General features: G+C 65.6%; 45 protein-coding genes (2 of these 45 cut by a window edge). 14 read left to right on the top strand and 31 right to left on the bottom strand.

The window, feature by feature from the left end; all coding sequences use genetic code 11:
• On the top strand, positions 1-236 hold the final stretch of the coding sequence (locus V2L18_RS01940; protein ID WP_336176093.1) for a VWA domain-containing protein. It extends 985 nt beyond the left edge of the window; 236 of the gene's 1,221 nt are visible here — the last part of the coding sequence; the start codon falls outside the window, past its left edge; its stop codon occupies positions 234-236.
• A gap of 280 nt (positions 237-516) precedes the next feature.
• Here the strand turns inward: V2L18_RS01940 and V2L18_RS01935 are convergent, their stop codons facing one another.
• From V2L18_RS01935 to V2L18_RS01910, 6 genes are all read right to left on the bottom strand, one after another.
• The gene (locus V2L18_RS01935) at positions 517-1,623 is read right to left on the bottom strand and encodes a branched-chain amino acid ABC transporter substrate-binding protein (RefSeq protein WP_336176091.1); all 1,107 of its coding nucleotides are present in this window, start codon (positions 1,621-1,623) and stop codon (positions 517-519) included.
• Between the two features lie 220 nt (positions 1,624-1,843).
• On the bottom strand, positions 1,844-2,206 hold the full coding sequence (locus V2L18_RS01930) for a DUF6867 family protein (protein ID WP_336176089.1): 363 nt from the start codon (positions 2,204-2,206) through the stop codon (positions 1,844-1,846).
• A gap of 114 nt (positions 2,207-2,320) precedes the next feature.
• Positions 2,321-3,085, bottom strand: coding sequence for an ABC transporter ATP-binding protein (locus tag V2L18_RS01925; RefSeq protein ID WP_336176088.1), 765 nt, complete (start codon positions 3,083-3,085; stop codon positions 2,321-2,323).
• Complete coding sequence (locus tag V2L18_RS01920) at positions 3,082-3,927, bottom strand: ABC transporter ATP-binding protein (protein WP_336176086.1); 846 nt, start codon at positions 3,925-3,927, stop codon at positions 3,082-3,084. Before V2L18_RS01920 ends, V2L18_RS01925 begins: the two co-directional genes overlap by 4 nt.
• Entirely contained in the window at positions 3,924-5,465 is a 1,542-nt protein-coding gene (livM, locus tag V2L18_RS01915) for a high-affinity branched-chain amino acid ABC transporter permease LivM (protein ID WP_336176084.1), read from the bottom strand. The genes V2L18_RS01920 and livM overlap by 4 nt, the downstream gene beginning before the upstream one ends.
• Positions 5,466-5,469: 4 nt before the next feature.
• Positions 5,470-6,405, bottom strand: a complete 936-nt coding sequence (locus V2L18_RS01910) for a branched-chain amino acid ABC transporter permease LivH (RefSeq protein ID WP_336176082.1) — start codon at positions 6,403-6,405, stop codon at positions 5,470-5,472.
• 387 nt (positions 6,406-6,792) lie between these two features.
• On the opposite strand from V2L18_RS01910, the gene V2L18_RS01905 reads away from it, so the two are divergent.
• The 3 genes from V2L18_RS01905 to V2L18_RS01895 all read left to right on the top strand — a co-directional run bounded on the left by V2L18_RS01905 (position 6,793) and on the right by V2L18_RS01895 (position 9,503).
• Complete coding sequence (locus tag V2L18_RS01905; protein WP_336176080.1) at positions 6,793-7,311, top strand: flavin reductase; 519 nt, start codon at positions 6,793-6,795, stop codon at positions 7,309-7,311.
• Positions 7,312-7,581: 270 nt separating this feature from the next.
• Entirely contained in the window at positions 7,582-8,472 is an 891-nt protein-coding gene (locus tag V2L18_RS01900; protein ID WP_336176078.1) for a helix-turn-helix domain-containing protein, read from the top strand.
• Positions 8,472-9,503, top strand: a complete 1,032-nt coding sequence (locus V2L18_RS01895) for a P1 family peptidase (protein ID WP_336176076.1) — start codon at positions 8,472-8,474, stop codon at positions 9,501-9,503. The genes V2L18_RS01900 and V2L18_RS01895 overlap by 1 nt, the downstream gene beginning before the upstream one ends.
• 33 nt (positions 9,504-9,536) lie before the next feature.
• On the opposite strand, the gene V2L18_RS01890 is transcribed toward V2L18_RS01895, so the two are convergent.
• The 3 genes from V2L18_RS01890 to V2L18_RS01880 all read right to left on the bottom strand — a co-directional run bounded on the left by V2L18_RS01890 (position 9,537) and on the right by V2L18_RS01880 (position 13,685).
• Positions 9,537-9,815, bottom strand: coding sequence for a HigA family addiction module antitoxin (locus V2L18_RS01890; protein ID WP_336176372.1), 279 nt, complete (start codon positions 9,813-9,815; stop codon positions 9,537-9,539).
• Between the two features lie 23 nt (positions 9,816-9,838).
• Entirely contained in the window at positions 9,839-10,042 is a 204-nt protein-coding gene (locus V2L18_RS01885; RefSeq protein ID WP_336176075.1) for a type II toxin-antitoxin system RelE/ParE family toxin, read from the bottom strand.
• A 127-nt stretch (positions 10,043-10,169) separates the two neighbouring features.
• Positions 10,170-13,685 carry an indolepyruvate ferredoxin oxidoreductase family protein gene (locus tag V2L18_RS01880; protein ID WP_336176074.1) on the bottom strand — a complete coding sequence of 1,172 codons (3,516 nt, stop codon included), beginning with the start codon at positions 13,683-13,685 and terminating at the stop codon, positions 10,170-10,172.
• A 273-nt stretch (positions 13,686-13,958) separates the two neighbouring features.
• Here V2L18_RS01880 and V2L18_RS01875 point away from each other — a divergent pair, with 273 nt between their 5' ends.
• On the top strand, positions 13,959-14,438 hold the full coding sequence (locus tag V2L18_RS01875; RefSeq protein ID WP_107989562.1) for an Lrp/AsnC family transcriptional regulator: 480 nt from the start codon (positions 13,959-13,961) through the stop codon (positions 14,436-14,438).
• Between the two features lie 129 nt (positions 14,439-14,567).
• On the opposite strand, the gene V2L18_RS01870 is transcribed toward V2L18_RS01875, so the two are convergent.
• Positions 14,568-15,956: a methyl-accepting chemotaxis protein gene (locus tag V2L18_RS01870; protein ID WP_336176070.1), complete on the bottom strand. Its 1,389-nt coding sequence runs from the start codon at positions 15,954-15,956 to the stop codon at positions 14,568-14,570.
• 268 nt (positions 15,957-16,224) lie between these two features.
• Positions 16,225-17,607 carry a methyl-accepting chemotaxis protein gene (locus V2L18_RS01865; RefSeq protein WP_336176068.1) on the bottom strand — a complete coding sequence of 461 codons (1,383 nt, stop codon included), beginning with the start codon at positions 17,605-17,607 and terminating at the stop codon, positions 16,225-16,227.
• A 402-nt stretch (positions 17,608-18,009) separates the two neighbouring features.
• Between V2L18_RS01865 and purL the strand changes: the two genes are divergently transcribed.
• From purL to V2L18_RS01845, 4 genes are all read left to right on the top strand, one after another.
• The gene (purL, locus tag V2L18_RS01860) at positions 18,010-20,238 is read left to right on the top strand and encodes a phosphoribosylformylglycinamidine synthase subunit PurL (protein ID WP_336176067.1); all 2,229 of its coding nucleotides are present in this window, start codon (positions 18,010-18,012) and stop codon (positions 20,236-20,238) included.
• A gap of 104 nt (positions 20,239-20,342) precedes the next feature.
• Positions 20,343-20,576, top strand: a complete 234-nt coding sequence (locus tag V2L18_RS01855; RefSeq protein WP_336176066.1) for a BolA family transcriptional regulator — start codon at positions 20,343-20,345, stop codon at positions 20,574-20,576.
• Positions 20,577-20,730: 154 nt separating this feature from the next.
• Positions 20,731-21,069, top strand: a complete 339-nt coding sequence (grxD, locus tag V2L18_RS01850) for a Grx4 family monothiol glutaredoxin (protein WP_336176064.1) — start codon at positions 20,731-20,733, stop codon at positions 21,067-21,069.
• A 661-nt stretch (positions 21,070-21,730) separates the two neighbouring features.
• Positions 21,731-22,015 (top strand): hypothetical protein, encoded by a 285-nt coding sequence (locus V2L18_RS01845; protein WP_336176062.1) that lies wholly within the window; start codon positions 21,731-21,733, stop codon positions 22,013-22,015.
• A 323-nt stretch (positions 22,016-22,338) separates the two neighbouring features.
• Here the strand turns inward: V2L18_RS01845 and ttcA are convergent, their stop codons facing one another.
• The 9 genes from ttcA to V2L18_RS01800 all read right to left on the bottom strand — a co-directional run bounded on the left by ttcA (position 22,339) and on the right by V2L18_RS01800 (position 35,998).
• Positions 22,339-23,310 (bottom strand): tRNA 2-thiocytidine(32) synthetase TtcA, encoded by a 972-nt coding sequence (ttcA, locus tag V2L18_RS01840; protein WP_336176060.1) that lies wholly within the window; start codon positions 23,308-23,310, stop codon positions 22,339-22,341.
• 82 nt (positions 23,311-23,392) lie between these two features.
• On the bottom strand, positions 23,393-24,742 hold the full coding sequence (locus V2L18_RS01835) for a GGDEF domain-containing protein (RefSeq protein ID WP_336176059.1): 1,350 nt from the start codon (positions 24,740-24,742) through the stop codon (positions 23,393-23,395).
• Positions 24,718-25,974: an ABC transporter substrate-binding protein gene (locus V2L18_RS01830; protein WP_336176057.1), complete on the bottom strand. Its 1,257-nt coding sequence runs from the start codon at positions 25,972-25,974 to the stop codon at positions 24,718-24,720. The genes V2L18_RS01835 and V2L18_RS01830 overlap by 25 nt, the downstream gene beginning before the upstream one ends.
• A 698-nt stretch (positions 25,975-26,672) precedes the next feature.
• Positions 26,673-28,232, bottom strand: coding sequence for a diguanylate cyclase (locus V2L18_RS01825; RefSeq protein WP_336176056.1), 1,560 nt, complete (start codon positions 28,230-28,232; stop codon positions 26,673-26,675).
• Between the two features lie 450 nt (positions 28,233-28,682).
• Complete coding sequence (gene rpsD / locus V2L18_RS01820; protein WP_336176054.1) at positions 28,683-29,300, bottom strand: 30S ribosomal protein S4; 618 nt, start codon at positions 29,298-29,300, stop codon at positions 28,683-28,685.
• Between the two features lie 447 nt (positions 29,301-29,747).
• Complete coding sequence (locus tag V2L18_RS01815) at positions 29,748-31,271, bottom strand: DEAD/DEAH box helicase (protein WP_336176053.1); 1,524 nt, start codon at positions 31,269-31,271, stop codon at positions 29,748-29,750.
• A gap of 486 nt (positions 31,272-31,757) precedes the next feature.
• Entirely contained in the window at positions 31,758-32,528 is a 771-nt protein-coding gene (gene murI, locus V2L18_RS01810) for a glutamate racemase (RefSeq protein WP_336176051.1), read from the bottom strand.
• Positions 32,525-33,421, bottom strand: a complete 897-nt coding sequence (locus V2L18_RS01805; protein WP_336176049.1) for an RNA methyltransferase — start codon at positions 33,419-33,421, stop codon at positions 32,525-32,527. The genes murI and V2L18_RS01805 overlap by 4 nt, the downstream gene beginning before the upstream one ends.
• Before the next feature lie 351 nt (positions 33,422-33,772).
• Positions 33,773-35,998: an NADP-dependent isocitrate dehydrogenase gene (locus tag V2L18_RS01800; RefSeq protein ID WP_336176047.1), complete on the bottom strand. Its 2,226-nt coding sequence runs from the start codon at positions 35,996-35,998 to the stop codon at positions 33,773-33,775.
• A gap of 594 nt (positions 35,999-36,592) precedes the next feature.
• Between V2L18_RS01800 and V2L18_RS01795 the strand changes: the two genes are divergently transcribed.
• Both V2L18_RS01795 and fabF read left to right on the top strand, forming a co-directional pair.
• A complete protein-coding gene (locus tag V2L18_RS01795; RefSeq protein ID WP_336176045.1) occupies positions 36,593-38,287 on the top strand; it encodes a hypothetical protein in 1,695 nt (564 codons plus the stop codon).
• Between the two features lie 159 nt (positions 38,288-38,446).
• Positions 38,447-39,712: a beta-ketoacyl-ACP synthase II gene (fabF, locus tag V2L18_RS01790; RefSeq protein ID WP_336176043.1), complete on the top strand. Its 1,266-nt coding sequence runs from the start codon at positions 38,447-38,449 to the stop codon at positions 39,710-39,712.
• Between the two features lie 37 nt (positions 39,713-39,749).
• Here the strand turns inward: fabF and V2L18_RS01785 are convergent, their stop codons facing one another.
• The 4 genes from V2L18_RS01785 to V2L18_RS01770 form a co-directional block, all read right to left on the bottom strand.
• A complete protein-coding gene (locus tag V2L18_RS01785) occupies positions 39,750-40,496 on the bottom strand; it encodes a hypothetical protein (protein WP_336176041.1) in 747 nt (248 codons plus the stop codon).
• Between the two features lie 227 nt (positions 40,497-40,723).
• Positions 40,724-41,431 carry a sulfur transferase domain-containing protein gene (locus tag V2L18_RS01780; protein WP_336176040.1) on the bottom strand — a complete coding sequence of 236 codons (708 nt, stop codon included), beginning with the start codon at positions 41,429-41,431 and terminating at the stop codon, positions 40,724-40,726.
• A gap of 17 nt (positions 41,432-41,448) precedes the next feature.
• Positions 41,449-42,096, bottom strand: a complete 648-nt coding sequence (locus V2L18_RS01775; protein WP_336176038.1) for a DUF6691 family protein — start codon at positions 42,094-42,096, stop codon at positions 41,449-41,451.
• On the bottom strand, positions 42,093-42,638 hold the full coding sequence (locus V2L18_RS01770; protein ID WP_336176036.1) for a YeeE/YedE thiosulfate transporter family protein: 546 nt from the start codon (positions 42,636-42,638) through the stop codon (positions 42,093-42,095). Before V2L18_RS01770 ends, V2L18_RS01775 begins: the two co-directional genes overlap by 4 nt.
• A gap of 501 nt (positions 42,639-43,139) precedes the next feature.
• Between V2L18_RS01770 and V2L18_RS01765 the strand changes: the two genes are divergently transcribed.
• Positions 43,140-44,357: an NADP-dependent isocitrate dehydrogenase gene (locus tag V2L18_RS01765; RefSeq protein ID WP_336176034.1), complete on the top strand. Its 1,218-nt coding sequence runs from the start codon at positions 43,140-43,142 to the stop codon at positions 44,355-44,357.
• Positions 44,358-44,640: 283 nt separating this feature from the next.
• On the opposite strand, the gene V2L18_RS01760 is transcribed toward V2L18_RS01765, so the two are convergent.
• The 5 genes from V2L18_RS01760 to recA all read right to left on the bottom strand — a co-directional run bounded on the left by V2L18_RS01760 (position 44,641) and on the right by recA (position 52,320).
• Positions 44,641-44,913, bottom strand: coding sequence for a glycine zipper domain-containing protein (locus V2L18_RS01760; protein WP_107989583.1), 273 nt, complete (start codon positions 44,911-44,913; stop codon positions 44,641-44,643).
• A 372-nt stretch (positions 44,914-45,285) separates the two neighbouring features.
• Positions 45,286-46,494 (bottom strand): cyclic nucleotide-gated ion channel, encoded by a 1,209-nt coding sequence (locus tag V2L18_RS01755; RefSeq protein WP_336176031.1) that lies wholly within the window; start codon positions 46,492-46,494, stop codon positions 45,286-45,288.
• 292 nt (positions 46,495-46,786) lie between these two features.
• Positions 46,787-49,468, bottom strand: a complete 2,682-nt coding sequence (gene alaS, locus V2L18_RS01750; RefSeq protein ID WP_336176030.1) for an alanine--tRNA ligase — start codon at positions 49,466-49,468, stop codon at positions 46,787-46,789.
• 214 nt (positions 49,469-49,682) lie between these two features.
• A complete protein-coding gene (locus tag V2L18_RS01745) occupies positions 49,683-50,696 on the bottom strand; it encodes a purine nucleoside permease (protein ID WP_336176028.1) in 1,014 nt (337 codons plus the stop codon).
• 538 nt (positions 50,697-51,234) lie between these two features.
• Complete coding sequence (recA, locus tag V2L18_RS01740) at positions 51,235-52,320, bottom strand: recombinase RecA (protein WP_336176026.1); 1,086 nt, start codon at positions 52,318-52,320, stop codon at positions 51,235-51,237.
• A 294-nt stretch (positions 52,321-52,614) separates the two neighbouring features.
• Here recA and V2L18_RS01735 point away from each other — a divergent pair, with 294 nt between their 5' ends.
• Together V2L18_RS01735 and V2L18_RS01730 are read left to right on the top strand one after the other, a co-directional pair.
• Positions 52,615-53,727 carry a PfkB family carbohydrate kinase gene (locus V2L18_RS01735; protein ID WP_336176025.1) on the top strand — a complete coding sequence of 371 codons (1,113 nt, stop codon included), beginning with the start codon at positions 52,615-52,617 and terminating at the stop codon, positions 53,725-53,727.
• Complete coding sequence (locus V2L18_RS01730; RefSeq protein WP_336176024.1) at positions 53,724-54,644, top strand: pseudouridine-5'-phosphate glycosidase; 921 nt, start codon at positions 53,724-53,726, stop codon at positions 54,642-54,644. Before V2L18_RS01735 ends, V2L18_RS01730 begins: the two co-directional genes overlap by 4 nt.
• 857 nt (positions 54,645-55,501) lie before the next feature.
• Here the strand turns inward: V2L18_RS01730 and bcmE are convergent.
• Both bcmE and V2L18_RS01720 read right to left on the bottom strand, forming a co-directional pair.
• A complete protein-coding gene (gene bcmE, locus V2L18_RS01725; RefSeq protein ID WP_336176022.1) occupies positions 55,502-56,929 on the bottom strand; it encodes a thiamine pyridinylase in 1,428 nt (475 codons plus the stop codon).
• A gap of 706 nt (positions 56,930-57,635) precedes the next feature.
• Positions 57,636-57,671 carry the final stretch of a response regulator gene (locus tag V2L18_RS01720; protein ID WP_336176021.1) on the bottom strand. The gene runs 2,556 nt beyond the window's last position, so 36 of the gene's 2,592 nt are visible here — the last part of the coding sequence; the start codon falls outside the window, past its right edge; its stop codon occupies positions 57,636-57,638.

The following is a 57,671-nucleotide window of genomic DNA, read 5'->3' as shown; positions in this document are numbered from 1 at the left end:
TGGCGGTGGAGATGGACCGGCTGCACCGCTCCTGCCGCCGGCTCGTGTGGCTGAACCCGCTGCTGCGCTTCGACCGTTTCGAGGCCAAGGCCCGCGGCATCCGCGCGATGCTGCCGCATGTGGACGAGTTCCGCACCATCCATTCGCTGGAGGCGGTGGAGGACCTGTGCCGCGCGCTCGCCGGCGACGGCAAGGGCGCGGAGGATCCGCGAGCGTGGCTGAAGAGGGTCGGGTGAGCGGGGCGGATTGCGAGGTGGACACGATGATCGCCGGTGCCCTCTGATCGGCCAGCGGCTCCCTCCGCTTTCTCGGTTGTCATCCCCGCGAAGGCGGGGATCCAGCATTCCAGAGGCGGTTCGGTTCTGCACGGGCAACCCGATCCTGTGGTTGCTGGATTCCCGCCTTCGCGGGGATGACAACCGAGAAACAGGGACCCACCGACAAAAAGCCCCCGGCGCGTGAACGCCGGGGGCTCTGGGGACGACCTGAAGAGGCCGGACGCGCGGGGCGCCCGGTTTACTTCATGTAGTCGTACTTGCCGTCGTGCCACTCGTAGAAGACGTAGCCCGGCAGGGTCACGTCGCCCTTGTCGTTGAACGACATGTTGTCGCCGAGCACCGTGTTGAACTTGCCGTCGTCGAGCGCCTTGACGACCGCGTCGAAGTCGGTCGACCCGGCGGCCTTGACCGCATCCACGTAGGTCTGGATGGCGGCGTAGGTGTACATCACGTAGCCTTCCGGCTCGATGCCCTTCTTGCGGAACTCGGCCACAATCGGGGCCGCCTTCTCGTTCTTGCGCGGGTCGGGCGAGAAGGTCATCAGGGTGCCCTCGCCGGCATCGCCCGTGATCGCCCAGTACTCGTCGGTGACCAGCGCGTCGCCCGACACCAGCACCGTGTCCATGCCCTGATCGCGCATCTGGCGCGCCATCAGGCCGGCTTCGGTGTGATAGCCGCCGACATAGAGAACGCCGATGTTCTCCTGCTTCAGCTTGGAGACGAGAGCCGTGTAGTCCTTCTCGCCGGCGGTGTAGGATTCCACCAGCGTCGGCTTCTTGCCGGCCTCTTCCATGTACTTCTGCGTCTCGTCGGCAAGACCCTTGCCGTAGGCGGTCTTGTCGTTGATGATCGCGATGTTCTTGTCCTTGAACTTCGTTGCAAGGAACTTGCCGGCGACCTGGCCCTGCTGGTCGTCACGACCGCAGACGCGGAAGATGCCGGGGCCGGGACGCTCGTCGGTGAACTTCGGGTTGGTGGAGGCCGGCGTGATCTGGATGATGCCCTCTTCGGCATAGACCGCGGAGGCCGGGATCGACGAGCCGGAGCAGAAGTGGCCGGCCACGAAGACCACGCCCTTGCCGACGAACTGGTTGGCGACCGCAACCGCCTGCTTCGGGTCGCAGGCATCGTCGCCCACTTCCAGAACCAGCTTCTCCCCGTTGACGCCGCCGGCCGCGTTGATGTCGGCCACAGCCTGCTCGGCACCGGCCTTCATCTGCTGACCGAAGGCGGCATACTGACCGGTCATCGGACCGGCCGTTGCGATGACGATATCCGCGAAGGCGGCCGTGGACATGGCCATGCCGAAGGACATCGCGACGCCGGCCATCAGAATCTTTTTCATGCAAAACTCCCTGGTTCAGATTGCCAAGTGAACCTCTCTGGACGGGGATTTTTCCCCAAGGTGCAGGTATTGTGCCCTGCAATGTGCGGAAATGACAGCCGTGCCGGCTTGCCCGCTTCCGCCACCGGAGATCCTGACCTTGCCGGCCCGGCCCCCGGAAGTCTTTTTGGACGGCCGGCCCCGCAAGGACCGGCCGCCGAATCTCGTTTCAAACCTCGTGTCAGGCCCGGTTTTCCCGCGCCTGCTGCCGCTCCCGCCACGAGAACGGGCTGCTCCTCTCGTAAAGCCAGCTGTACTGCGTCGTCATCTGGCCCGCGCGGGTGTAGCGCCAGCCGGCAAAGCCCAGCACCCCCAGCACCACCAGATCGACCAGCCAGTAATGAACCGTCAGCAGGCTGCCGTGGAACAGCGCGTAGTGCAGGAACCGCACCGCGAACGACAGCAGCACCAGGAACCAGGCCAGCAGCCACGTCGGCCGCCAGGTCAGCGCCGAGGCGCGTCCCGTGAGCCAGGCCGCGCCACCGCCGAGAAAGACGGTGACGAGCAGGAAATCGCCGAGCGAGACTTCGAAGATGATACCCATTTTTCCCGCCTTCTGGAGCAGATCCGTTTCTTGCAGAACCGGATCTTGGCTCCAACCCCTTGTTTCAACGCAAATCCGGACGGATAACCGGTCACCACTTGTCCTGGATTTGCTCTAGTGCGCGCCGCCCTCGAGATAGGCCGCCTTGACGTCGTCGCGCGCGAGAAGCTCCTTGCCCGTGCCCGACATGGTGATGAGACCGTTGACCATGACATAGCCGCGGTGGGCGAGCTTCAGCGCATGGTAGGCGTTCTGCTCCACCAGGAACACGGTCAGCCCCTCGTTGGTGTTCAGCTCCTCGATGATCTCGAAGATCTGCTTGACCACCAGCGGGGCGAGGCCCAGCGACGGCTCGTCGAGCAACAGAAGTTTCGGCCGGCTCATCAGCGCGCGCGCGATCGCCAGCATCTGCTGCTCGCCGCCCGAAAGCGTGCCGCCGCGCTGGCCCTTGCGCTTCGACAGGATCGGAAACAGGTCGAACACCCGCTTCAGATCGTCGTCGAAATGCGTCATGTCGGTGATGGAGGCGCCCATCTGCAGGTTTTCCATCACCGTCATGCGCGGAAAGATCCGCCGCCCTTCCGGCGACTGCGCGATCGACATGCGCGTGATCTCGTGCGTCGGCATCTGGGTGATGTCGATCCCATCGTAGGTGATCGTGCCCTCGCGCGCCTGCGGGCTGCCGCAGATCGTCATCATCAGGGTCGACTTGCCGGCCCCGTTGGCGCCGATCAGCGTGACGATCTCGCCTGGGTGAACCTCCATGTCGACGCCGCGCAGCGCGACGATCTTGCCGTAGTAGGTCTTGACGCCGGACACCCTCAGGAGGGGGTCCCCGGCAGGAGCCGCGGCGGCCGCCGCTGCGCTTCCCTCGCTCATAGGCCCACCTCCTCTTCGACCAGTTCGACTTCCTCGTCCGCGACGCCCAGATAGGCCGCGATCACCTTCGGATCGCTGCGAACCGCCTCAGGCGTGCCGTCGGCGATCTTCTCGCCGTAGTCGAGCACGATCACGTGGTCGGAGATTTCCATCACCACCGACATGTCATGCTCGATGAGGACGACGGAGGTGTCGTGCTCCTTGCGGATGTACATCAGCAGCGCATTGAGCTCGGCGCTCTCGCGCGGGTTGAGGCCGGCGGCCGGCTCGTCGAGACACAGCACCTGCGGGCCGGTGCACATGGCGCGCGCGATCTCCAGCCGGCGCTGGTCGCCGTAGGGCAGATCGGCGGCCGGATCGTCCGCCCGTTCGATCAGGTCGATCTTGTCGAGCCAGTAGCGCGCCTGTTCCACCGCCCTCTCCTCCGCCCGGCGGAACCGGGAGAGGCCGAAGATGCCGGCGAGCGACAGCGCCGATGCGCTCATCAAGGGATTGTGCTGGGCGACCATCAGGTTCTCCAGCACGGTCATGCCGCCGAAGAGCCGGATGTTCTGGAACGTGCGCGCCACCCGCGCATCGCGCGAGATCTCGAAATCGGGCATCCGCTCCAGCAGATATTCATCGCCGGAGGACTGGCGCACGGTGATGCGCCCCTCGGTGGGCTTGTAGAAGCCGGTGACGCAGTTGAAGACGGTCGTCTTTCCGGCCCCGTTCGGCCCGATCAGCGCGGTGATGTCGCCGCGCCCGACATCGAAGGAGAGATCGTCGACGGCAACGAGACCGCCGAAGCGCATGGTCAGGTGCTCCACGGTGAGCACGGGGTTGTCCATCCACCGGGTCATCCCTGTCCCTCCTGCACAAGATCCGCGGATATGCCGGTTCTTCGTTTGAGGCCGATGGTGGGCTTGCGCGTGGAGATCAGGCCGCGCGGCTTCCACACCATGATGATGACCATCAGGAGGCCGAAGACCAGCATGCGATAGTCCTGCAGGTCGCGGAAGAACTCAAAGCCGCCGATCATCACCACCGCGGCGATGACGACGCCGATCTGCGAGCCCAGGCCGCCGAGCACGACAATGGCCAGGATGACCGCGCTTTCGATGAAGGTGAAGCTTTCCGGCGAGATGAAGCCCTGCCGGGTGGCGAAGAACGAACCGGCGAAGCCGCCGAACATCGCCCCCGTGGCAAAGGCCGAAAGCTTGGTGTTGGTGGTGTTGATGCCGAGCGAGCGGCAGGCGATCTCGTCCTCGCGCAGCGCCTCCCAGGCGCGCCCCACCGGCAGCCTTCTCAGCCGCATGGTCACGAAATTGGTGACCAGCGCCATGGCCAGGATGACGTAATAGAGGAAGATGATGCGGTGAATGGACGAGTAGTCGAGCCCGAACAGGGCGGCGAAGCCCTCGTCCCCGCGCTCGAACTCGATGCCGAACAGCGTCGGGCGCGGAATGCCTGAAATGCCGTCCGGCCCGCCGGTGAACTCGTACCAGTTCAAGAGCACGACGCGGATGATCTCGCCGAAAGCCAACGTCACGATGGCGAGATAGTCACCTCTGAGGCGCAGCACCGGATAGCCGAGGATCATGCCCCAGCAGGCCGCCAGAAGACCGGCGAGCGGCAGACACATCCAGAAGCCGAGCCCGAAATACTGCGACAGCAGCGCGAACGAATAGGCGCCCACCGCGTAGAAGGCGACGTAGCCGAGATCGAGCAGGCCGGCGAGACCCACCACGATGTTCAAGCCCCAGCCGAGCATGATGTAGGTGAGAACGAGGATCGCCAGATCGAGATATTGCCGCGATCCGCGCGCTCCCAGCCATTCGATCAGAATGAAGGGAACCGCCACCGCCAGCAGGCCGAGCGCCATCGGCATCCACTTCGCAAACGGCGCAAACCCCGCCCGGACCGTCGCCGCAGCGCCCGGGCCGGAGGGCTTGCCTCGCCTTTCGGCAATCCCCAGAAGGGCGCTCGCGACGATGGCGGCGACGATCGCGAGCCCCACGATCAGAAGGATCCAAAGCCAGTCGTTATTGCCGATCGCGCGCGCCGGCGAGGCGCCGGTGAAGGTGCCGAGGAAACGGTCGAGCAGATAGAAGATCACCAGCGCGGCCAGGATCGACAGACCGAGCATGATCGTGCGGAAGGTGACGGTGCGCGGCGTCTCGGGCCGCCACACATACATGTTGAGAAGCAGCCGCCCGGCGAAGACCACCACCACCGTGATCGCCACCGCCGCCCAGCGGTAGTCGATGATCAGACCTCCGATGGAGATCTCGGTGCGCATGCCGATCAGCATGAACGACAGTGCGAGCGTGATGAGCGCCGCGACCGCGGAATCCTTGAAGGACGCCTTCAGCCGGCTTTCGGTTACAGATGCGGACATGGGCTCAGACCTTCTCCACTTCCGGCTTGCCGAGCAGACCTTCGGGCAGGAAGATCAGCACGATGGCGAGGATGGAGAAGGCGGCGACGTCCTTGTACTCGACCGAGAAATAGCCGGACCAGAACGTCTCGATCAGCCCGATCAAGAGACCGCCGAGCATGGCGCCGGGCAGCGAGCCGATGCCGCCGAGCACGGCCGCGGTGAACGCCTTAACGCCGGCCAGGAAGCCGATGTAGAAGTCGATCACGCCGTAGTAGAGCAGGAACATCAGCCCCGCCACGGCGGCAAGCGCCGCACCCATGACGAAGGTGAGCGAGATGGTGCGGTCGACGTTGACGCCGATCAGCGAGGCCATCTTGCGATCCTGCTCGCAGGCCCTTTGCGCGCGCCCGAGCGAGGTCTTGTTGATCAGAAGGGTGAAGCCGATCATCAGCACCGTGGTGAGCACGATGATGAGGATCTGCAGATAGGAAAGCTGGACGACGAAGGTGCCGTCGGAGCCGTCGCCGCCCATCAGGGTGAAGCCGCCGGAAATGAGCGGCTGAACGGGCTTGTTGCGGGCGCCTTGCGAAAGCTGCACGAAATTCTGCAGCGTGATCGACATGCCGATGGCGGTGATCAGCGGCGCCAGCCGGAACGACCCGCGCAAGGGGCGGTAGGCCAGCCGTTCCACCGTCCAGCCCCACACCGAGGTCAGCGCCATGGCGACCACGAGGATCCCGAGCAGGACGAGGATCAGCAGCGCGATCGGCATGGCCGCCGTGACGCCGAACGCGACGACCATGATCAGCGCCAGGAACGCGCCGACCATGAAGATGTCGCCATGGGCGAAATTGATCATGCCGATGATCCCGTAGACCATCGTGTAGCCAATGGCGATCAGTCCGTAGATCGAACCCAGCGTTACGCCATTGATCAGCTGTTGCAGGAAATATTCCATCTCAGTCTGCTAGCCCCCGCGGAAAAGGTGCAGCCGTCTCAACCGGAAAATGGTGGCGGCTTTTCATAGTTGTCAAATTCTTAGCAAGCCCCACTTCAGCATACAATTGCGTCAGCGCCATAGAGTGACGAAAAGAAGGGCGTTTCCATTTTTTGAACGATCAGGAAAATTATTCTCACAACCGATTGACCAGACAATCCCCCGAAATCGAATTTTTCATACCGTAACGGGCATTGTACGGCGGCGGACAATGGCGCGGTGCGCGATCGGCGCTGCGGGCTTGCGGCCTTGCCCGTCGGTCTGTAGACGGGAAGTTCCGCCATCGCGTCCGGATCTCCCGAACGGACGGGAGGCGAGGTCGCCGCACGGACGGCGGAAAGGATGAAGATGGCAGAGCACGACACCGGCCAGGCCGGCCTTTCGGGTGCCGACGGGGCCGAATTCCGACAGGCCATGAGCCGGCTTTCCCAGCAGGTTCACATTGTAACGGGCATGGGCCCGCGCGGGCGCTGCGGCGTGACGGTGACCGCCGTCGCCTCGGTGAGCGACGACCCGCCGACGGTGCTGTTCTGCCTCAACCGGTCGAGCCGCACCTTCCCGCTGTTCGAGGACGCGAAAGCGTTCTGCATCAACACGCTGGCCGGCGACCACGTTCCGCTCGCCGACGCCTTCGCCGGGCGCGGCAATCTGGAGACCGAGGCACGCTTCGCGCTGGCCGACTGGACAACGCTGGAGAGCGGGGCGCCGGTGCTGACGGGCGCGCTCGCGAGCTTCGACTGCCGCGTGAGCCAGGTCATCGACATGGCGACGCACCGGATCTTCTTCGGCGAGGTGGAGGCGGTGGCAAACGGCACGGACGCCGCCCGCGCGCTGACCTATTACAATCGAGGGTATGTGGTGTGCTGAGACGGCGCTGATAGCGCCAGGACAGAATACGGGAACCATGTGCCCCCCGCTTGCTCCCCTCTCCCCCCTTGTGGGGGAGATGTCGGCAAAGCCGACAGAGGGGGGCGAAGCCGCTTGCGCCGAACCTGCCGCATACCCCCCTCTGTCACCCTGCGGGTGACATCTCCCCCACAAGGGGGGGAGAGGGGCGCAAGCTGCACCATCGCTCCCGCTATCCCCCCGCGATGATGCCCATACCGTTCGCCGGCGATATCGACTAGAATCGCTGACATGACGCACATTCAGGCGATCCCGCAGTTCCACCTCTTCGGCGAGGCGCCGGACGATACCGCTTTCGACTTCATCCACGTGGAGACGCTGGCCGCCCGGTCCGCGCGCCACGGCTGGACGATCTCGCTGCACAATCACCGCCACCTCAACCACATCTTCGTCATCCGCTCCGGCGGCGGCGTGATCCAGGTGGAGGACGAGGAGACGACGTTTCGCGGACCCGCCGTGCTGTGCGTGGCGGCCACCGTCGTCCACGGCTTCGCCTTTGAGGAAAACATCGACGGCCACATCGCGACCTTCACCGAGGACGTGGTGTCGGGCGCGCGCGATGCCGCCGGCTCCGTGCGCGACCGGCTGCGCGCGCTGTTTTCCGATCCGGTGCTGCCGCTGGAGCCCGGCGGGGTGGCCGAGGGCATCGCCCGGCACATGGCCGCGCTCGCCGACGAGCTGGATCTCGCCCGCGACGGCCACCAGATCGCCATGCGCGCGCACCTGATGCTGCTGATCCTGGAAATCGCCCGGGCGCGAGCCTCGCGCACGCGCTATGCGCAGGTGACGCTCAGTGGCATGGACGAGACCATCGGCGCGCTGCGCGATCTGATCGAGGACAATTTCCGCCAAACCCGGCGCATCGGCGACTATGCCGACCGGCTGGGCCAGACATCGGAACGGCTCAACGAGCACTGCAAGCGGGTGACGGGGGTCACCGTCGGCCACATGATCCGCCAGCGCCTCATCACCGAGGCCAAGCGGCAGTTGCTCTTCACCGAAGCCTCGGCCTCGGAAATCGCCTACGACCTCGCCTTCGCCGACCCCTCCCATTTCTCCCGCTTCTTCCGCAACCACACCGGCATGTCGCCGCAAGAATTCCGAAAAGGGAACGAGAAATGATGAGCGGACTGCGGCCCGGGCCGCGCAACCTGATCACCGACGTCGAGGGCCTCACCGTCGGCAACGCCTCCGATCCGCGGTTGAAATCGGGCGTCACGGTGGTGCTGCCTGAGGAGCCTGTCGTTGCCTCCGTCGCCATTCACGGCGGCGCGCCGGGCACCCGCGAGATCGCGCTTCTTGAGCCGGAACAGACGGTGAGCCATGTCGATGCGCTGGTGCTGTCGGGCGGCTCGGCGTTCGGGCTCGATGCAGGCGCGGGCGTGCAGTCGCGGCTTGCGGAACTGGGGCGCGGCTATGCGGTCGGCCCGGTGCGGGTGCCGATCGTGCCGGCGGCGATCCTGTTCGATCTCCTGAACGGCTCGGCGGTGGAAACGGAACCGGACGCGAGCTGGAACGCCAGCGCCCCCTATCGCGATCTCGGCCGCGCGGCCTGCGAGCTCGCGTCCGCCGATTTCGCGCTCGGCAGCGAGGGCGCCGGCACAGGCGCGACGACGGCGAACTGCAAGGGCGGGCTCGGCTCTGCTTCCGCCGTTCTCGCCAATGGGGCGACGGTGGGCGCGCTCGTCGCCGTCAACGCGCTCGGCCGCGTCACCATCGGCGACGGCCCGCATTTCTGGGCGACGCCGTTTGAGCAGGACGGCGAGTTCGGCGGTCTCGGCATGCCCGCCCCCTTCCCCACTGACGCCATGGCCGTGCGCACCAAGGCCGACACGCTGAAATCGGGCGCCAACACGACGATCGCGGTCATCGCCACGGACGTCAGCCTGACGAAATCGGAGGCGAAGCGGCTGGCTGTAATGGCGCATGACGGCATGGCGCGCGCCATCTGGCCGGCGCACACGCCGTTTGACGGCGATCTCGTCTTCGCGCTGTCGACGGGAAAGCGGCCGTTGGAAAGCCCGGTGGATCTATTGGCGCTGGGCGCGGCGGCGGCGGCCACACTGGCCCGCGCCATCGCGCGCGGGGTTTACGCGGCGAGCAAGGCCGAGGGCGACCGGGTGCCGACGTGGGGCGAGCGGTTCGGGGGGTGAGGGAATACGCAACCACGCGGCGGCCGAGGACGGTCAGTTCGTTTCAAAAGGCTCGACCTTGATCTCGTCGGCACGCTCGCGCATCTCAAAGGCATCATGCCAGGCCTGCATGTTGAGCAACGTCTCCATCCCGATGCCGAACGCCTTTTCGATCCGCAATGCCATCTCTGGCGTGAGCGATACCTTCTGATGAATGAGATCAGAGAGCGTGGCCCTGCGCACACCAAGCACTGCCGCCGCTTTCGTGACGGACAGACCGTGTGGTTCCAGGATTTCCTCGCGCACCAAAGCCCCCGGATGCGGCGGTCTCATGCCGATCTTCGTAGGCGCCACGTTCAATGGTAGTCCTCCAGATCAAGGCGTTCGATGCGGCCGCCGTCCAGCTCAAAGGTAAGCCGCCAGTTTCCCGAAACCGATATGCTCCACGTCCCGGCCCGCTCGCCCGCAAGCTGATGAATTCGCCAGCCAGGCGGCCCGCGCAGATCATCCATCGATGGCGCGGATATCAAAGCTGCGAGAACATTCCGGATGCGATTCAATTGATCGGCCCGGATGCCGCGCGCGTCGTCATCCTCGATCAGTCACCGCAATCCACGGTGGCTGACACTGCCGATCTCCATCGGGCAGACAATGTACGGTATGACCGTACATTGTCAAACAGTCCCTCTACTCCGCCGCTTCCAGATACGCGGTGCGCGATCCCTCGCCGCGTGCCATCGGGCCCTTGCCGTCCAGACGCTTCAGCAAAAGCGCGCGCTTTTCCGCGGCCTTGGCCATGTTGTCGTCCTTCACCGGGCCGTAGCCGCGGATCTGGTCGGGCACGCGGGCAAGCTCCACCAGAAGGCCGTAATTGCCGCTCTCGATGCGCTTCAAAATCAGTTCCACGTCGCGCACGTATTCCTCGCGCAACGCGAACTCCGCCTTGCGCTCGGCCGTACGGGCAAACGGATCGAGGAACGTGCCACGAACCCGCTTCAGCCCCGCAAGCATGCGGAACGCCTTGAAGATCCACGGGCCATAGGCGGTCTTCTTCGCACGGCCCGTCGCCGGGTCGAGACGCGAGAACAACGGCGGGGCGAGCACCACCTTCAGCTTCTTCGGATCGGCGAAGGTGTTGCGGAGCTTTTCCTCAAATTCCGGCTCGGCGTAAAGCCGGGCGACCTCGTACTCGTCCTTGATCGCCATGACCTTGTAGAGGTTTTCCGCAACGGTGCGCGACAGCCGCATGGCGCCGATGCCGCGCGCGGTATCGGCCGCCACCACCCGCTCCATCAACTGCGTGAAGCGGTTCGCGTAAGCCTGATCCTGATAGCGCTCAAGCTCGCCGGCGAGGAACGCGATGCGCGTCTCAAGGTCCATTTCCTCCGGCACATCCTCCTTCGGCAGGCCGGCAAGGATCGCGTCCGCATCGTGCGCCAGCACGCGGCCGGCCTGGAAGGCGCGCAGGTTCTGCTTCACCGCCGCCCCGTTCAGCCGGATCGCCGTGTCGATGGCCTCGAAGGTGAGCGGCAGCGTGCCCGACTGCCACGCCATGCCGACCAGCATCATGTTGGTGTAGATCGCATCGCCCAGAAGCTTCTCGGCAATGCCGGCGACGTCGCGCGCGGTCACACCGCGCGAGGCTTTCTTGAGCGTCGCCATCATCCGCGCCTCATCAAAGGAGAGCGTCTGCTTCATGACGAACTCGGCCGTCGGCGCCACGCGCGCATTGGCGAAGACGCGGGCCTTGTCCGGGTTCATCAGCGTCAGCACCTCCGAGCCGCAGGAAACCACCATGTCGGAGGCGAGCAGCACGTCGAGCGTCGCGGTCGGCACACGCGGGCCCTCCACCGGACGATCCCGGCCGGAGAAGCGCACATGCGAGGTCACCGGCCCCCCCTTCTGGGCAAGGCCGGTCATGTCGAGCGTGGAGGCGTTGATGCCGTCCACATGCGCCGCCATGGCGAGCACGGCGGCCACCGTTGTCACGCCCATGCCGCCGATGCCGGCGATCAGCATGTTGACGGTGTCGTCAAGCCCGGCGGGCTGAACCTCGGGAAGCTTCGCCACCAGCGCATCGAGATCGACGCTGCCGCCGTCGCTCTTCTTCAGTTCAGCCCCCTCGACCCACACGAAGGACGGGCAGAAGCCCTTCACGCAGGAATAATCCTTGTTGCAGCTCGACTGGTTGATGCGGCGCTTTTCGCCGAAATCGGTCGCCACCGGCTCCACCGACAGGCAGTTCGACTGCACCGAGCAGTCGCCGCAGCCCTCGCACACCCGGTCGTTGATGAAGAGCCGCTTGTCGGGATCCTCGTAGAGCCCCTTCTTGCGGCGACGGCGCTTTTCGGCAGCACAGGTCTGGTCGTAGATTATCGCGGAAACGCCGGGATACGCCGCCAGATCGTCCTGCACGCCCATCAGCTCGGCGCGGTCGTGCACCGGCACGCCGGGGGCGAGATCCCTGCGGCCCTCGTAAAGCTCCGGCCGTTCGGAAACGACGACGATGCGCCCCACACCTTCGGCCGCCAGCTGTCGGGTGATGGTGGGAACGTTGAGCGGACCGTCATGGGTCTGCCCGCCGGTCATCGCCACCGCGTCGTTGAAGAGGATCTTGTAGGTCGCATTGACCTTCGCCGCGACCGCCTGACGGATCGCCAGAATGCCGGAATGGAAATAGGTGCCATCGCCCAGATTGACGAAGACGTGCTTGTCCTTCGCGAACGGCGCCTGGCCGACCCAGGGCACGCCCTCGCCGCCCATGGCGATCTGGCCCTCGGTGGTGCGCTCGTTGATCTCGGTCATCGCATGACAGCCGATGCCCGGCATGACGCGCGCGCCCTCCGGCACCTTGGTGGAGGTGGAATGCGGGCAGCCCGAACAGAAATAGGGCGAGCGCACCGCATCTTCCGCGTTCTCCGCCGCCCACTGCGCCTGACGCGCCATGGAAGCGGCCACATCGCGCATCTCGTCGGTGACATGGGACTGCGGCAGGAAGGCCAGCAGGCCGACGACGAGATCGGCGGCGGAAAGCTCCAGCACGTCGGGCAGGAAGGGATCGCCGTCCGGCGTCTTCTTGCCCCATACGGGCGGGCGACGGTCGGCCGGCCAGTTGTAGAAGATTTCCTTGATCTGCGGTTCGATGAAGGCGCGCTTGTGCTCCACGACGAGCAGGCGGTCGATGCCGCGGGCGAACTTGGCAAGGGCCACCGGCTCCAGCGGCCACGGCACGGCGACCTTGTAGATCGCAAGCCCCATGGCCTTGGCGCGCGCCTCGTCGATGCCCAGAAGCTGCAAGGCCTGACGCAGGTCGCGATAGGCCTTGCCGGTCGCGACCAGCCCGATGCGCGGATATTCCGCGCCAAAGCGGATGCCGTCGAGCCCGTTCGCCCGCACATAGGCCTGGGCTGCCGGAATGCGCGCATCGCGCATCACGCGCTCGATTTCGAGGCGGTATTTCAGCAGAAGCGGCTTGTGCCGGTCGCCCAGATCATGGCCTTCGAGGATCGGCGGATGGATGAAGCGCAGGCGGTCGTCGTCGACGGAAACGATGCCCGAGGCATCCATCGTGTCGGCAAGGCAGATCATGCCGGACCACAAGCCTGAGTAGCGCGACATTTCAAGCCCGTGCAGGCCGTAGTCGAGCACGTCCTGGATATCGGCCGGGTTGAAGACCGGGATTTCCGCGTGCTGGAAGAAGAACTCGCTCTGCGCGGGAATGATGGAGGACTTGGCGAGGTGATCGTCGCCGGCCAGCGCAAGCACGCCGCCGTTGGGATCGGTGCCCGAGGCACTTGCCTGACGCAGTGCGTCGCCGGCCCGGTCCACGCCCGGCGCCTTGCCGTACCAGATGCCGAAGACGCCGTCCTTGGTCGAGCCCTGGCCGTGCATCGTGACCTTCTGCGTGCCCCACACGGCGGTGGCGCCCAGTTCCTCGTTGACGCCGGGCTGGAAGACGATGTCGTAGTCCTTCAGAAGGCGTCCGGCGCGCTCGATCTCCTTGTCGTAGCCAGCCAGCGGCGAGCCGCGATAGCCGGAAATGAAGCCGCCCGTATCGAGACCGGCGGCCCGGTCGAGGCGGCCACGGTCGAGCGCGACGCGCACAAGCGCCTGAATCCCGCTCAGGTAGACCCGGCCGTCAGACGACACATACTTGTCGTCGAGGCTCACGGGTCCGAAGACAGAACCAGTCAAGGCATTCATGTAGTATCCCTCCCGAGAGAGCCCCGGAACGGCACGCGGCCATCGGGCCGCACGGCGCTCCGTCTCTTTCAAAATGAGCGACGTCTTGGCTGTCCAACGTTTCAACCTGCAAACAGGTTGCCGTTACGGAGCGGCCTCCCGTATCCCAACCGCCCGTGCACCGCGAAGACGTGGCAAACTCAGGGTGAAGATTAGTCCTTTAGACTTACAATTTCTGTGCTATTCTGACCGCAATAACACCATTCCAGGCAAGACTGTTTCGGCAACAACGGCATGAGCGAAAAAAAGCTTCTCGATCCATCGGACATTCGCGTCCTGCAGATTCTCCAGCGCGACGCCTCCCAATCCATCGCAGATATCGCGCGTGAGGCGGGCATGAGCCAGACGCCCTGCTGGCGCCGCATCAAGAAACTGAAGGACAGCGGCATCATCCGCCAGATCGCGGCCGTCGTCGACCGTGAAGCGGTGGGGCTGAACTTCGTGTCCTACGCCTTCGTCAAGCTGGCGCTGCCCAGCCGCGACAACATGGAGGAGTTCGACCGGCTGGTGAACCACTGGCCGGAGGTGGTGACCTGCGAGCGCATCACCGGGGCGGTGGACTATCTGATCAAGGTCGTCACCGACGACATCAAGACCTACGACGATTTCCTCAGGCTCAAGCTTCTGGACAACACGCTCGTCTCCGACGTGCAGTCGCGCATCGTGGTCGCCACCGTGAAGGACACGGTGGCGTTGCCGTTGCGCGAAAGCTGAGGCAGGCGCGGGGGGCGGGGGCGTGCATGCCACAATCGGCAGTTGATCGTCCGGACGAAGCCGGGCGATGACGGTGGAGAGGCCGGACGGACAGAAGCGAGACGCCCGCGGCCTCTCGCCCGTCTGCATCTAGCCCCTCGGCTCCGCCTCGCGGTTCGCCTCGATAAGCGCATCGAGATGACGCATGATTTCCTGCGAGGCGGCATCCATCGCATCCTTTTCCTGCAGTGCGCCGGCACGGTCCCCCGCGCCGAAGAGGCGGGCCGCCTCGCATCCGTGCCTGTGGACGGCCTCGTGCGCCGCCGCAAGTTCCGGGAAGGCGGGATGGCGGCGCAGGCGATTGTCGTCGACCGCCCCGTACCAGGTACCGAACGCACAATGGCGGTGGTCGGCCAGCTTCGCGCGGTTGAGCACCTTGAGCCCGACCAGCATCTCCGCAAGCTCCTTCTTCCACAGCAAGTGGTCGGCCTTGGCCCGATGCAGATCGTAATTGGGCACGCCGCGCCTCTTCAGTTCCTCGAACTGGCGCGCGATGGCCTGCTCCGACATGCCCATGACATCGAGCACCTCCTTGGAGAATTCCGCGGTGCGTCCGGAGTGGATCGCGATGGACTGGGCCCCTTCGGAGATTTCCTGAACAGCCTCGCTCTGCTGGGACAGCACGGAGGCGATCTCGTTCATCCGCACGCCGTTTGTCGCCACATCGTCCATCACCCGAGAGATCTGACCGGCCGCATCCTCCGTCTGCTCGACACTGAGAGAGAGCAGATCCTGAACCTCGCGAACCGTGCCCAGCACCTCCGAGACATGCTCCCTCAGCCGTTCGATGCGGGCGCGGATGTCGTCGGTCGCCTTCTGCGTCTGGCCGGAAAGCACCTTCACCTCCGAGGCGACGACGGCGAAGCCCTTGCCGGCCTCGCCGGCGCGCGCCGCCTCGATGGTGGCGTTCAGCGCCAGCAGGTTCGTTTGCTGGGCAAGGCCGTCGATGGTGGCGACGAAAGCGCCGATCTGGTCGGCCGCGCTCGCCAGTTGCTCGGCAGAGGAAGACATGCGGCCGAAGGCGGTAACGATGTGCCGGCTCGCCTCGGCCGTCCCCTGCGTCGCCTCCGCGCCGCTGCGCATGCCGACCGAGACCGTTTCCATCGACATCGCCGCGTCCTTCGCGGTGGAGGCGATCTGGTCGATCGACGCGGTCAGTTCCTCCACCGCCGCCGCCATGCTCTGGGCGCGGACGTCGGTTTCACGGATCTCGCCGATGATCCGCCCCGTGGCGCTCATCGCCTCGCTCGACTGGATGGAATAATGGACGGTCTGCTCCAGGGTTTCCTCGTTGCGCCGGGCGAGCGCCGCGTCGAGATCCCGCATTGCGGGCACGAAGGCGGCCGGCAAGGCATCGAGCGCAGCCGGCCGCCCGCCCCTGGCCAGAACCGACAGCGCACCGAGCAGTGCCCCCTCTCCCTGAGCAGACACATCGACAGCCACAGGCTCCTCGCGAACGCTGTTATGACGTTTGAACATAACGATTATTCCACTAAGACATTGATAACTAAATATATTTTAGAGTTACAACTGGCATCCGGCGGAATGTGACAAATCGCTCCCGACGTCTTCCGGGCCGATATCGCCGGCCGTGGCGAGCGGGTTGCGCAGACACCGTGCGGGATGGCTTGCCCCGGTTTCGCCGGACAATCCATCCCGCACCAAATGGCCCGCAACCCGAGCGCCCTCTGGGCGAATGCGGGAACCGGAGACGGGCGCCGAGCCTGGAAAAACAGGGCCCTCAGGTTCAGCCGTTGCTCGCCTCGATGAGGAGATCGAGCTGGCGCAGGACGTCCGTCGAGGCAGCAGCCATGGCGTCCGCGGCCTTCTGTGCGCCCTCCTGGTCGCCCGAGGCATACAGGCGCGCCGCCTCTCGGCCGCACCGGTGGACCGCCTCATGCACCGGAAGAAGCGCGGCAAACGCGGGGTGACGGCGGACCTCCGGGTCTTTCACCATGTCGTACCAGTGGCCGAGATCGCAATGATGATGATCGGCCAGCTCCTCGCTCTTCAGCGACGAGCGCCCGACCAGCAGGTCCGCAAGACGTTTCTTCCACATCAGATGATCGGCCTTGGCCTTGTGCAGCACGTAGTTCGGGATGCTGCGCCTCGCCAGATCAGCGAACTGGTCCACGATGTTCTTTTCCGACCGCCCCACCGCCTCGATGACCTCCTCGGAGAACCGGGCCGACAGCCCCGCATGGCCGGCGATACGCTGCGCGCCTTCGGAAATCTCCTGAACCGCCTCGCTCTGCTGCGACAGCACCGACGCGATCTCGTTCATGCGCGTGCCGTTTTCCGCCACATCAGCCAGAACGCCGGAGATCCGGCCCGCCGCATCCTCCGACTGCTCCACGCTGTGTCCGACCAGATCCTGCACCTCGTGGACCGTGCCGAGCATCTCCTGCACATGTTCGGAAAGCCGCTCGATGCGCGTGCGGATGTCGTCGGTCGCCTTCTGCGTCTGGCCCGACAGCACCTTCACCTCCGCCGCCACGACGGCGAACCCCTTGCCGGCCTCCCCCGCCCGCGCCGCCTCGATGGTGGCGTTGAGCGCCAGAAGGTTTGTCTGCTGGGCGAGCCCGTCGATGGTGGCGACGAAGGTGCCGATCTGTTCGGCGGCGGCGGCCAGGTGGTCCGCAGACGCGGTCATGCGCGAGAACGCCTCGCCGATGCGCCGGCTCGCATCCGCCGTCTCCCGCGTCGCCTCCGCCCCGCTTTTCATGCCGAGCGCGACCGCATCCATGGACTGCGCGACCCCTTGCGCGGTGGAGGCGATCTGGTCGATGGAGGCCGTCAGTTCCTCCACCGCCGCCGCCATGCTCTGGGCGCGGTTGTCGGTCTCCCGGATCTCGCCGGTGATCCGCGCCGTGGCGGCCATCGCCTCGCTGGCCTGAATGGAATACTGGACCGTCTGCTCAAGGATCTGCTCGTCGCGCAGGGCAATGGCGCGCTTAAGCCCCCTGACGGCCGCCGCGATGGTGTCGGGCAGCGCGTCGGCCGCCTCCGGCTCGCGCCCCTCCGCCAGCGCCGCAAGCGCGGAACTCAGCGCCGCCGTCTCCTGCGCCCTCGCCTCCCCCAACCGGATCTGGATATCGCCCTCGGGTTCGCCGCGATGATGTTTGAACACGTCACACTCTCCAGCAACTTATTGAATTTATGTATAAATTCAGAGACGAGAACCAACGCGGGGAGAATGTGACAAATCGCGCGCGCGCTGTTCGTCCGGGCACTATCTGGCGCCTTGGTTAGCAAACGGCGCCGGGGGTCTTAGTGTTTTTGCTAAGGTCGTCAGCAATTTGCGAAAGAGGAAGGCGCGCGGGGGAAAATCCGGCAGGCAAGGACCGTCACGCGGACCGCCTCTGAGCGCCGCGACGCCGCACCGCCGTCCCCCGGCGCCGTTCGCCTTTCCCCTCCCCTTCGCGCCCGCAATCTGCTATTGGGCAGCCACGACCCTGGCCTGACCCGCCAGCCTCCCCCAGACGACCCAGAAGACGAACCCGCAGACGAACCGCCGGACGCCCCAGATCCCATGATTCCCAACACCATCGCCATCACCCCCGAGCTCATCGCCGCCCACGGCCTGAAGCCGGACGAATACGACCGGATCCTGGCGCTGATCGGCCGCGAGCCGACCTTCACCGAGCTCGGCATCTTTTCCGCCATGTGGAACGAGCACTGCTCGTACAAATCCTCCAAGAAATGGCTGAAGACGCTGCCGACCAAGGGGCCGCGCGTGCTTCAGGGGCCGGGCGAGAACGCGGGCGTGGTGGATATCGGCGACGGGCAGACCGTGGTCTTCAAGATGGAGAGCCACAACCACCCCTCCTATATCGAGCCCTATCAGGGCGCTGCGACAGGCGTCGGCGGCATCCTGCGCGATGTCTTCACCATGGGCGCACGTCCCGTGGCGGCGATGAACGCGCTGCGCTTCGGCGCCCCCGATCACCCGCGCACGAAGCATCTGGTTTCCGGCGTGGTGGCCGGTGTCGGCGGCTACGGCAATTCCTTCGGCGTGCCGACGGTGGGTGGCGAAGTCGAGTTCGACGCCGCCTATAACGGCAACTGCCTCGTCAACGCGTTCGCCGCCGGCCTTGCGGATGCCGACAAGATCTTCCTGTCGGAGGCCAAGGGCGTCGGGCTGCCGGTCGTCTATCTCGGCGCCAAGACGGGGCGCGACGGCGTCGGCGGCGCGACCATGGCGTCGGCCGAATTCGACGAGACCATCGAGGAAAAGCGCCCGACCGTGCAGGTCGGCGATCCTTTCACCGAGAAGTGCCTGCTGGAGGCCTGCCTTGAGCTGATGGCCTCCGGCGCGGTTATCGCCATCCAGGACATGGGGGCTGCGGGGCTGACCTGTTCGGCCGTGGAGATGGGCGCCAAGGGCGATCTCGGCATCGACCTCGATCTCGATCTGGTGCCGGTGCGCGAGGAGCGCATGACGGCCTACGAGATGATGCTCTCGGAAAGCCAGGAGCGCATGCTCATGGTGCTGGCGCCGGAAAAGGCGGCCGAGGCGGAAGCGATCTTCAGGAAGTGGGGCCTCGACTTCGCGGTCGTGGGCCGAACCACCGACACGCTGCGCTTCATCGTCAAGCACCAGGGCGAGGTCGTCGCCGATCTGCCGATCAAGGAACTGGGCGACGAGGCCCCGGAATACGACCGGCCGTGGAACGAGCCGGTGCCGGAGCCGATGCTGGCGGCCGCCGATGTCGCCGAGCCGGAGGACTATGCCGCCGCGCTGTCGGCGCTGGTCGGTTCAGCCAACGGTTCCTCGCGGCGCTGGGTTTACGAGCAGTACGACACGCTCGTTCAGGGCAACTCGCTGGCGACGCCCGGCGGCGACGCCGGCGTCATCCGCGTCATCGATTCAAACGGCGAGCCGACCACCAAGGGCCTCGCCTTCTCCGTCGACGTCAACCCACACTACTGCAAGGCCGATCCGGTGCAGGGCGGCCGGCAGGCGGTGGCGGAATGCTGGCGGAATCTGACGGCGGTGGGCGCCGAACCGCTGGCGGCGACCGACAACCTCAATTTCGGCAATCCGGAAAAGCCGGAGATCATGGGCCAGCTGGTCGCCTGCATTCGCGGCATCGGCGAGGCCTGCGAGGCCCTCGACATGCCAATCGTCTCCGGCAACGTCTCGCTCTACAACGAGACCTTCGGCGAGGCGATCCTGCCCACGCCCGCGATCGGCGGCGTCGGCCTTCTGCCCGACGTGGAAAAGCGCGTGGGGGCGGCCTTTGCCAATGACGGCGACATCGTCGCGGTGATCGGCGGCGAGGGCTCGCATCTGGGCCAGTCCGCCTATCTGCGCGACGTGGTGGGCAAGATCGAGGGCGCCGCTCCGCCGGTCGATCTGGCGCTTGAGAAGAAGAACGGCGACTTCGTGCGCGCCCTCATCCGCGACGGCGCGCTGACGGCCTGTCACGACCTCTCCTCCGGCGGCCTTGCCGTGGCGCTCGCCGAGATGGCAATTTCCGGCGACAAGGGCGCGACGATCGAGATGGGTGAAAGCGCGACGCCGATGCATGCGCGGCTCTTCGGCGAGGACCAGGCGCGCTACCTCGTTACCTTTACGGCGGACGCGGCCGATACGCTGGAAAGCCGGGCCAGGCAGGCCGGAATTTCGTTCGTACGACTTGGAACCGTGGGCGGCGGCGATTTGACAGTGAAGGATATCCTCTCCATATCCGTTGCAAATCTGCGTAAAGCCCACGAGAATTGGTTCCCGCGTTACATGGACGGCCGCGAGGGCTGAAGGCCCCGAAAAGGCTCACGAGCCCGAACGAACGAACCTTTCGCGACGGCCGGGGCGGCTGCCGCGGGTTCGTGCCGGAAACAAGCTTGAGGAGACGAGTTCAGATGGCGATGGATGCGCGCGAAATCGAATCGATGATCAAGGCTGCGCTTCCCGATGCCCGGATCGAAATTCGCGATCTGGCCGGCGACGGCGAGCATTATGCGGCGACCGTCGTTTCCGAGAGCTTCCGCGGCAAGAGCCGCGTGCAGCAGCACCAGCTCGTTTACCAGGCCCTGCAGGGAAACATGGGCGGACAATTGCACGCCCTGGCGCTGCAAACCTCCGCCCCCGAATGAGACACGACGACGACTGAAGAAGAGGCGCCGGCGAAGGCGCCTGGGAGAAGAAGCGGGGCCAAGCCCGAAGGCGGTCCCACGAAATCAGGCGATCGGACACAGATCACGATTCGCCGGACCTTTACTCCGGCAGAAACGGAAGGACAGGACAACGATGAGCGGTATCCAGGACTGGATTGCGAACGAGGTGAAGACCAACGACGTGGTGCTCTTCATGAAGGGCACGCCGGCCTTTCCGCAGTGCGGGTTTTCCGGCCAGGTGGTGCAGATCCTCGACTATCTCGGCGTGACCTACAAGGGCATCAACGTGCTTGAGGACGCCGACCTGCGCCAGGGCATCAAGGATTATTCCAGCTGGCCGACCATTCCGCAGCTCTATGTGAAGGGCGAGTTCGTCGGCGGCTGCGATATCGTGCGCGAGATGTTCCAGGCGCAGGAGCTTCAGCAGGTCTTCACCGACAAGGGCATCGCGACGGGCCAGGCCGCCGAATAGGCGCTCCGCCGCAAGCCGCACCGCTTGCGCGACATGCAAGATTATTTCAAAGGGCCGGGTCCGAGTGACCGGCCCTTTTCATTTCGTGGCCCGCCCCGCTCGTTTCCCCCGGCAGTGCGGGCTTGGACCGGACAGACGCGTTGCGGCGAAAGGATGACGTAAATGTGACCGGCGCGGAGCCGCAGCGCGATCACGCATTCCCCCGGACTGTTTTCAGTGCTCCGCCTGCGTTAATCTTTCATTAAGCAAGAAAGAACACGGGTCTCGATCAGGAAAGGCGGCAAGGCCCCATGCTCTTTCGGCGCAATTGGAAGAATTTGCCTGTTTTTTCAGGCGAAATAGTGGGAGAGTGACGGAAAGACGGTGATCCCGGCAAAGCCGGCTGCCCCCCGGGAATCCCTGTCGGGCTTGTCCAGTGCCGCAAGAATCGCCAAGCATGAATGCAGGATGAATGGCGGTTTCAGGCTTCGTGCAAGGTTGGGATGGCACGGTCTTGCCGAGAAATCGCCGGATTGGCGAGAGGATTGGCACAACGCCGCGAAGTCGCGGGCGTTTGGCATTGCGGACAGATTGCGGACAGGGTGCGCAGGTCTGTCTCCTGCGGGCCGCCATGACACGAAAAAGGCCATACCGGCCGCCCTAAGCTCGGGGGAGCTTGACGATGAAACGCATATCCGCCGGCCTTTTCTGCCTGATGGCCCTTGCCGTCTACGCGATCGCCCAGCCGGGAAGCGTCGAGATGCGCCGGGTGGAATGCGCCAAGCTCATTGTCTACACGCCGATCAAGGACACCTCCGACGATCAGGTCTGCTCGGGCTTCGGCGGCGTCGTCGCCGACCACGCGAACGATCGCGAAAGCATGACGATCCTCGTCAAGGGCCTCAAGCTCGGCTCAGACGACGGCCTCAAGCTCGCCGCCCTGCCGGACGCCAACAAGAAGCAGTAGGCGCTTCACAGCGGGGGAGCCCGGGATCACCCGGATCCGGACCGTTTCAGGAGTGGACTCACGGAGAATGCGGGCCTTTCCGCTGCGGCCCATCCTTCGAGACGCCCGCTGACACGTGCTCCTCAGGATGACGTTGTGTGTGTTGGTGGTTTTGAAGAAGCCCTCAACCCGGCAACGTCATCCTGAGGAGACCCGAAGGGTCGTCTCGAAGGATGGGCGCCTTGCCCGGTCCAACCATGGATTGTCCCGACCGGGTGGATGACAACAAAGGGATCTCGCAAAAGAGAGCCGCCAAGGCGCCCCCGTTCACGCGTTCCCTCGCCTCAGCCCAGAAGCTTCGCCGTCATCGCCAGGGCCGCGCCGCAATCGCCGTCGGCGCCTTCGCTATCTGCCTTGCCCGCACCGGGTGCGAGCCCTGCGAAGTCGTAAAGGGCCGTATCGAGAAGATGGCTCGGGCGCGTGTTCGCCAACGCGCGGAACATCACCTGCGTGCGGCCGGGCTGCTCGCGCTCCCATCCCGCCATCATCTCCTTGATCTTCTGACGCTGCAGGCCGTCCTGCGAGCCGCAGAGATCGCACGGGATGATGGGGAATTGCAGCGCGTTGGAAAACCGCGCGAGATCGGCCTCCGCGCAACCCGCAAGCGGGCGCAGCACGGTGAGGTCGCCGTCCTCGTTCAGGAGTTTCGGCGGCATGGCGGCAAGGCGCCCGCCGTAGAAGAGATTGAGCAGGAAAGTCTCCACGATATCTTCGCGGTGATGGCCGAGGACGATGGCCTCGCAGCCCTGCTCGCGCGCGATGCGGTAGAGATGGCCGCGTCTGAGGCGCGAGCACAGGGAGCAGTAGGTCTGCCCCGCCCCGATCTTTTCCGTGACGATGGAATAGGTGTCGCGCCGCTCGATCACGTGCGGCACGCCGTGACGCTCCAGAAACTCCGGCAGGATGTGGGCCGGAAAGCCCGGCTGGGCCTGATCGAGATTGCAGGCGATGAGATCGACCGGCAGAAGACCGCGCCAGCGGAGATCGCAAAGGATCGCCAGCAGCGCGTAGGAATCCTTGCCGCCCGACAGGCACACGAGCCACTTCGCCCGCCGCTGACCGCCCGGAGCGACCATGGCGTAATCCGTCATGGTCTGGCGCACCTCGCGCAGGAGCCGCTTGCGCAGCTTGCGGAAGTTCGTGCTGGAGGGGGCCGCGGCAAAGAGCGGATGGTCGCCGCCCGTGAAGGCGTCGTCCTCGGCCTCCGCCGGCAGGGCCGCGTCAGCGGGATCGTCGATGAGATCGGGTGCGTCCATGGCCGGGCTTATACCGTGGTTTGCGGCGCGACGGAAGCGAGGCAGGCGCTGTGCGCACGGCGTTCCGGCGCGAAGGCGGGCCCTACCCGGCCAGCCCCTCCTCCGCGACCGTGGCGGCACGCCCGGGGCGACGAAGGATCGGCTGTTCGGTGCCGACGTGGTCCCGACCGGGCCCGCCGGCATCGGCGGCATGGTCAGCCGGCCAGTCCTGCGCGAACTTCTTTATGTCGTACATCGCCGCGTCGGCCTTGATCATCAGGGAGGCGAGCGAATAGTCGTCGTTCGAGGCCACGAAGCCGATGGAGCCGACCGGCCGCAGGCGGTGCCCCTCCACGAGAAGCTCGCCGGCGATCTCGCGATCGAGGTGGAGGGCGAGATCGGGCGCCGTGGCCGCCACGTCCTCGCCTGTGACCATGACGACGAACTCGTCGCCGGAAAGCCGGGCGGTGATGGCGCCGGGCGGCGCGTTGGCCTCGATGCGCCGCCCGACGTTGCGCAGCACCTCGTCGCCGACCGCATGGCCGAACGTGTCGTTGATGGTCTTGAAGCGGTTGAGGTCGATGAACAGCATCGCCACCCCGGCGCGGGCGGCGCGCGCCTGCAGCAGCACCGCCGTCGCCTCCTCCTCAAAGCCCGCGCGGTTGCGCAGGCCCGTCAGACTGTCCTCGCTGGCGGCGCGGCGCAGTCGCGAGTTGATCTCCAGCAGCGCCTGCTCGTCGCGGTCGAGGCGGGCCTGCATGGCGTTGAAGCCGGCGATGACGGTGCCGAACTCGCCGTCGACGCGCAGATTGACCCGATGGCGCGTGCCCTCATGTCGCGTGCGCGTAATGGCGCCGGCCAGATGCTGGAGCGGCATGATCACGTTGGTCTGCGCCAGCCGGCTGGTGATGACCAGCGCGACGATGGTGGTCGCCAGCGTCAAGAGCAGGCTGTGCAGGCCGATCAGCAGCGTCACCGCACGCACCTCGCGGTTGGAATAGGCCACATGCAGCGTGCCGACGGTGACGACCGAATTCGCCTTGCTGTGCATGATCGGCATTTCAACGACGCCGGCGATCTCCGCCTTGTTCGTACGCCCGGCACGGGCCACCTCAAAGCCCGTATCGTCCGTGACCCAGGTCGCCTCGATGGAGCCGGAACGGGGGAAATCGGCGAGCAGCGAGCGGACGTGGTCGAACTCGAAATCGTGCACCGGCTTGGCGATGGCGAAGACGAGCGACTGGATCGCGTCCTCGCGCGCGGCCGCCACCGTGCGCTCCGCCTGCCCGAGGCCCCACAGCGAGGCGGCGCCGGCCACCAGCAGGTTGACCGCGACGATCCACGGAATGAGCGTCGTGTAGAACCGGAACGCGAAGCTTGCGCGCCGGCGCGCACGCAGCCAGATCACGGGGCGCAGGGCCCTGGCGCTCAGTGCGCGGAGGTCAGGGCGCATGGGTCTGGACACTCTTGTTGAGAGAACGCGGACTTGGGGAAGACGGGATCCTCGCCGGCGATGGCCGCGCCCAGTGCCCCGAGACTGAAATCGTAGGACGCGGGGTCGCCGTCGCGCCCGAGACGAAACCGCGAGAAGTCTATCTCGTCGAAGGCACCGCGCTCGATGATACCGCCGATTGCGGCGCGAAAGGCCGCGACGTTGGTCGCATCGACCGGGTGCATGTGGAAGGCGATCGTCGGCTCGGCGCCCGGCAGGTGCAAGCCGTCGAAATAGTCCATGAGCACCACCATGGCCCATGCGCCGGCAAAGAAATGACCGCCGTCGCTCGTCAGCAGCGCACCTTGCGAGATCGCGCCGAGCGCCTCCGGCGACCAGTTGAGCCCGACGACGCCGACATCGGCACCGGGCGCGAACCCGTTCTCGCGCAGCGCCCGGATCGCGCCGAGCGCCATCGGATCGTTCGCCGCCCACACGCCGACCGGGCGGCGCGCGCCCCGGCGCGCATAGCGCTTGAGAACCCGGTCCACAAGATCGTGCGCCTTGCCGGCATCCCAGTCCGCCACCAGCGCATGATCGAGGCTCAGTCCGAACGTGCCGGCGGCCAGCACGTCGGCGAGCCCGCCGTTGCGCTCAATGGAAGCCGGCGTGACGGTGTCGCCGTAAAGGGCGATCACCGGACGCTCGCCCGTGCCGTCGCCCGCCGTCAGCGCCTGCGCGTCCGCAAACCGGCCGAGCGCTTCGGCCATGCGCCGGCCGGCGCCGCGATTGTCGGGCACGATGGCGCCGAGCCAGTTGCGGTAGCGCTCGCCCGGCTCGCCGCTTGCCTGCCGGTCTTCGCCGATCACGTCGTTCAGCAGCATCAGGACCTTGATGCCCTGCGCATCCGCCGCCGCCAGAAGATCGACGCTCGCCTGTTCCTCGTTGACGAGCACCAGCGCGTCGGGTTTGTGTGAGCCGAGAATGGTGGCCAGCGCGAGCTGCTTCATGCGCACCCGGTTGCGCTCGGCGGTGTCGATGATGAGGTCGATGCCGAACTGGTCGGCCGCCGCCTGCATGGTCTTGGAGACCAGCGTCCAGAAGACCTCGCCGGTCATGCCCGGGTTGACGAAGACCACCCGCGGCCGCGGCGGCTGCGCGGCAACAACCGGGCGCGCCGGGGCCGACGCTCCCGCCGCAACGGCGAAGGCGATCAAAAGGCCGGACAACACCCGCTTGCCGGGTAACGCCATCACTCCCATACCCCCGGGTTGCTCCGGCATCCGTGTGGTCGTGGATGCCGGATCTGCAAAACTCCGTTACGTAAACTAGCGCATAATGAATTAAACCTTCGTCAATTGGGACATAGACAGCAATCAGGAGCCCTCCCCGGGCCGTATATCGCTGCAGTTTCGACTTGCATGAATTATGCCGAAGCGTCTTCTTCTTCTTTATTCATTATTTTCAACAGACAACGCGAAGCAGGCGGCCTCCGGCACGGAAAGGACGCCACGCGATGCGCAAGATCTGCCCGCAAACGAGGCAAAACGTGCATTCTGTAAGAATACTTACAACGGGATGAAAAGCCGGGCGTGCCGAGCGCCATCGCGTCCAGGAGCCGTTCGCGGTAGGACGGATGTCGCGCATCTTGCGCTGTGGCCCTTCCTTCGAGACGGCGTCTGCGACGGCTCCTCAGTGACAGGCCCGGAAATGGCCGCTGGTTCTTCGCCGCGAATTTCACGCCCTTTCATACCTCTCCATCGTCATCACCCGGTGCCCGCGAAAGCGGGTGCCGGGTGATGACGGCGGAGGGGCATGTGGGGGAACGGTCGAAAGTGCACAGCCCGATACCATTTCCAGGCCAGACTTTGAGGAGAAACGCGAGCGCCGTCTTTAAGGATGGCCCGAGCGCATATACCCCACGCTCCGCCTCAACAAACCACGAAACACGCTAGCCCGCGAAATCGAGCAGGGCGCCCCGCCTGTCGGTGGCGGGCGACGAGACCACGCGGTTGCGGCCCGAGGCCTTGGCGCCGTAAAGCGAGGCGTCGGCACGGGCGTAAAGGTCGTCCGCATTTTCCCCGGGCCGCAATTGCGCGACCCCGATGGACACGGTGACCCGCATCGGCGCCTCCGCCGCTCCAGAGCGCGGGCAGCGCACAGGCACGACGATCTCCTCGATGCTCCGGCGCAACCGTTCCGCCGTCTCCATCGCGCCGCCAAGATCGGTATCGGCGAGCACCACGACGAACTCCTCGCCACCCAGCCGCCCGACGTGGTCGGTCTCGCGGATGGCGGAGGATATGCGCGCGGCGATCGACTTCAGCACCTCGTCGCCGACCTGATGGCCGCACCTGTCGTTGACCTGCTTGAAGTGGTCCGCGTCGATCAGCAGGATCGCGCAGCGATGCCCGTAGCGCCGGGCCCGCGCCAGCTCGCGCTCCAGATCGTCGAGGATCTGGCGCCGGCTGAGGACGCCGGTCAGCGCATCGCGGGTGGCCAGTTCGAACAACTCCGACTCCCGCCGTTTCAGCTCGCTGATATCGACCCGGAAGCCGACCGTCGCGCCGGTGGCGGTCTTGGTTTCGCTGATGCGCAGCCAGCCGCCGCCGATCACCGGCTGCTCCATAGAGCCGACCGGGTTGCGATGGTAGGCAAGCGCCTCCTGGATGAAGGCTTCCTCGCAGCCCCGGGCTGCGGGAAACCAGCCCAGCGAGACGGCCTTGCGGAACAGCTCCTCATAGGTGATGCCGAGACGGAAGACGCCTTCCGCCTGCGGATAGAGCTCCGTCATGCGGCGATTGAAGAGCACCAGGCGGTCGGTTTCGTCAAACAGCATGAAGCCGTCGGGCAGCGCCTCGATGGCGGCATGCAGCTGGTTGCCGAGGTTTTCCGCCTCGCGCTTGGCCCGGCGCAGGCTTACCCCGTCCACCGCTACCCGCGCCAGATCGACGAGCATCTCCACCTCGCCCGCCGTGAAGGCGCGCGGCTGCGTGTCGCAGACAGCGATGGTTCCGATGCGCACGCCGGGGGCAACGACCAGCGGGGCGCCCGCATAGGCCCGCACGTGCCGCATGCCACCGTCAGGGCTGCTGCCGGACGTGTCGGCGGAAACGTCTTCCGGGCCGTCGGGCCCGCAGATACGGGAAAGGCGGGGATCGGCGGCGGTATCGGCGATCACCAGAGGTGCGTCGCTGGCGATGGCGAGATGGCCGAAACCGGAGGTGCGCGGCAACTCCGCAATCCCGAGCCCGATCTCCGCCTTTAACCATTCGTGCTGCGCATCGACAAAGGAAATGAGCGCGATCGGCGCACCGAAGGCGGCGCGCGCAAGCCGCACGAGCCGGTCGAATTCCTCCTCGCGCGCGGTATCCAGGGCATGGCAGACGGCAAGACAGGAACGGCGCTCCGCCTCCGACGCGATCGCCTCGCCGCCCTTATCCGGAGAACGGTCCAGATACAGGTCCAGGCAAAGCTCCAGGCAACGTTCTTTCGTGGCCGGTCCCAGCACGCTCGGCCTCCCAGGATAAGAAATAATTACAATAGTACATTACCTGAACATATTTCTACACGGTGACGTGTTAATCATTGATTAATTTAAAATTTAAAATACGATATTTCCAGAAGTAAGTAACGGAAACCGGTATCTGAATACCTATTAAACAAAAGTATTATAAGTATTTGTTTCGTATAAAATCTATTGTTACTTTACGTCGCCTCGGATATACGCGATCCGCGAAGCGCCGGGAGACCAACGGTCCAGATATGACCAAAGACAGCGCACATGTCGGCGGCAATGGACAACGCCGATCGACTGCGCAAGGTCCACCGCCAGAGCGCACCATGTTCGCACAAAGCCCGAAACCCGATCCGGCCAGGCCGGAAACGGAAAAGGCCGCCCGAAGGCGGCCTTTGAGGATGCTGCATCCGGAAGAAATCCGGGGATGCGAGAGCCCGTCGCTTAGCGCGAATAGAATTCGACGACCAGGTTCGGCTCCATCAGCACCGGGTAGGGAACCTCGGAGAAGGACGGCGCACGGGTGAAGGTGGCGGTCATCTTGGAGTGGTCGGCGACGATGTATTCCGGCACGTCGCGCTCGGCCGACTGCACGGCTTCCAGCACCAGCGCGAGCTGCTTGGACTTGTCGCGAACCTCGATGACGTCGCCTTCGCGGACGCGGTAGGACGGGATCGTGACCCGGCGACCGTTGACCTTGACGTGGCCGTGGTTGACGAACTGGCGCGCGGCGAAGACCGTGGGCACGAACTTCGCGCGGTAGACGATGGCGTCGAGACGACGCTCCAGCAGGCCGATCAGGTTCTCGGAGGTGTCGCCCTTCTGACGGGACGCCTCGACGTAGATCTTGTGGAACTGCTTCTCGGAAATGTTGCCGTAGTAGCCCTTGAGCTTCTGCTTGGCGCGCAGCTGCACGCCGAAGTCGGAGAGCTTGCCCTTGCGGCGCTGGCCGTGCTGGCCGGGGCCGTATTCGCGGCGGTTGGCCGGGGACTTCGGACGACCCCAGATGTTTTCGCCCATACGGCGATCAATTTTGTACTTCGAGCTCTGACGCTTGGACATTCGCGTGGTCCTTGGGTTTGTTTCTTATCGAAAGGACACGCGCCCTCCTCTGTGCCGGCATTTCCCACCCGTGGGCGGAAGTTTGCGACACTGACAGGAACGACGGCAAAGCGTTTGCCGCGTCCCGCGGGTGCGTGAAATGCCACGCGGGCCCCGAGGGACCCGCATGGACGGCCGTTGATCTAGTCGAATGCGGCGCGCCTGTCAAACACGGAAGGGGATTTCGGGGCCCACAAGCTTGAGGGACTGGCCGAATTGCAAGTCCGGTTTGCGCGAACTTCCCGCTTGTTCCCCTCTCCCCCCTTGCGGGGGAGATGTCGGCGCAAGCCGACAGAGGGGGGTGGAGCGGCAGATTCGGAGCAAGCAGCTCACCCCCACCCCTAACCCCTCCCCTCAAGGGGGAGGGGGACGCGAGAGGCTGGTTTCGGGGGCAAAGTCAGGCCGGCATCAGACGCCGAACTGAACAGGGCCTTCGCTGGAACCGCGCGGACGCGATGCGTTGGTATGCGCGCCGTTGCCCTTGCGATGCGGCTTGCCACCACGGGCCCGATTCGGGCCCTCGCCCTGGCCACGACCTTCGCCCTTGCCGGCCCAGCTCTGGGCGCCGCTCTTCTCGCCGTTGCGGCCGAAGCGCGGCTTGCCGGCTTCGCCCTCGGGGCGGGTCCGACGTTCGCCGCCTTCACGACGTTCACCACGATCCGGACGCTCGGAACGCTCCGGCCGGGGACCACGGCCCTCGAAGCTGCGGGCCTCGCCGCCACGGGCGCGACCGCGACCGGAACGGCCCTTCTTGTTCGTGCCACCCTCGCGGCCGAAACCCGGCTCGCCGCGCGGATCGGACGCCGCATCCTCGCCCGGCATCAGGTCGAGCGCACGCTTGGTCAGCCGCTCGATGTCGCGCAGGTACGGACGCTCTTCGGGAATGCACAGCGAGATCGCGATGCCGGCAGCCCCGGCGCGCGCGGTGCGGCCGATGCGGTGGACATAGGTTTCGGGAACGTTCGGCAGATCGAAATTGACCACATGCGAGATGCCGTCGACATCGATGCCGCGTGCGGCGATGTCGGTGGCGACCAGAATGCGCAGCGAGCCGTTCTTGAAGTCGCCGAGCGCACGCTGGCGCTGACCCTGGCTCTTGTTGCCGTGGATCGCCGCAGCCTCAAGGCCGGAACGTTCCAGATCGCGCACGACGCGGTCGGCGCCGTGCTTGGTGCGGGTGAAGACGATCGCGCGCTCCACGTCGCGCTCGGCCAGAAGATCGCGCAGCCGCGCCGTCTTGGCCGCCTTGTCGAGGAAGATGACGCGCTGGTCGACCTTCTCCGCCGTGGTGGCGACGGGGGCGACGGAAACCTCGACCGGATCGGTCAGATAGGCCGAGGCGAGCTCCGCGATCTGCTTGGGCATGGTGGCGGAGAAGAACAGCGTCTGACGCTTCGCCGGCACCAGCTTGGTGATGCGCCTGAGATCGTGGATGAAGCCCAGATCGAGCATCTGGTCGGCTTCGTCGAGGATCAGCGTGTGAATGTCGGAGATCGTCACGGCCTTCTGGTCGATCAGGTCGAGCAGCCGGCCGGGGGTGGCGACCAGCACGTCGGTGCCGGTGGCCATGCGCCGGATCTGCCCGCGGATCGACACGCCGCCGACGACGACGGTGGTGCGAACACGCAGGTACTTGGCGTAGGTGGTGATGCTGTCGGCGACCTGCTGGGCGAGTTCGCGCGTCGGCACGAGGATCAGCGCGCGGGTGGCGCGCGGCGCGAGGCGGGCCTTGTCGGCGGAAAGCTTCTGGAGAAGCGGCAGCGCGAAGGCCGCGGTCTTGCCGGTACCGGTCTGGGCGATGCCGAGAAGGTCCTTGCCTTCCAGAACGTGGGGAATGGCCTGCGCCTGGATGGGCGTGGGCGCGGAATAGTTCTCGTCGGCAAGCGCCTTCAGGAGGGGCGCGCCAAGAGCGAGATCGGTAAATGTGGTCAAAGAGGTACTTTCGGTTTTGGCCGAGCACGCAAAGCCACGCGCCAAAAGGCGTCTGGCCGCTTCACGGCGGGATAATCGCAGTTCGTCAAAGGGGAGGAACCGCTCGCGTCTATCGCTGGACACCGCGCCTGAATGCACGGTCCGCGACTTTCCCCTAACTCGAGCAGCATCCGGCTGCCGGGGCGACGCGGTAACGATGGCGCCTTATGTGGGGAATACGGCGGGCAAGTCAAGGGAAATCGGTGGGATGGGGGAAGGCGGAGAAGGTTCGCAGGAAGGGCGGAAGGTATCGAAAGAGAGCCCGTTCCCCCGCCCTCTCGTCATTGCCGGCTCCGACCGGCAATCCATTCCGTGATGCAAGACCTCGGAAAATGGGCGAAGGGAGAAGAAGACGGCCATCCGTGCATTTGGAGAGATTACGGCATGGATTGCCGGTCGGAGCCGGCAATGACGGAGAGATCTCAGCCCTTGCTCTTGCCCTTCCCCTCACGCCTCCTCCCAGCGCCCCGCGGCATCGAAGGTGGCGGGGAACGCGGTCGGCGGTCTTGTCGAGAAATACCGCGTCGCCCCCTCCCCCTCCGGCGCGTCCATGATCAGTGTCGACAGCCTGCGCGCAATCGCCGGCGCCGGGTCGATCCAGGTCACCGGCCACGGTGCGATGCGTTCGAATGCGTCTTGCAGAAACGGATAGTGCGTGCAGGCAAGCACCACCGTGTCGGTGCGCACGCCGTCACGCTCCACGAAAGCGGGTGCGATTTCGGCGCGGATCGCATCTTCCGGAACGGTTTCGCCGGCCAGCACCCGTTCGGCCAGATGCGACAGGCCACGGGCGCCGACCAGCGTGATGGCGATGTCGGGCGCGAACTGACGGATGAGCTCGAACGTGTAGTCGCGCTTGACGGTGCCGGGCGTCGCCAGCACCGAGACGAGACCGGAACGCGTCTCGCGCGCCGCCGGCTTGATGGCCGGAACGGTGCCGACGAAGGGCACGCGGAACTGTTCGCGCAGCGCCGGCAGAACCAGCGTGGAGGCCGTGTTGCAGGCGATCACCACCGCACGCGGATCATGCGTCTCGATCAGCCGACCCATCAGCTCCACCACATGGCCGACGAGATCGGGCTCGGCCCAGTCGGAATAGGAAAAGCCGGCGTGGTCTGCCACATAGACGAGATCAAGCTCGGCCTGCTGGGCGCGCACGTGGCGCAGAACCGAAAGCCCGCCGATGCCGGAATCGAAGACGAGGACCGGCCGGGTCATTCCCTGTCACGGTCGGCGGATGCCGGCGCAGCCTCCGGTTTGACCCCGCCCAGAAGCGAGCCCTTGGGCGTGACCGCCGGGCCCTTGGGCTTCGGCACGCGCGGCTTGCGTCCCTGAAGCGCGGCGACGACACCGCGCAGGGTCTTCACGTCCTGCTCGGAAAGGCCCGCCTTGTGCAGGATGTTGCGAAGCTGGCGCACCATGGCCGGCTTCTTGTCCTCGGTGCGGAAGTAGTTGGCATCGTCCAGCGCGCCTTCCAGATGCTCGAACAGCCGGATCAGTTCCTCGCGCGTCGCCGGTTCGCTCTCGCTTTCATGGAAGGGAAGCACGCCGCCGGTGGCGAGCTTGCGCCATTCGTAGGAGACCACCAGCACGGCCTGCGCGATGTTGAGCGAGGCGTAGGTGGGATCGACCGGCAGGGTGACGATCTCGTCGGAAAGCGCCACTTCCTCGTTGTTGAGGCCCCAGCGCTCGCGCCCGAACAGAACGCCGGTCGCAAGCCCGCGCCCGCCGTGGGAGACGAGCGTCACCGCCGCCTCGTCCGGCCCGCGCACGGGCTTGGGGATCTCGCGCGAGCGTGCGGTGGTGGCGAAGACGAAATGCAGGTCGGCGACCGCATCCTCCACCCGGTCGAACACCTTCACCGCCTCGATGACGTGGGTCGCGCGGCTGGCGGCGGCGACCGCACGCTCCGACGGCCAGCCGTCGCGCGGGTTGACGATGCGCAGATCCTTCAGGCCGAAATTGGCCATGGCGCGCGCCGCCGTGCCGATGTTCTCGCCAAGCTGCGGCTCGCACAGGATGACGGCGGGCGGCAGGATGAGCGAGGACGGCGTGGACGCGGTTTCGCCGGTTTCTTCGGGGGTGCCGGGGTTTTCGGATGTGTCGGACATGGCCGAGGGGTTTAGCCCAACCGGCCGATGTTGGAAAGTGGGCGCGGGCCGGAGTTGGAACGTTTCATGGTCTGGCGGAAGTGGACGAAAAGGAAGTTACCTCTCCCATGGGGAGAGGTCGGCGCAGAGCGCCGGGTGAGGGGTTTAGAACTTTCGTGGATACGGTGAACCCGACACCCCTCACCCCAACCCTCTCCCCATGGGAGAGGGGGCGGATACGGCCGCTTCCGCCAGACCATGAAACGCTCTCAGCACCGCCACGCAGCCGCCCGCCGCCTCCCCGCCTCACGAAAAAGGGGCGACCACCGGCCGCCCCCCCCTGTTCATCGCTTGCGGTGGAGCGAAAGCCCGTCAGCCGATGATGCCGTTCAGCGTCGCGCTCGGACGCATGGCGGCGGCGGTCTTTTCCGCCGAGCCATGGTAGTAGCCGCCGAGATCGACGGCGTGCCCCTGCGCACCGTTCAGCTCGGCGAGGATCTTGTCCTCGTTCTCCGACAACGCCTTGGCAATCGGCGCGAAATGCGCGGCCATGTCCGCATCCTTGTCCTGCTGGCCAAGAGCCTCGGCCCAGAACTTGGCGATGTAGAAGTGGCTGCCACGGTTGTCGAGTTCGCCGACGCGGCGCCGGGGCGACTTGTCCTCGTCGAGAAGCTTGCCGATGGCGGCATCGAGCGCATCGGCCAGCACCTGCGCCTTGGCATTGCCGGTCTTCTGCGACAGGTGCTCCAGCGAGGCGCCGAGCGCGCAGAATTCGCCGAGCGAATCCCAGCGCAGATGCCCTTCCTCCAGAAGCTGCTGCACGTGCTTGGGCGCGGAGCCGCCGGCACCCGTCTCGAACAGCCCACCGCCGGCCATCAGCGGCACGATGGAGAGCATCTTCGCAGACGTGCCGACCTCCAGGATCGGGAACAGGTCGGTGAGATAGTCGCGCAGCACGTTGCCGGTGATGGAGATCGTGTCCTCGCCCTTGGCGATGCGCTCCACGGAACGCTTCGCCGCGTCCTGCGGGGCCATGATCTTCAGGTCGAGGCCTTCGAGATCGTGCTCGGGCAGGTACTCGTCCACCTTCTTGATGAGTTCGGCATCGTGCGCACGCTTCTTGTCGAGCCAGAAGATGCCCGGCATGCCGGAAAGCCGCATGCGGGTCACGCCCAGCTTCACCCAGTCGCGGATGGCGGCATCGGTGGCGCGGCAGGCACGCCAGATGTCGCCTTCCTCAACGGCGTGCTCCATCAGCGTGTTGCCGGCCGCATCCACCATGCGCACCGTGCCGTCGGCCGGGATCTTGAAGGTCTGCGGGTGGGAGCCGTATTCCTCCGCCTTCTGCGCCATCAGGCCGACATTCGGCACCGTGCCCATCTTTGCAGGGTCAAGCGCGCCGTTCTCGCGGCAATAGTCGATCACCGCCTGGTAGACGCCGGCGTAGGATGAATCCGGGATCACGCACTTGGTGTCGTGCTCCTTGCCGTCCGGGCCCCAGGCCTTGCCGCCGGCGCGGATGAGGGCCGGCATGGAGGCATCGACGATCACGTCGGAGGAGACGTGCAGGTTGGTGATACCCTTGTCGGAGTTCACCATATACATGTCCGGCCCGGCATCAAGCGCTGCCTTGATATCGGCTTCCACGGTGGCCTTCACATCGTCGGGCAGCGCCGCGACCTTGGCATAAAGATCGGCAAGGCCGTAGTCCGGATCGACGCCCGCCTCCTTCAGCACATCCCCGTGCTTGACGAACACCGGCTCCAGGAACGCCTTGACCACATGGCCGAAGAGGATGGGGTCGGAGACCTTCATCATCGTGGCCTTGAGATGGACGGAGAACAGCACGCCCTTTTCCTTGGCGTCCCGGATCTCGTTCTTCAGGAACTTCGACAGCGCCTTGGCGCTCATGAAGGTGCCGTCGACGACGTCACCTTCGGCGATCGCGAAGCCGTCCTTCAGCACGGTGACCGCACCGTCCTCGGCGACGAACTCGATCTTCGCCTTGCCGGCGGATGCGGCCGGAACGGTGACGGACTTCTCATTGGCGAAGAAGTCGTCCTTGCCCATGGTGGCGACGTGGGTCTTGGAGTCCTTTGACCACGCCCCCATCGAGTGCGGGTGCTTCTTGGCGTATTCCTTGACCGCGTTGGGCGCGCGGCGGTCGGAATTGCCCTCGCGCAGCACCGGGTTCACGGCCGAGCCCTTGACCGCGTCGAACTTCGCGCGGATGGCCTTTTCCTCGTCCGTCTTCGGATCGTCCGGATAGGCGGGGATCTTGTAGCCTTGCGCGTTCAGCTCCTTCACGCAGGCGTTGAGCTGGGAGACGGAGGCGGAAATGTTCGGAAGCTTGATGACGTTGGCGTCCGGCTCCTTCACCAACTGGCCGAGTTCGGCCAGATCGTCCGACTGCTTCTGTTCCTCGGTCAGATATTCCGGAAACGCCGCCAGGATGCGGCCGGCAAGCGAGATGTCCTTGGTCCCGACGGTGATGCCGGCCTCGTTCGCGAAGGCGCGGATGATCGGCAGCAGCGAGGCGCTCGCCAGCTGCGGGGCTTCGTCGACCTTGGTGTAGATGATGTCGGGGCGTGCGGCCATGTCTTGATCGTTCCTGAGGATTGGTTTGTAAGGTGTGTCGCGGGTTCTGGATATCCGGATCGCAAATGAGGTGGGGTCGCGAGCGGCTGCCGCTCACGGTGACCTGGAAATGTGACGGCATTCGACGGGCGTGATGACGCTGACCTCCCACCGCCACGGCCGCTCCGCCGCTTCGATCGAGGGCGGCGGCCGAATTTGAACCGTCGCTGTTTTATTCACTGGAGGGGACGTGTGCAACAGGCGGAGGCGGGAACCTTCGCGGGACTTGCAGGCGATGAAGGGGCAAGGGATGGAGGGAAGGCGGCAGCAATGGCGAAGGGAGCGGCCCTCCGCCCGCATCGATTGAACCGCGCCTCAGCCGGCATCTGCGTTTGCCCGGTTTTCGCCCCACCCCCGATTGTCATCCCCGCGAAGGCGGGGATCCAGCATTCCAGAGACCTGTCGTTTCCGGGCAATTCCGACGCCCTGTGGTTGCTGGATTCCCGCCTTCGCGGGAATGACAGCGGAGGGGCCTGTGCAAGACGTTGGACCGTTGGGTATGGCCGATTGCTTTCCGCTGCGGCTTCCGTAATTCTGACCGGGCAGGGAGGCGAGATGGTTGAGTTCTCATCCGACAGGGACAAAATTACTGAATGGTTGCTTGAGCAGACCGAGGAAACCTGCGCTTGTATCGCCGTTCGATGCGCCTTGCGGATTCTTCCTATAATTGGAAGTAAGTGGGGAATTGGTAACCGCAATTCAGAGGGGAAGGTGTTTCTTTTATTATTTCAAGCTTTATCAATTACATTTGTATTCTCTAGATATGCCTCTTACGAGAACGAAATTTTTCTCATTTCTCAAAAAATATCTGGCAAAATAGCTCGTATCGCAAGAAGCAGTAGGCGCGCTTTTAATGCTGAGAGAGAATTAATCCTAAATTCCATCGATGCTATAGACGTTGTATCTGCCGCAGTCGCTACTGTCTTGCCTGGACCACATCCGAATGTAGCTAAGTTATCTGCTCAGGCCGCGAACGACTCTATTGATGTAACTTTTTCGGCAAAGCATGGCGACAACTTGCGGTTATCTTCTGTTGGCTCTCTAGAACTTGACATGTCGTCGATATGCGATGGAAATGTATCTTCATATCTTGCGGCTCAGCCTTTGTGGCGAATCTCCCATGGAGCTACCCCTGATCCACTCTGGTCGCAATGGCTCCAGATGAAATCGCGCCTCCTGGCACTCCATCCAGACTGGCACGTCTGGACCGATTGGTACGAGGATCGCTACCACGGCCGCCCCGCCAACGAAGCCCTCGAAATCGCCCGCGCGACCTTGCCGGAGGAGTTGTGGGCGCAGGGCCCGCGCGCAGTGAACGCGCGGATCGCGGAACTGATCGCCGAGCATGCGCCGAAGGAGCCTCCCAACGAACCGGGCCTCCATGCTGAGGTTCGCAACGGAAAGCTCGAACTTCGCGGGTCGGCTCCGGCGGCAAATGAAACCGCCGATCCGCTCCAGCAGAGCCTGCATGAAATCGTCCGCCGCAAGGCGCGGGACATGCACGCGGCGTTGAAACCCGCAGCGAACCAGTATCCCGAACTCTTCAAGGTCGCCACGACCTACCTGAAGACCGTCGAAGTCCCCCTCGCGGAACTGGACGTGACGGCCGCGTGGTCCGAGGGCAACGAGCTTGACGGCCTGCTCCATGCCTATTCGGGGCAGGATGCGAACCGCACCATGTCCGAACCGCTCGAACCCGCGCTTTCGGGCAGGCTCGATGCGCTGCTCAAGGATCATTCCGCGCTCATTCTCGGCTTCGCCCTTGGCCGCCTGCTCACCGAGCGCGCCGACCGCATGCGCATGGAAGGGCTGTTGCCGGACGAACTGCGTCGCCCGCTTCTCGACGTGCTGTCCGCATTCCGCGATCTGAGAGAGGTTATCGAACCGGCGACACGGGAGCGTATCGAGGCAGCCGAAGCGGCCATCATCGAAACGAACTGGCGCACGGGGCGTGTCGCCTATTCGGGCTACGCGCTGGTGCGAACGTTGCTGATCGGCGCCGGGCGCTTCCTGCTGAAAATGTCTGTGGTGACAATCGGCTTGTTCGGTGGCCTGCCAGCGATCGGAGGGTTGGCCGGAGATCCGCAGCTACTGGCTACGTACCAGTTCGCGCTGCTGTTCCGCGACCATGCCGCGGCCATCCTGCAATTTGCTGCCGGATTTCCCGAACTCAGGCGGTGGTGCGAACACGTTCTCGCTCATTTGAGGCTGGATGACGAAATCAACAACGGCGAAGACGAGCCGAATTGATTTCCAAGGCCGTGTATAAGCCGGCAGCTTGCGGGGGCCCGTTCTTCCCCGAAAACCGCGACATCCTGCGACAAACGTCCCACCCCCCTTGTCCTTTGGTGCGAAGCTCGCCACTTTCCCTATCAATACCCTCACCCAGCACGAAGGATTGGACACCATATGAAGCGCATCGTCATCACCGGTATGGGCGCAGTCACGCCTCTCGGCGTGGGCGTGGAGACATATTGGAAGCGCCTCGTGTCCGGCATGAGCGGGGTGCGTGCGCTGACCCGCTTCGACGCGAGCGCGCATGCCTGCCAGGTGGCCGCCGAAGTGCCCACCCGCGAGGAAGATCCCGAAGGCGGCTTCAACCCCGACGATTTCATCGAGCCGCGTGAGCAGAAGCGCATGGAGCGCTTCATTCATTTCGCGCTCGCCGCCGCCCAGGAAGCGCTCGCCCAGGCGCGCTGGAAGCCGGAAACCGATGAGGAGCGCGAAAAGACCGCCACCATCATCGCCTCCGGCATCGGCGGCTTTCCGGCCATGACGGCGGCCGCCAAGCTGGTGGCCGAGAAGGGCCCGCGCCGGGTCTCGCCGTTCCTCGTGCCCTCGTTCCTGGCCAATCTCGCGGCAGGGCAGATCTCCATCCGCCACGGCCTGCGCGGCCCGCTCGGCACGCCCGTGACCGCATGCGCGGCCGGCGTGCAGGCGCTGGGCGATGCCTTCCGCATGCTGCGCAACGGCGAGGCCGATGTCGCGGTCGCCGGCGGCGCCGAAGCCTGCATCGATCCGGTGTCGTTCGCCGGCTTTTCCGCAGCGCGTGCGCTTTCCTCCAAGCGCAACGACGACCCGAAAGCCGCCTCGCGTCCCTTCGATGCGGACCGCGACGGCTTCGTGATGGGCGAAGGCGCCGGCGTTCTGGTGCTGGAAACGCTGGAACACGCCGAGGCGCGCGGCGCAACGCCGATTGCCGAGATCACCGGCTACGGCACCACCGCCGATGCCCACCACGTCACCGCCTCGCCGGAGGATGCGCGCGGCCAGAAGGGTGCCATGCGCAAGGCGCTGGAAGTCGCCGGGCTGTCGCAGTCCGACATCGGCTACATCAACGCGCACTCCACCTCCACGCCGCTCGGCGATGCGGCGGAGCTGACGGCGATTTCCTCCATCTTCGCCAATCGCGGCAAGGACCTGTCGATCTCCTCAACGAAATCGGCCATCGGCCATCTGCTGGGCGCCGCCGGTGCGGTGGAGGCGATCGCGGCGGTGAAGGCGCTGGTCACCGGCATCATGCCGCCCTCGCTGAACCTCGGCGAGCCCGACGAGGCGGCACGTGCCTACGACATGCTGAACGAGGGCGCCCGGGAAAAGAAGCTCGCGCACGTGCTGTCCAACGGCTTCGGCTTCGGCGGCGTCAACGCCAGCATCGTGTTTTCGAAGATCTGAGGGGGGGGGGGCGCCTCGGCCTTCCGCACCCGCTACGCTAGAGCTCCAGCGCCGCCTCGATGGCGGCGATCTGGGCGTGCGTGCCGACAGGCACCTCGCTGGTGATCTGCAACCGGCGGTCCTCCAGCACTTCCGCGTCGGGATGATCCGCCGCCCAGGTCTCCAGCGCAGCATCCCGGTGTTGAAGCAGCACCTCAAGCTGCGGGCGATAGAGCACCACCATGGCATTGAGCCACTGGTTCACCGCCCAGTTGGGATGGGCGAGCTCGATCACGAAGCGGTCGAGCAGCGCGATGACGTCGTCGGCCCGGTAGAGCGTCTCGTTGGTCACCCAGCGGTTGGTGGTGAAGAGGCGCAAGGGGCGGCCGGCACCATCGACCGAGATCCCGCCGATATGGACGAAGCGCTCGGCCTCGTTGTCGGGCACGAAGGCGCCGGGGAGCTTCCACGGTCTCAGCCCCGGCGCGACGGTTGCCGGCCGCACGAAGAGATGGAAGTGGCCGTTCTCGCCCGCCGTCATCTCGTCCGGCGTGTGGGCGTGGTAGAAATAGTGGGCGGCCCCGTCCTCCACGTCGCCCAGCGGATAGCGCTCCCAGATCAGGAAATCGCCCTGCCCGCGCAACACCTCGGCCACGACCGAACTGCCCGACTTCGCCAGCACGCGCTCGCAGGTGAGAACGGTCGCGGCCGCATCGTGCATGGCTTCCAGTTGCTCGGCGCGAATGCCGGAAAGATCCGGTGCTAATGCCTCAGTGGCGTGGGGGGCCGGTTGGGTGTGGCCCATGGTTCACCTCGTCTCGATTGGGGCGGAGGAAGCGGTCGACACCCGCCGCACGGAAACGCGCCTGCTGCCCATCCTTCGAGACGCCTGCTTGCGCAGGCTCCTCAGGATGACGTTATCGTGTTGTTATTTCTGTGAAACCGACAAAAAACACAACGTCATCCTGAGGAAGCGCGAAGCGCTGTCTCGAAGGATGGGCCACAAGCTCCCGCGCTCGCCCCCTCCCCGCTTCAAAGCGGCGGCAGGCCGAGCTGTTCGCGCACCGCGGCCTCGCGGCTGGTCTTCAGCCCGATGGTGCGTCCTTCCTCCACCGCGATTTCCGCAGGAACGCCCGAGGCCGCACGGTACAAGGCCCACATGGCACCGACGCGATTGGCGGACTCGCAGTGAACCAGGATCGGGTACTTCGTCGGATCGTTGAGGATCTTTGAGATTTCCGCGATCTGCTCCGCCGTCGGGGCCTTGGTCGGCACCGCGATGTTGATGTAGGCCATGCCGGCCTTTTCCACGAGCGGGCCTTCGGTGGTCGCGCCCTCGTCCGCGGTGTTGAGGTTGATGATGGTCTTGAAGCCGAGGCCGGCGAGCATGCCCATGCCGGCCGGATCGATCACGCCGCCGGTGCCGATATAGGGCGTGGCGCGCAGGTAGTTCTTGACGATGCCCGGCATCTGGTCGCCGTAGGCGGCCTGCGTGTATTTCGTGGTCGTGTCATAGGGCCCGGCGGGAAGCGCCGCATCCTGCGCGGGCTTTGCCGGTGTGGCAGCAGCCGGGGCGCACGGATTGGCGGGCCTCACGGCAGCCGGGGCGCACGGGTTCACCAGCGCGGGCGCGCAAGGGTTGGTGGCCTGCGCGAACGCGGAAGGCGCCGCCGCGCCCACCATAACGGCGGTTACGGGTACGAAGGCCGCCGAAAGCAGGCTCTTGCGGGTCTTCTTCATGGAACGTTCCTCCTTCATCAGGCGCTGATCGCCTGTCCCTGTCGTTGTGCGGGGTGATGATCCTCGGCCTGCGGGGTGCAGACATCTTCGGCCGTGAACGGGCCGCCGCGCGCACGCTCCAGCTTGGAGCCGAGCACGAAACCGGCCGCCGCCACGACGACGAGCACGGCGAGGATCAGCCATTCCGGCAGGCCGGTGAGATCGGTCAGGCGCTGGGCATCGGGGCCCTTGGCGGCGAGATAGAAGCCGGTGAGCGGTTCGAACACGACGGCGAAGACGATGGTGCCCGCCACCATGCCGGCGAAGAACACCAGCGCATCGATGCGGCCGGAGCCGAGGCCGGCGAGCGAGGTGCCCGGGCAATAGCCGCCGAGCGCGAAGCCCGCCCCGATCAGCACGCCGCCACCCGCCATCGCCCAGAAGAACAGCGTCGGGATATAGACCGAATTGTCCGCGATGACGCCGGAAAGCCGGAGCGCATAGAGCCCGATTGCCGCCACCAGCACGGCGGTGAACATCACCTTGAAGACGGCGAAGTCCTTCAGCGTGAACTGGCCGGTGAGCTTGCGCGGGGATCCGAAGCCGGCCGCCTCCAGCGCGAAGCCGAACAGGATGCCGGAGAGAAGCCCGCTGGCGAGCCCCGAATCGTAGAACGGAATGCTCATTGCCAGACCCTCCGCATGGCCATGGAGACGACGAAGCCGGCGATGAAGAACCCGGCGAGAAACACGAAACCAGCCACCGCCAGCGTCGCCCCGCCGGAAAGCCCGAGCCCGGAGGTGCAGCCGCGGGCAAGCCTTGCGCCGAAGCCCGTCAGCGCGCCGCCGATGAAGGCGTAGGCAAAGCGCTGCGAACGGGAAACGTTCGGGCCCCGCTCCACCTGAACGGAAATGCGCCCGGCCGAACGCGCGCCGAGATAGGCGCCGATCAGCACGCCAACCGCCTCCCACGTGATCCACGCCGCAAGCGGATTGCCGGCCTGCACGAAGGGGCCGAAATAGGCATTGGCGGCGGTGGCGGCGGGCGCCAGCCGGTCGCTGACATCGGCGGCAAGACGCGTGACGAAGCCGGAAGCGCCAAGCCCGTGGCCGGAAATCAGGAACGTCACCAGCAGCGCGAGGCCCAGCGCGATGCCGGCGGCCAGCGGTGGCCAGAACGGCCGTGGCCCGGCCCTGCCCCGGGCAGACAGGCGAGAAGGTGCGGACATCGGGTTTCCCCTCCAAATCACATATTTATATTCGTATGTGATGATATACGAAGGTAGGGGATGGGATCAATCGGGGATTGCGGGGGAGCGGGACACATCGGGAGGGACGTGAGAGGCTTCAGGCACGCTGAATGCCCGCGCCCGCACAGCCCCCTCCTCCGTCATCACCCGGCGAAGTCCGGGTGATCCAGCACCCTCCCCATCCGCCGCAGCCCGCTGGATTGCCCGGACGAAGCCGGGCAATGACGATGGTGAGATCTGCGAGGAGTGCGAAAGCGAAAGCCCCGGCGCCTTTGCCGCCACCTCACGCCCCAGCAAAGCCCCGCTCTTTCGCTGCGTCACACGGCTCTGCTATAGCGGGCTCTCAGAAAGGGCTCGCGTTTGCCGGCGTGCAATCGTATACAACGGCACACGATTTGACGACGGCATGCGATCCGGCGCGCTGCACGGACCAGACCGCCGCCTCAAGACCCAGCACCGATGAAGCGAGGACTGCAGGAAATGGCGAAGATCAAGGTTGAAAACCCGGTCGTGGAGCTCGACGGGGACGAGATGACCCGGATCATCTGGCAGTTCATCAAGGACAAGCTCATCCACCCCTATCTCGACATCGATCTGGAATATTACGACCTGTCGATGCAAAAGCGCGACGAGACCGACGACCAGATCACGGTGGATGCGGCCAACGCCATCAAGAAGCACGGCGTGGGCGTCAAGTGCGCCACGATCACGCCGGACGAGGCCCGCGTCGAGGAGTTCGGGCTGAAGAAGATGTGGCGCTCGCCCAACGGCACGATCCGCAACATTCTGGGCGGCGTGATCTTCCGCGAGCCGATCATCTGCAAGAACGTGCCCCGGCTGGTGCCGGGCTGGACGCAGCCGATCATCGTCGGCCGTCACGCCTTCGGCGACCAGTACCGCGCCACCGATTTCCGCTTCCCCGGCAAGGGCAAGCTGACGATCAAGTTCGTCGGCGAGGATGGCGAGACCATCGAGCACGAGGTCTACGACGCGCCCGCCGCCGGCGTCGCCATGGCGATGTACAATCTCGACGAGTCCATCCGCGATTTCGCGCTCGCCTCCTTCAACTACGCCCTGCAGCGCCGGGTGCCGTGTTATCTTTCGACCAAGAACACCATCCTCAAGGCCTATGACGGACGCTTCAAGGACATCTTCCAGGAGGTCTACGAGGCGGATTTCAAGCACAAGTTCGCCGAGGCCGGGATCTGGTACGAGCACCGGCTGATCGACGACATGGTGGCCTCGGCGCTGAAGTGGTCGGGCGGCTACGTCTGGGCCTGCAAGAACTACGACGGCGACGTGCAGTCCGATATCGTGGCGCAAGGCTTCGGCTCGCTGGGGCTGATGACGTCGGTGCTGATGACGCCGGACGGCAAGACGGTGGAGGCGGAAGCCGCGCACGGCACGGTGACGCGCCACTACCGCCAGCACCAGAAGGGCGAGGCGACGTCCACCAATTCCATCGCCTCGATCTTCGCCTGGACGCGGGGACTTGCCCACCGCGCCAAGCTCGACGGCAACGACCGGCTCGCCCGCTTCGCCGCGACGCTGGAACGCGTATGCATCGACACGGTGGAAGCCGGCTACATGACCAAGGATCTGGCGCTGCTCGTCGGCCCCGATCAGGGCTGGCTGTCGACGACGGGCTTCCTCGACAAGATCGACGAGAACCTCGCCAAGGCGATGGCCGAGCACTGAGGGGTAAGGAGCGGGAGGCGCATGCGCGGCCCACGCGGGCGGCCCATCCTTCGAGACGGCCGCTTCGCGGCCTCCTCAGGATGACGTTATCGTGGGGTTGATTGCGAAAAAAAAGCATCAACAATCACGACGTCATCCTGAGGAGCGCCCGGCAGGGCGCGTCTCGAAGGATGGGCCCCAAGCTCTCCCTCTCCCTCTCCCTCTCCCTCTTCCTCTTCCTCTACTCCAAACAGAAAAGGCGGGCCAAGGCCCGCCTTTTCCATATTCGAAACCTGTCTGCCGCTTACGGGCAGGCGACCCGGTAGGGGTTGCCGTAGGCATCCCGCGCCCAGCAGTTCTTCGGGGTGGTGGCCGCGCCGATCATGGCGCCGGCCGCACCGCCGGCAACGGCGCCGACGGCCGCACCGCCGCCCGTGCCCGTGGTCACGCCGCCGATCACGGCGCCGGTCGCGGCACCAAGGCCCGCGCCGCCCAGCGCGCGGTCTGACTGGCTGTCGGTCTGGCAGCCCGCGAGCATCAGGGCCGCGGCGCCGGCGATCAGGAGTTTCGTGTACATGCTTCAATCCTCCGTACGTCGATTTGTCGGCCTGGCCTTGTCGGGACCTCGGGGCCGGGCGAATAACGAGAGCGGAAGGCGCGCGCCATCCGCTGGCGTGAAGACATGGGAGGGTCGCCCCCGCCGTCATGCCCCCTGAAAGTCCCCGCATCCTGCCTCACCGCAGGAGCGCGCTTTCAGGCGCCGGAACCGATCAACCCGGGCCCATCGGCTGCGACCGACTGAAAGTCCGTTGATCTTGGGGTGAGAACGCACGACACGTCCCGCGGTTCCATCGCGCAGGGGAAGCTCATATCTTGTCGTTATTGGGGCAGACCCCGATACCGCACGCGGTCGCTTCGGGTCAGGAGGGGGCCGTCGTGAGCAAGCGGGTCAGTCGTCCTGCGCCGGCTGCGCCGCCGCCTCGGCGAGTTCCTCGCGCGCCATGTCGCCGCTGCGGGTCTCCGCCAGCCGGTCGCGCGCCGCCTCGCGCACGCGCCGCGCGATCGCCGGATTGCGCCGCATCAGCCGGTGCAAGTCGTCGCCGTCGAGCACCAGCAGCCGGCAGCGCGATGTCGCCACCACCGTCGCGGAGCGTCGCGTGCGGTGGAGAACCGCCATTTCGCCGAAGAAGTTGCCCTCGCGCATGGTGATGGTGCGCTCGGCGAGGTCGATCTCGACCGTGCCGGAGGCGATGAAGAACATCGAGGCGCCGGGATCGCCTTCCCGCGCGATGATCTCGCCGGCCTCCACGGTCTGGGAATGGAGAAGCCCCGTCACCTCCGCGATGTCGGCGGCGTTGAGATCCTCAAACAGCGGCACGCGGGCGACCATGCCCCAGGTGACGACGAATTCGCGGCTGTGGATCTCGCGCGCGAAGGCGGAGGCGACGACGCCGATGGGCAGCGCCAGCAAGCCGTAGCCGAGCAGCATGACGATGCCGCCCACGACCTTGCCGAGCGGAGAGACCGGCACCACGTCGCCGTAGCCGACGGTGGTGACCGTGGTGATCGCCCACCAGATGGCGGCGGGGATCGAACCGAAGGCTTCCGGCTGGTCGTCGCCCTCGATCAGGTGCAGCGCGGTGGCCGCGATGAGCACGATGCCGAAGATGATGACGAAGCTTGCTACCAGCGCCCGGCGTTCCGACGCCAGCGCCTTGGCAAGCGAGCGTAGCGCCGGCGAATAGCGGGCGAGCTTGAGAAACCGCAGCAGCCGGAAAACGACGAAGGCCCTGAAATCGCCCGAGAACAACGGCACCCAGAACGGCAGCACGGCGAGCAGATCGATCAGCGCAGCGGGCTGCGTGGCATAGCGGATGCGCGCCCTGACGGGCCCAAGCCCCCGCAGCGGCGGGTGCATGTCGGCCACCCAGAGGCGGGCGGCGTATTCCGCCGTGAAGATGGTGCCCGACACAATCTCGATGAGGAGAAAAAGATCCCCCCACTGCCGCTCGATGCTGTCGACCGTCGACAGGATGACAGCGGCGACGTTGATGAGGATGAGAGCGATGAGAGCGCGATCGACAACGCGGCTGGCGAGGTTGCCGGCGGCGCCCTTTTCCAGCAGTTCGTAGACCCGGCGTTTCAACGAAACGCGCATGATCGCTGCTCCCCCCTTTGCCCGTTGCGGTCCCTGCGCGCGTGCGGCTCGACGCGCCGGATCATGTCCGCCGCACGAGATCTCGTCTGGCACCCATCCTTCGAGACGGTCGCTTCGCGACCTCCTCAGGATGACGTTATCGTGGGGGTGGTTCAAAAAGCCCACAACACACAAAACGTCATACCGAGGGGCCCCGCCAGAGCCATCACGAAGGATCGGCCACGAGCAGCACCCGAGGCCTACTTCGCAACAATCCCAGGGGCGCCTCCCGCGCCCCGGCCCCGCCCCGGCCTCAGCCGGCCGCCGCCAGCGCGCCCTCGATCGCCTTCAGCGCCTCATCGGCCTTCGTGCCGTCCGGACCGCCGGCCTGGGCCATGTCGGGACGGCCGCCGCCGCCCTTGCCGCCAAGCGCAGCCGAGCCGACACGGACGAGATCCACAGCGGAGAAACGGTCGGTCAGATCGTCGGTGACGCCCACCACGATGCCGGCCTTGCCGTCCTCGCTCACGCCGACAATGGCCGCAATACCCGAACCGAGCGACTTCTTGGCATCGTCCACCAGACCCTTCAGGTCCTTCGGCGAGATGCCCTCCACCGCCCGCGCCATCAGCTTCACCGAGCCGACCTCGCGCACGCGGGCGTCCGCCGCCCCGGCACCGCCGCCGCCGAGCGCCAGCTTCTTGCGGGCCTCCGCCAGTTCCTTCTCCAGCTTGCGCCGTTCCTCGATGAGCGAGGCGACACGCTGGGAGACCTCGGTCTGGGAAACCTTCAGGAGCCCGGCGACATCGCGCAGGCGCTGGTCCTGCTCTTCCAGATGACGGCGCGCGCCCTCGCCGGTGAACGCCTCGATGCGGCGAACGCCGGCCGCAACCGCGCCCTCGTGCACGAGATTGACGAGGCCGATATCGCCGGTACGGCGCACATGCGTGCCGCCGCAAAGTTCCACCGAATAGGTCTTGCCGGCCTTTTCGCCCTCGATTGCGGTGCCCATGGAGACGACGCGGACCTCGTCGCCGTATTTCTCGCCGAAGAGCGCCATGGCACCGGATTCGATGGCATCGTCCACCGCCATCAGGCGGGTCTCGACGGGGGCGTTCTGCAGGATGATCGCGTTGGCGATGTCCTCCACCCGTGTGATCTCTGCGGGCTCGAGCGGCTTGGGATGGGAGAAGTCGAAGCGCAGGCGGTCGGGCGAGACCATCGAGCCCTTCTGAGCCACATGGGTGCCGAGCACCTGGCGCAGCGCCTCGTGCAGCAGATGGGTGGCGGAATGGTTGGCCCGGATCGCCGAGCGGCGCGCGGTATCGACGACGAGCTCGACCGGATCATCAAGACGCAAGGAACCGTGCTCCACCGTCACGAAATGAACGAAGAGGCCATCGGCCTTCTTCTGAACATCGGTGACGCGCGCCTTCAGCTCCGACTTCGCGCCGCTGGCGACGATCTCGCCCGTGTCGCCGACCTGGCCGCCCGATTCGCCATAGAACGGCGTCTGGTTGACGATCACCGCCCCGCTTTCGCCGGCGGAAAGCTCGCGCACCTCTTCGCCGTCGCGCACGAGGCCGGTGACGACGGCTTCGGCGCGTTCGGTCTCGTAGCCGAGGAATTCGGTCGCCCCGACGCGTTCCTTGATGGCGAACCACACGCTTTCCGTCGCCGCCTCGCCGGAGCCGGCCCAGGCCGCGCGGGCCTCCTTCTTCTGCCGCTCCATGGCATCGTTGAAACCGGTGAGATCGACGCCGACGCCGCGCGCGCGCAGCGCATCCTGCGTGAGATCGACCGGGAAGCCGTAGGTATCGTAGAGCTTGAAGGCGGTCTCGCCATCGAGCGTGTCGCCCTTCTCAAGACCGGTGGAGGCCTCGTCGAGCAGCGACAGGCCGCGCGTCAGCGTGCGACCGAAGCGCTTTTCCTCAAGTTCGATGGTCTCGGTGATCAGGCTTTCCGCCCGCATCAGTTCCGGATAGGCGCGGCCCATTTCGGCCAAGAGCGCCGGCACCAGCTTGAAGATCACCGGCTCTTCCGAGCCCAGAAGCCGGGCATGGCGCATGGCGCGGCGCATGATGCGCCGCAGCACATAGCCGCGGCCCTCGTTCGACGGCAGCACGCCATCGGCGATGAGGAAGGAGGTCGCGCGCAGGTGATCGGCGATCACCCGGTGCGAGGCGCGCCGGTCGCCCTCCGCCTTCGTGCCGGTGACGCTTTCGGAGGCCGCGATCAGCGCCTTGAACAGATCGATGTCGTAATTGTCGTGGACGCCCTGCAGGACGGCGGCGATGCGCTCCAGCCCCATGCCGGTATCGATCGAGGGGTGCGGCAGGTCCACCCGCTCCTCCTTCGTCTTCTGCTCGTACTGCATGAAGACGAGGTTCCAGATCTCGATGAAGCGGTCGCCGTCTTCCTCCGGCGAACCCGGAGGGCCGCCCCAGATGTGGTCGCCGTGATCGAAGAAGATTTCCGAGCAGGGACCGCAGGGGCCGGTGTCGCCCATGGTCCAGAAATTGTCGGAGGTCGGGATGCGGATGATGCGGTCGTCGGTAAGGCCGGCGATCTTCTTCCACAGGTCGAAGGCCTGGTCGTCCTCGGAATAGACGGTGACGAGAAGCTTGTCCTTCGGCAGGCCGAATTCCTTGGTGATCAGCGTCCAGGCATGCTCGATGGCGACGTCCTTGAAGTAGTCGCCGAACGAGAAGTTGCCGAGCATCTCGAAGAAGGTGTGATGGCGCGCGGTGTAGCCGACATTGTCGAGATCGTTGTGCTTGCCGCCGGCGCGCACGCATTTCTGCGCCGTGGTGGCGCGCTTGTAGTCGCGCTTCTCAAGCCCAGTGAACACGTTCTTGAACTGGTTCATGCCGGCATTGGCGAACATCAGCGTGGGATCGTTGCGCGGCACCAGCGGGCCGGAGGAGACGACCTCGTGCCCGTTACGGCGAAAGAAGTCCAGGAACGTCGATCGGATTTCGTTGACGCCGCTCATCTCAGGGTTCGACCTCGTCATCTCGTGTGTCGGGTGCCGGAAAAATTCATCGGCCCCGCAGGTTGCCGGCTGCTATGGCAATGCGCCGCCGGACGACCCGTCATGTCATTCCTCGCGCGGGTTTTAAAGCCTTCGCAAGGCAAAGGGAAGCGGTGTGCGCGCGCCGTCTCCCACAAGACCGGGGAGACGGCGGCGCCACGCTCATGCCGCGTGCCTATTTGGCCGCGATTCCGCCTTCCCAGGCGCTCCAGTCGGCCAGCACCGCATCCGAAAACGCCTTGCCGACGCGGTAGGCGTTGGTGAGCGAGGGGCCGAAGCCGCCGGAACTGGCATTGAGCGAATCCTGCGGCGCCTGGCCGGGATAGGGCTGATCGAAGTTCGACGCCGTGCGCAGGATGGCGACGCGGTCCATGTCGATGCGCCCGAGGGCTGCGCCGCGGGCAAGCGCGGTCAGCGTGGCGTTGTCCTCCTGCTGGGTGGTGCAGTAGTCGGCCGCACCGTCGGTCATGAGCTTCGCCCAGTCGTTCATGGCTTTCGAAAGCGCCACGCCGTGCCACCACTGGTCGGTGGAAACCGTGTCGCAGATGCCGACGGTGGGCGCAGCCTTCGCCGCACCTTGCGGATAGTGCGCCCGGTACTCCTTCGCCTCGTCGCTGTCGGCTAGGGTCACGTCCTCCGACAGCTCATAGGCGCGCCGGGCCAGCGCCTCGTTGAGGTGATAGACCTCGGTGCCGTAATGCGAGCCCGGCTTTTCGCCTTGCGCCTTGGAGAACATGCCGAACTGGCCGGACGTCCAGCCTTCCGGCGCCTTGCGGTCGTCAATGCGCCACTGCAGGCCGCCGTCGACCGCGTAGCGCGCCCAGAAGGCGGAGCCCAGCGTGCCGTTGTCCGGATCGACCCCGGCGATGCCGGCGATCAGGATGTAGGTCTTCGAAAGATCCAGCTTGTCGGACAACACCAGTGCCGTCATCGAGCTTGCCGCGTTGGCGTAGCCCATCGACGTGGTGACGAGGCACAGCCCCTTGTCGTTGCACGAGACATCGGGGAAATCGGCCGACAGGCCATCGATGGCGATTTTTTGCTCAAGCCCTTCGTTCTTCAGCCAGTTGGAGGCTTCGTGCTTGAACATGGAGACGACGAGCACCTTCGGCGCAACCGGCTCGGCTGCGACGGGAGCGGAGATGGCGCCGACCAGCGCGGCTGCGGCGAGGGAAGAAAGAAGACGCATGGGAGAAACCTCTCGGGATCGGGAGACACCGTTCCTAGAGCATTTCATGGTTCGGCGGAACCAGAACGCGCGCATTTGTGGTGTGGCCCATCCTTCGAGACGGCCTTGTCAGGCCTCCTCAGGATGACGTCGAGTGTGTTGAAGCCTTCGTTGAACCAGCAACATGGACAACGTCATCCTGAGGAGCCCGCGTGAGCGGGCGTCTCGAAGGATGGGCGACTTGCTTCGTCTGACCATGAATTGCTCCAAGGCCACGCAACCGGGGGCTGCAAGGTCAAACAACGGGCAAAGAGACCGGTCGGTGAGCGAAACCCCGCCATGTTGGACGAAGGCGGCGCGGTGATGACGACGGCGGGATCGGGGCCCTGAACGCGAAACGGCCGCGCGAGGGGCGCGGCCGTGTGGAATATTGCCGGTCAGGACACGACGGACGCCGACCGCGAACCGCAATTGCAGCCGGTCCGCGCCGCCGCATTCCCGATCAGTCGTTGTCGATCAGTCGGGGCCAATCGGTCGGGGCCAATCGGTCGTCGCCCGATCAGTCGTCAACAGATCCGCTCGGCTCGTCGTCGCTGTCGCCGCTGGGATCGGTGATCTTCTCCGCGATGAGGCCGGCGTTCTGGCGGATGGCGAGTTCGATCTCCTGGGCCACTTCCGGGTTCTCGCGCAGGAAGTTCTTGGCGTTCTCCCGCCCCTGCCCCAGCCGCTGGCTGTTGTAGGAAAACCAGGCGCCCGACTTCTCGACAACGCCGCCCTTGACGCCGAGGTCGATGAGCTCGCCCATCTTGGACACGCCCTCGCCGTACATGATGTCGAACTCGATCTGCTTGAACGGCGGCGCGAGCTTGTTCTTGACGACCTTGACCTTGGTCTGGTTGCCGACGATCTCGTCCTTGTCCTTGATCGAACCGATGCGGCGGATGTCGAGACGGACCGAGGCGTAGAACTTCAGCGCGTTGCCGCCCGTCGTCGTCTCCGGCGAGCCGAACATCACACCGATCTTCATGCGGATCTGGTTGATGAAGATCACCATCGTCTTCGACTTGGAGATCGAGGCGGTGAGTTTGCGGAGCGCCTGGCTCATCAGACGCGCCTGAAGGCCCGGCAGGCTGTCGCCCATCTCGCCTTCCAGTTCCGCGCGCGGGGTCAGGGCCGCCACCGAATCGACCACCAGCACGTCGATCGCGCCGGAGCGCACCAGCGTGTCGGCAATCTCCAGCGCCTGCTCACCCGCATCCGGCTGCGAGATCAGCATGTCGTCGATCGTGACGCCGAGCTTCCTCGCATAGACCGGATCGAGCGCATGCTCGGCATCGATGAAGGCGCAGATGCCGCCCTTCTTCTGGGCTTCGGCAACCGTATGCAGCGCCAGCGTGGTCTTGCCCGAGGATTCCGGGCCGTAGATCTCCACGATGCGCCCGCGCGGCAACCCGCCGATGCCGAGTGCGATATCGAGACCGATGGACCCGGTGGAGATCGACTCCACCTCCACGACCTGGCCTTCGCCGAGCCGCATGATCGATCCCTTGCCGAAGGCGCGCTCGATCTGCGCCAGGGCTGCGTCCAGTGCTTTGGTCTTGTCCATTCCGGTGCCCTCGACGAGGCGAAGTGAGGCCTGTGACATCTTTGCGTCCTTATTCCACGCCCGTCAGGCGGTTTCAAATCGCATTCTTGTACATGGTTTGTTCTTCATATTTATCCCCATGTCAAGCAGCTGAAAATTATGGTTTATAGTCAATGTGTTCCGCATATGTTCGCAGGCGAGCCCGACACGGTCCGCGCAAGGCGACGTAAGGGCACTTTCGGGAATCGGCAAAGATTACCACTTGGCCCGCCCGCGCAGACGCTGCAATGATCGCCCGAAATGGCGGGGCGGAGGGCCAACAAGGGGCAAGCCGACAACGGGACGTGACATGAGATGACAGCGCCTGGCGCGACGCCGACCGGCAACGAGCAAAGCTCTACACCGCCGCAGATGAGGGAAGGCACGGACGACCGCCCGCAAGGGCTTGCCCGCGGAACCCCGCCGATCGCCCTTCTGGGCGGCATCCATCTCGACCGGCTCGCCCATGCCGACCGGCGCATCCTGCCCGACACCTCCACCCCCGGCCGGATCGTCGCGCGCCCGGGCGGAGTGGCGACCAACGTGGCGATGGTGCTGGCCCGGCTCGGCCAACGTGTGCGGCTCTTCGGCAGGATCGGGCCGGACGGCGACGGCGTGGCGCTGTCGGTCATGCTCTCCGGTCTCGGCATCGACATTTCCGGCGTGCGCGAGGGCAAGAGCCCGACGGCAAGCTACCTGGCGCTGCACGATCCCGACGGCCGGCTTGCGGCCGCGATCGTGGACGATGCCGTCACCTACGAATTCGGCCCCGACGACCTCGCCGCGCCGCAGGAGGGACAAGGGGCGGGATTGATGGAGGCGGGCATCTGGTTTCTCGACGCCAACCTGCGCGCCGACACGCTGGAACGGCTGAGCGAGATCGCCGGCCCGAGAGAAGAAAGACAACCGGGAGCACGGCCGTTCCTCGCCGCCGACGCGGTCTCCATCGCCAAGGCCCGGCGGCTGGAACCGGTGCTCCACCGGCTCGACCTGCTGTTTGCCAACCACGCCGAGGCTGCCGCCCTTGCCGGCATCGACGGCCCAGCGGACAGGCTCGCCCGCGCTCTGGTCGAGCTTCAGGACGGCCCGCTGGCTGCCATCGTCACCGACGGCGAGGCAGGTGCCGTGTTGGCGCAGGGCGGCGGGCCGATTCTGCACCGCCCCGCCCTGCCCGCCCGCCTCGTCGACGTGACGGGCGCGGGCGACGCGCTGACGGGGGGAACGCTCGCCGGTCTTGCCTCGGGGCTCGACCTGGCGCAAGCACTCGACTACGGTCGCGCCGCCGCCGCCCTCACCGTGGAGGCAACGGGCGCCGCGCCCGCAAGCCTGACGCTGGCCGCCCTCCACCTGCGCCTCGACGCCGCCGAGGCGAACGAAGACATTCATCAAGGTACTCAGAGTACGGAACCGGGAGAAATCGGCCCGTGATCGACCACATCGTTCCCTCGCGCGAAATCGAGGAAGCCCGCGCCGAGCGTTCGCCGCTCGTGGCACTGGAATCGACCATCATCACCCACGGCATGCCGTGGCCGCAGAACATGGAAACGGCGCTCGAGGTGGAGCATGCCATCCGCGCGGAAGGCGCCACGCCCGCCACCATCGCCGTCATCGACGGCACGCTCAAGGTGGGGCTCACCGAGGGCGAACTGGAGGGACTGGCGAAGAGCCAGGACGTGATGAAGCTCTCGCGCGCCGACCTCGCCTTCGCGCTGGCGCAGGGACGCACCGGCTCGACGACGGTCGCCGCCACGATGATGGCGGCCCATGCCGTGGGCATTTCGGTCTTCGCCACCGGCGGCATCGGCGGCGTGCACCGCGGCGCGGAGACGAGCTTCGACATTTCCGCCGATCTGGAGGAGCTGGGCCGCACCCCGGTCTGCGTCGTCGCAGCCGGCCCCAAGGCTCTGCTCGACATTCCGAAGACGCTGGAGGTGCTGGAGACGCGCGGCGTGCCGGTGATCGGCTTCGGCACGGACGAACTGCCCGCCTTCTGGTCGCGCCATTCGGGGCTTGAGGCCCCCTACCGGCTGGATACGGCCGACGACATCGCCCGGCTGATGGACGTGCGCACGCGCTTCGGCGGCCACGGCGGCATTCTGGTCGCCAATCCGGTGCCGCAAGAGGCAGAGATCCCGGCCGACGAGATGGAAGGCCACATCGCGGCGGCGCTCAAGGCGGCGGATGCGGACGGCATCCACGGCAAGGAGGTCACGCCTTTCGTTCTGTCGAAGATTTTCGAGCTGACGGCCGGCCGCAGCCTGAAGACGAACATCGCGCTGATGCTGAACAACGCCCGCCTCGCCGCCCGCATCGCCGTCGCCCTGCGCAAGCCGGTCACCTACTGAGGGAGCGTTGATGGCCGGCGCGGATGGCCGGGCCTGGGCGACATGTCCGGGCAACGGCGGCCTGGGCGACGGGGGCCAGGGCGACGGGGGCCTCGGCGACAGAGGCCTGATCGTCGTTTGAGCCACCCGCGCAGGTCTCTCTGCCGCCACCGCCCGCTCAGGTCTCTCCATCGTCATTGCCCGGCTTCGTCCGGGCAATCCACTGCCGGCCGCAGCATTTGGGGCACGCGCTGGATCACCCGGACAAAGCCGGGTGATGACGGAGGAGGGATCGGTTCGGGACGGCGAGCGGCGGGTTTTCCGTTTCGCCGGCCTCGCATTCGATGTCATTCCCGCGAAGGTGGGAATCCAGCATTCCAGAGGAGTCGGCGGCGCGCGCACTGCGGCCGGATCCTGTGGTTACTGGATCCCCGCCTTCGCGGGGATGACACGTGGAGAGATCGCGAAAGCGCTGCAAAGTGACCGGGGCGATTGCGCGCAGCCAGAGCGCTTCGCGCCCCTCCCCAGCACTGACATTCGCGGAGACACCTGGAACATCCCCTACTCACGATGTCATTCCCGCGAAGGCGGGAATCCAGCATTCCAGAGGCGTCGGCGGCGCGCGCACTGCGGCCGGATCCTTTGGTTACCGGATCCCCGCCTTCCGGGGCGATGACACGTGGAGAGATCGCAAGAGAACTGCAAAGTGACCGGGGCGTTCGGGCGCGGGACATCGCGTGTGAGGGAATGCCAAGCGAGAAAGAGCGCCGGAACGATTGTCCCGACGCTCCCGAATGGCGTCTCTCAGGCGCCCTCAGGGCTGGCTCTCACTCGCAGCCTTCGGGGCCCTTCTCGGCTCACGCCCCGCGCTTCGGGGGTCAGTCGTTCTTGCCCTTCGGCACGGACATGGCCTTTGAGGCCGGAGCGGCTTCAGCCAGCGAGGCCGGCAGCGGACAGGAATTGCAGCCGCACACCGATCCGTCCTGCGCGGCCGGATAGGCGTTGGTCCACTGGCCGTTCCAGCCGCCATGGGCTTGACAGGTGGCGCTGCAGATCCCCGCGGCGGCGTTGTTGTTGGGGATCGTCTGCGTCGCCTGGAAATCGCAGCCGCACTGATAGTTGGTGCGCACGTCCGTCTTGATGACGTTCTTCATGCTGTCGAGCCACGACCGGGCGTTGCCGGCAAGCGCGAACATCAGCGGGTTGGCGTTGTTCACCATGTCCCACATGTCCTGATAGAGCGGGAACTGCTGCGAGAGCTGCTGGAACACGCTGGTGCGCGTCGCCATCAGGTATTGCGGCACGGGCTCCGTCGCGGTCGCGCCGATGCTGTCGACCACCACGTCGGTCGACGCCATCAGGTTGGCGAGCTTGACCGCCAGCGTGCGCGTGTTGCGCTGGGCGGTGGTGGTGTTGACCGCGATCACGTCGGCATAGAAGAGCGGCTGCTGGGTGCCATCGCCGAAGGGCATGACCTTGAAGGCGATGTTGGCCCGCGTCGCGTCGCTCATCTGGCTCATGGATTCGGTGTAGCCGATGACCGCCCGGCCGAAGCCTTCGGAAAACCAGATGCCCTGCTGGTAGGCGTTGTCGTTGGCAACCGTCGCGTTGAAGTAGCTGGCGGTGGCCAGCACCGTCTTCTGCTCGGTGATTGCGTTCTGGTTCAGGTCCTGCGGGGTCGGCGGCAACGGCAGCGGATAGGTGCCGGTCAGCGCATGGGCGATGTCGAGATAGAAGGCGGCGTTCGTGGTGCCGCCGGACATGTCGGTCATCAGGCCGCGCCGGTCGGGCGGGATCTGGCTGGTGTAGGTGCACTGGTTGATCGCGTTCGAGACCTCGTTGAAGGTCGTTGCGGCGGCAAGCTGCTGGTCGCCCTTCTGGTAGAACAGCACGTTGGAGCAGCCGAGCAGCGGGATGGCGTAGTAGTTGCCGTTGCTCTGCACGCCGTCGCGCGCATAGGGGATGAGGTCGTTGGCGTTCTGGATTTCCGCCGGCGTCATCGCCTCCAGATAGTTGCCGTTGAGGAAATCCTGGAAGAACATCGCGTCGAAGACAAAGACGTCCGCATTGGCCGGCGGGTTCATGTCATAGCCGCCGTCCCACTGGGCAGGCGTCAGGAACACGAGCTGGACGTTCGGCTCCACCTGCGCCCAGGCGGTGGAGATCGCCTGCTGGAACTGCGCAAGCCGCGGCACCCACGGATAAAGCCCGACGGTGAGCGACTGCTGCGCCAGCGCCGGCAGCGCGATGACAAGCGAAAGGAAGGCAGCCGCGACGGCCGAAAGCCCCGTTCGACGAAATCGCATGGAAAAACAACTTAGAATATTCATCATTTTCACCCCCATGATTTGTTAAATTGAAACTGAATAAAACAAAGAACAACGAATCTATAGTAGCAGACCTAGGGAGAGGATCAACTTGCGATGGATGTGGCAGACGACACTTCGACGCGACGGGCGGGCCGACAAAAGTGATGGGTGGCCGGATGCAAGGCAAGCGGCAAGACCGTCTCATGGTTTTGCAGAAGCGGATCGCTGATTTTTCTGGTGCGGTCCATCCTGAGAGGCTGGCCCGTAAATGGTATCCGGCTATGCGCCTCAATTTCTCCCGCCATCATCCCGGCCTCCGAGCCGGGATCCATGCCGTGAAACATCCACGCGGGAAGGATTTGAAATAGCGGGAGAATTTAACAACACGATATGCCGAAAGATCACGGCATGGATTGCCGGTCGGAGCCGGCAATGACGGCGGAGGGGTATGAGGGGAATAGCCGAAGGTGCATAGCCCGATACCGTTTTCGAGCCAGACTCTCAGGATGACGTTGTCGTGGTGCTGGTTCAGGGAAGGCTTCAAAACGCTCAACGTCATCGTGAAGAGCCCGACTTTTTTACCAAAGCAACCCCGCGTTCGATGTCATTCCCGCGAAGGGGGCGACATGAAGCGCACGTGCAGGCGCATTGTTCGCCGCACAAAAGCGAGGCCCGCAAAGCCCGGCGCCCGGCAAACCGCCCCCTACTCCGCCGAAAGCGCTTCCTTGACCGCGGTTGC

It is taken from the genome of Breoghania sp. JC706 (genome assembly GCF_037026715.1).
Taxonomy (GTDB): domain Bacteria; phylum Pseudomonadota; class Alphaproteobacteria; order Rhizobiales; family Stappiaceae; genus Breoghania.
The sequence above is the reverse complement of the archived record's forward strand: the minus strand, read 5'-3'. Positions and strand labels throughout refer to the sequence as shown.

Excerpts from the sequence above, each read along its gene's own strand:
- V2L18_RS01785 (WP_336176041.1), bottom strand. The coding sequence starts at position 40,496 with ATGGGCCACACCCAACCGGCCCCCCACGCCACTGAGGCATTAGCACCG.
- murI (WP_336176051.1), bottom strand. The coding sequence starts at position 32,528 with ATGACCCGGCCGGTCCTCGTCTTCGATTCCGGCATCGGCGGGCTTTCG.
- V2L18_RS01910 (WP_336176082.1), bottom strand. The coding sequence starts at position 6,405 with ATGGAATATTTCCTGCAACAGCTGATCAATGGCGTAACGCTGGGTTCG.
- V2L18_RS01845 (WP_336176062.1), top strand. The coding sequence starts at position 21,731 with ATGAAACGCATATCCGCCGGCCTTTTCTGCCTGATGGCCCTTGCCGTC.
- V2L18_RS01930 (WP_336176089.1), bottom strand. The coding sequence starts at position 2,206 with ATGGGTATCATCTTCGAAGTCTCGCTCGGCGATTTCCTGCTCGTCACC.
- V2L18_RS01765 (WP_336176034.1), top strand. The coding sequence starts at position 43,140 with ATGGCGAAGATCAAGGTTGAAAACCCGGTCGTGGAGCTCGACGGGGAC.
- V2L18_RS01805 (WP_336176049.1), bottom strand. The coding sequence starts at position 33,421 with ATGTCCGACACATCCGAAAACCCCGGCACCCCCGAAGAAACCGGCGAA.
- V2L18_RS01855 (WP_336176066.1), top strand. The coding sequence starts at position 20,343 with ATGGCGATGGATGCGCGCGAAATCGAATCGATGATCAAGGCTGCGCTT.
- V2L18_RS01880 (WP_336176074.1), bottom strand. The coding sequence starts at position 13,685 with ATGAATGCCTTGACTGGTTCTGTCTTCGGACCCGTGAGCCTCGACGAC.
- V2L18_RS01900 (WP_336176078.1), top strand. The coding sequence starts at position 7,582 with ATGACGCACATTCAGGCGATCCCGCAGTTCCACCTCTTCGGCGAGGCG.
- V2L18_RS01735 (WP_336176025.1), top strand. The coding sequence starts at position 52,615 with ATGACAGCGCCTGGCGCGACGCCGACCGGCAACGAGCAAAGCTCTACA.
- ttcA (WP_336176060.1), bottom strand. The coding sequence starts at position 23,310 with ATGGACGCACCCGATCTCATCGACGATCCCGCTGACGCGGCCCTGCCG.
- bcmE (WP_336176022.1), bottom strand. The coding sequence starts at position 56,929 with ATGCGATTTCGTCGAACGGGGCTTTCGGCCGTCGCGGCTGCCTTCCTT.
- V2L18_RS01890 (WP_336176372.1), bottom strand. The coding sequence starts at position 9,815 with ATGAGACCGCCGCATCCGGGGGCTTTGGTGCGCGAGGAAATCCTGGAA.
- alaS (WP_336176030.1), bottom strand. The coding sequence starts at position 49,468 with ATGAGCGGCGTCAACGAAATCCGATCGACGTTCCTGGACTTCTTTCGC.
- V2L18_RS01770 (WP_336176036.1), bottom strand. The coding sequence starts at position 42,638 with ATGTCCGCACCTTCTCGCCTGTCTGCCCGGGGCAGGGCCGGGCCACGG.
- V2L18_RS01870 (WP_336176070.1), bottom strand. The coding sequence starts at position 15,956 with ATGTTCAAACGTCATAACAGCGTTCGCGAGGAGCCTGTGGCTGTCGAT.
- V2L18_RS01920 (WP_336176086.1), bottom strand. The coding sequence starts at position 3,927 with ATGACCCGGTGGATGGACAACCCCGTGCTCACCGTGGAGCACCTGACC.
- V2L18_RS01775 (WP_336176038.1), bottom strand. The coding sequence starts at position 42,096 with ATGAGCATTCCGTTCTACGATTCGGGGCTCGCCAGCGGGCTTCTCTCC.
- V2L18_RS01830 (WP_336176057.1), bottom strand. The coding sequence starts at position 25,974 with ATGGCGTTACCCGGCAAGCGGGTGTTGTCCGGCCTTTTGATCGCCTTC.
- V2L18_RS01935 (WP_336176091.1), bottom strand. The coding sequence starts at position 1,623 with ATGAAAAAGATTCTGATGGCCGGCGTCGCGATGTCCTTCGGCATGGCC.
- fabF (WP_336176043.1), top strand. The coding sequence starts at position 38,447 with ATGAAGCGCATCGTCATCACCGGTATGGGCGCAGTCACGCCTCTCGGC.
- recA (WP_336176026.1), bottom strand. The coding sequence starts at position 52,320 with ATGTCACAGGCCTCACTTCGCCTCGTCGAGGGCACCGGAATGGACAAG.
- livM (WP_336176084.1), bottom strand. The coding sequence starts at position 5,465 with ATGTCCGCATCTGTAACCGAAAGCCGGCTGAAGGCGTCCTTCAAGGAT.
- V2L18_RS01795 (WP_336176045.1), top strand. The coding sequence starts at position 36,593 with ATGGTTGAGTTCTCATCCGACAGGGACAAAATTACTGAATGGTTGCTT.
- rpsD (WP_336176054.1), bottom strand. The coding sequence starts at position 29,300 with ATGTCCAAGCGTCAGAGCTCGAAGTACAAAATTGATCGCCGTATGGGC.
- V2L18_RS01745 (WP_336176028.1), bottom strand. The coding sequence starts at position 50,696 with ATGCGTCTTCTTTCTTCCCTCGCCGCAGCCGCGCTGGTCGGCGCCATC.
- V2L18_RS01835 (WP_336176059.1), bottom strand. The coding sequence starts at position 24,742 with ATGCGCCCTGACCTCCGCGCACTGAGCGCCAGGGCCCTGCGCCCCGTG.
- V2L18_RS01760 (WP_107989583.1), bottom strand. The coding sequence starts at position 44,913 with ATGTACACGAAACTCCTGATCGCCGGCGCCGCGGCCCTGATGCTCGCG.
- grxD (WP_336176064.1), top strand. The coding sequence starts at position 20,731 with ATGAGCGGTATCCAGGACTGGATTGCGAACGAGGTGAAGACCAACGAC.
- V2L18_RS01875 (WP_107989562.1), top strand. The coding sequence starts at position 13,959 with ATGAGCGAAAAAAAGCTTCTCGATCCATCGGACATTCGCGTCCTGCAG.
- V2L18_RS01905 (WP_336176080.1), top strand. The coding sequence starts at position 6,793 with ATGGCAGAGCACGACACCGGCCAGGCCGGCCTTTCGGGTGCCGACGGG.
- V2L18_RS01800 (WP_336176047.1), bottom strand. The coding sequence starts at position 35,998 with ATGGCCGCACGCCCCGACATCATCTACACCAAGGTCGACGAAGCCCCG.
- V2L18_RS01925 (WP_336176088.1), bottom strand. The coding sequence starts at position 3,085 with ATGAGCGAGGGAAGCGCAGCGGCGGCCGCCGCGGCTCCTGCCGGGGAC.
- purL (WP_336176067.1), top strand. The coding sequence starts at position 18,010 with ATGATTCCCAACACCATCGCCATCACCCCCGAGCTCATCGCCGCCCAC.
- V2L18_RS01780 (WP_336176040.1), bottom strand. The coding sequence starts at position 41,431 with ATGAAGAAGACCCGCAAGAGCCTGCTTTCGGCGGCCTTCGTACCCGTA.
- V2L18_RS01755 (WP_336176031.1), bottom strand. The coding sequence starts at position 46,494 with ATGCGCGTTTCGTTGAAACGCCGGGTCTACGAACTGCTGGAAAAGGGC.
- V2L18_RS01895 (WP_336176076.1), top strand. The coding sequence starts at position 8,472 with ATGAGCGGACTGCGGCCCGGGCCGCGCAACCTGATCACCGACGTCGAG.